The 57671-nt window shown below is 45.4% G+C and carries 37 protein-coding genes and 6 pseudogenes (2 of these 43 running past the window's edge); 7 read left to right on the top strand and 36 right to left on the bottom strand.

Features of this window, described 5'->3' with window-relative positions; genetic code table 11:
- The 13 genes and pseudogenes from NYE50_RS11100 to NYE50_RS11160 form a co-directional block, all read right to left on the bottom strand.
- Positions 1-9582, bottom strand: partial view of a non-ribosomal peptide synthase/polyketide synthase gene (locus NYE50_RS11100; RefSeq protein ID WP_224988131.1) — the 5' portion only. It extends 6543 nt beyond the left edge of the window; 9582 of the gene's 16125 nt are visible here — the first part of the coding sequence; the start codon lies at positions 9580-9582; the stop codon falls past the left edge of the window.
- A 44-nt stretch (positions 9583-9626) separates the two neighbouring features.
- Complete coding sequence (bamA, locus tag NYE50_RS11105; protein ID WP_159354225.1) at positions 9627-21575, bottom strand: bacillomycin D hybrid PKS/NRPS BamA; 11949 nt, start codon at positions 21573-21575, stop codon at positions 9627-9629.
- 19 nt (positions 21576-21594) lie between these two features.
- Complete coding sequence (gene bamD, locus NYE50_RS11110; RefSeq protein ID WP_159354226.1) at positions 21595-22797, bottom strand: bacillomycin D biosynthesis malonyl-CoA transacylase BamD; 1203 nt, start codon at positions 22795-22797, stop codon at positions 21595-21597.
- Between the two features lie 559 nt (positions 22798-23356).
- Positions 23357-24142, bottom strand: coding sequence for a 3-hydroxybutyrate dehydrogenase (locus tag NYE50_RS11115; RefSeq protein WP_159354227.1), 786 nt, complete (start codon positions 24140-24142; stop codon positions 23357-23359).
- 4 nt (positions 24143-24146) lie between these two features.
- On the bottom strand, positions 24147-24809 hold the full coding sequence (locus NYE50_RS11120; protein ID WP_007410136.1) for a CoA transferase subunit B: 663 nt from the start codon (positions 24807-24809) through the stop codon (positions 24147-24149).
- 17 nt (positions 24810-24826) lie between these two features.
- The gene (locus NYE50_RS11125) at positions 24827-25528 is read right to left on the bottom strand and encodes a CoA transferase subunit A (protein ID WP_159354228.1); all 702 of its coding nucleotides are present in this window, start codon (positions 25526-25528) and stop codon (positions 24827-24829) included.
- A 24-nt stretch (positions 25529-25552) separates the two neighbouring features.
- Positions 25553-26996: pseudogene (locus NYE50_RS11130) on the bottom strand (GntP family permease).
- A gap of 302 nt (positions 26997-27298) precedes the next feature.
- Positions 27299-28495 carry a cytochrome P450 gene (locus tag NYE50_RS11135; protein WP_159354229.1) on the bottom strand — a complete coding sequence of 399 codons (1197 nt, stop codon included), beginning with the start codon at positions 28493-28495 and terminating at the stop codon, positions 27299-27301.
- A gap of 1 nt (position 28496) precedes the next feature.
- Complete coding sequence (gene bioB, locus NYE50_RS11140) at positions 28497-29516, bottom strand: biotin synthase BioB (protein WP_014418055.1); 1020 nt, start codon at positions 29514-29516, stop codon at positions 28497-28499.
- A gap of 2 nt (positions 29517-29518) precedes the next feature.
- Positions 29519-30220 (bottom strand): dethiobiotin synthase, encoded by a 702-nt coding sequence (bioD, locus tag NYE50_RS11145; protein WP_159354230.1) that lies wholly within the window; start codon positions 30218-30220, stop codon positions 29519-29521.
- Positions 30217-31371: an 8-amino-7-oxononanoate synthase gene (gene bioF, locus NYE50_RS11150; protein WP_159354231.1), complete on the bottom strand. Its 1155-nt coding sequence runs from the start codon at positions 31369-31371 to the stop codon at positions 30217-30219. The genes bioD and bioF overlap by 4 nt, the downstream gene beginning before the upstream one ends.
- On the bottom strand, positions 31361-32707 hold the full coding sequence (bioA, locus tag NYE50_RS11155; protein WP_159354232.1) for an adenosylmethionine--8-amino-7-oxononanoate transaminase: 1347 nt from the start codon (positions 32705-32707) through the stop codon (positions 31361-31363). Before bioA ends, bioF begins: the two co-directional genes overlap by 11 nt.
- Positions 32704-33474, bottom strand: a complete 771-nt coding sequence (locus tag NYE50_RS11160; RefSeq protein ID WP_159354233.1) for a 6-carboxyhexanoate--CoA ligase — start codon at positions 33472-33474, stop codon at positions 32704-32706. Before NYE50_RS11160 ends, bioA begins: the two co-directional genes overlap by 4 nt.
- 222 nt (positions 33475-33696) lie before the next feature.
- On the opposite strand from NYE50_RS11160, the pseudogene NYE50_RS11165 reads away from it, so the two are divergent.
- The 3 genes and pseudogenes from NYE50_RS11165 to NYE50_RS11175 all read left to right on the top strand — a co-directional run.
- A pseudogene (locus NYE50_RS11165) lies at positions 33697-34127 on the top strand (GtrA family protein); the annotation flags it as partial.
- Positions 34128-34133: 6 nt separating this feature from the next.
- On the top strand, positions 34134-35027 hold the full coding sequence (galU, locus tag NYE50_RS11170; RefSeq protein WP_159354235.1) for a UTP--glucose-1-phosphate uridylyltransferase GalU: 894 nt from the start codon (positions 34134-34136) through the stop codon (positions 35025-35027).
- Positions 35028-35101: 74 nt separating this feature from the next.
- The gene (locus NYE50_RS11175) at positions 35102-35692 is read left to right on the top strand and encodes a DedA family protein (protein ID WP_159354236.1); all 591 of its coding nucleotides are present in this window, start codon (positions 35102-35104) and stop codon (positions 35690-35692) included.
- A gap of 53 nt (positions 35693-35745) precedes the next feature.
- Here the strand turns inward: NYE50_RS11175 and NYE50_RS11180 are convergent, their stop codons facing one another.
- The 20 genes and pseudogenes from NYE50_RS11180 to NYE50_RS11275 all read right to left on the bottom strand — a co-directional run bounded on the left by NYE50_RS11180 (position 35746) and on the right by NYE50_RS11275 (position 52934).
- Positions 35746-37275 carry an acyl-CoA carboxylase subunit beta gene (locus tag NYE50_RS11180; protein ID WP_151296485.1) on the bottom strand — a complete coding sequence of 510 codons (1530 nt, stop codon included), beginning with the start codon at positions 37273-37275 and terminating at the stop codon, positions 35746-35748.
- A 17-nt stretch (positions 37276-37292) separates the two neighbouring features.
- Positions 37293-38072, bottom strand: a complete 780-nt coding sequence (locus tag NYE50_RS11185) for an enoyl-CoA hydratase (RefSeq protein WP_159354237.1) — start codon at positions 38070-38072, stop codon at positions 37293-37295.
- Between the two features lie 13 nt (positions 38073-38085).
- Positions 38086-38985 (bottom strand): hydroxymethylglutaryl-CoA lyase, encoded by a 900-nt coding sequence (locus NYE50_RS11190; protein WP_159354238.1) that lies wholly within the window; start codon positions 38983-38985, stop codon positions 38086-38088.
- 15 nt (positions 38986-39000) lie between these two features.
- Complete coding sequence (locus tag NYE50_RS11195; RefSeq protein ID WP_007410121.1) at positions 39001-39213, bottom strand: acetyl-CoA carboxylase biotin carboxyl carrier protein subunit; 213 nt, start codon at positions 39211-39213, stop codon at positions 39001-39003.
- The gene (locus NYE50_RS11200) at positions 39210-40559 is read right to left on the bottom strand and encodes an acetyl-CoA carboxylase biotin carboxylase subunit (protein WP_021493381.1); all 1350 of its coding nucleotides are present in this window, start codon (positions 40557-40559) and stop codon (positions 39210-39212) included. Before NYE50_RS11200 ends, NYE50_RS11195 begins: the two co-directional genes overlap by 4 nt.
- 21 nt (positions 40560-40580) lie before the next feature.
- Positions 40581-42221 (bottom strand): AMP-binding protein, encoded by a 1641-nt coding sequence (locus NYE50_RS11205; protein WP_159354239.1) that lies wholly within the window; start codon positions 42219-42221, stop codon positions 40581-40583.
- Positions 42222-42265: 44 nt separating this feature from the next.
- Positions 42266-43408, bottom strand: coding sequence for an acyl-CoA dehydrogenase family protein (locus NYE50_RS11210; RefSeq protein WP_159354240.1), 1143 nt, complete (start codon positions 43406-43408; stop codon positions 42266-42268).
- A gap of 139 nt (positions 43409-43547) precedes the next feature.
- Positions 43548-45086, bottom strand: coding sequence for a glycoside hydrolase family 10 protein (locus NYE50_RS11215; RefSeq protein WP_159354241.1), 1539 nt, complete (start codon positions 45084-45086; stop codon positions 43548-43550).
- Positions 45087-45206: 120 nt separating this feature from the next.
- Positions 45207-45586, bottom strand: a pseudogene (locus NYE50_RS11220) (DUF1360 domain-containing protein).
- Between the two features lie 350 nt (positions 45587-45936).
- Positions 45937-46371: a DUF421 domain-containing protein gene (locus tag NYE50_RS11225; protein ID WP_072557218.1), complete on the bottom strand. Its 435-nt coding sequence runs from the start codon at positions 46369-46371 to the stop codon at positions 45937-45939.
- Positions 46372-46431: 60 nt separating this feature from the next.
- Positions 46432-46485, bottom strand: a pseudogene (locus tag NYE50_RS11230) (hypothetical protein); the annotation flags it as partial.
- Positions 46486-46730: 245 nt separating this feature from the next.
- The gene (locus tag NYE50_RS11235; protein ID WP_017695658.1) at positions 46731-48224 is read right to left on the bottom strand and encodes a phospholipase D-like domain-containing protein; all 1494 of its coding nucleotides are present in this window, start codon (positions 48222-48224) and stop codon (positions 46731-46733) included.
- A 353-nt stretch (positions 48225-48577) separates the two neighbouring features.
- Positions 48578-49085, bottom strand: a pseudogene (locus NYE50_RS11240) (DUF421 domain-containing protein).
- Positions 49086-49200: 115 nt separating this feature from the next.
- Positions 49201-50061 carry a DUF421 domain-containing protein gene (locus NYE50_RS11245; RefSeq protein ID WP_159354242.1) on the bottom strand — a complete coding sequence of 287 codons (861 nt, stop codon included), beginning with the start codon at positions 50059-50061 and terminating at the stop codon, positions 49201-49203.
- 29 nt (positions 50062-50090) lie between these two features.
- Entirely contained in the window at positions 50091-50297 is a 207-nt protein-coding gene (locus tag NYE50_RS11250; RefSeq protein ID WP_009336483.1) for a DUF1657 domain-containing protein, read from the bottom strand.
- 11 nt (positions 50298-50308) lie between these two features.
- The gene (spoVAE, locus tag NYE50_RS11255) at positions 50309-50659 is read right to left on the bottom strand and encodes a stage V sporulation protein AE (RefSeq protein WP_041345364.1); all 351 of its coding nucleotides are present in this window, start codon (positions 50657-50659) and stop codon (positions 50309-50311) included.
- Positions 50656-51675 (bottom strand): stage V sporulation protein AD, encoded by a 1020-nt coding sequence (spoVAD, locus tag NYE50_RS11260; RefSeq protein ID WP_159354243.1) that lies wholly within the window; start codon positions 51673-51675, stop codon positions 50656-50658. The genes spoVAE and spoVAD overlap by 4 nt, the downstream gene beginning before the upstream one ends.
- A complete protein-coding gene (spoVAC, locus tag NYE50_RS11265) occupies positions 51675-52154 on the bottom strand; it encodes a stage V sporulation protein AC (RefSeq protein WP_159354479.1) in 480 nt (159 codons plus the stop codon). The genes spoVAD and spoVAC overlap by 1 nt, the downstream gene beginning before the upstream one ends.
- Positions 52155-52171: 17 nt before the next feature.
- Positions 52172-52645, bottom strand: coding sequence for a YhcN/YlaJ family sporulation lipoprotein (locus NYE50_RS11270; RefSeq protein WP_009336487.1), 474 nt, complete (start codon positions 52643-52645; stop codon positions 52172-52174).
- Positions 52646-52727: 82 nt separating this feature from the next.
- The gene (locus NYE50_RS11275) at positions 52728-52934 is read right to left on the bottom strand and encodes a DUF1657 domain-containing protein (RefSeq protein WP_013352384.1); all 207 of its coding nucleotides are present in this window, start codon (positions 52932-52934) and stop codon (positions 52728-52730) included.
- Positions 52935-53196: 262 nt separating this feature from the next.
- Here NYE50_RS11275 and NYE50_RS11280 point away from each other — a divergent pair, with 262 nt between their 5' ends.
- On the top strand, positions 53197-53985 hold the full coding sequence (locus tag NYE50_RS11280) for a spore germination protein (RefSeq protein WP_256076137.1): 789 nt from the start codon (positions 53197-53199) through the stop codon (positions 53983-53985).
- 14 nt (positions 53986-53999) lie between these two features.
- The gene (locus NYE50_RS11285; RefSeq protein WP_060965122.1) at positions 54000-54452 is read left to right on the top strand and encodes a Ger(x)C family spore germination protein; all 453 of its coding nucleotides are present in this window, start codon (positions 54000-54002) and stop codon (positions 54450-54452) included.
- Positions 54453-54498: 46 nt separating this feature from the next.
- Here NYE50_RS11285 and NYE50_RS11290 read toward each other — a convergent pair whose 3' ends face one another.
- Entirely contained in the window at positions 54499-54750 is a 252-nt protein-coding gene (locus tag NYE50_RS11290) for a spore germination protein (protein WP_224989054.1), read from the bottom strand.
- Positions 54683-54922: an N-acetylmuramoyl-L-alanine amidase gene (locus NYE50_RS11295; RefSeq protein ID WP_236563904.1), complete on the bottom strand. Its 240-nt coding sequence runs from the start codon at positions 54920-54922 to the stop codon at positions 54683-54685. The genes NYE50_RS11290 and NYE50_RS11295 overlap by 68 nt, the downstream gene beginning before the upstream one ends.
- 425 nt (positions 54923-55347) lie before the next feature.
- Between NYE50_RS11295 and NYE50_RS11300 the strand changes: the two genes are divergently transcribed.
- Positions 55348-55800: a hypothetical protein gene (locus NYE50_RS11300; RefSeq protein ID WP_159354478.1), complete on the top strand. Its 453-nt coding sequence runs from the start codon at positions 55348-55350 to the stop codon at positions 55798-55800.
- A 249-nt stretch (positions 55801-56049) separates the two neighbouring features.
- Here NYE50_RS11300 and NYE50_RS11305 read toward each other — a convergent pair whose 3' ends face one another.
- Positions 56050-56625 (bottom strand): recombinase family protein, encoded by a 576-nt coding sequence (locus tag NYE50_RS11305; RefSeq protein WP_001169292.1) that lies wholly within the window; start codon positions 56623-56625, stop codon positions 56050-56052.
- 147 nt (positions 56626-56772) lie between these two features.
- On the opposite strand from NYE50_RS11305, the pseudogene NYE50_RS11310 reads away from it, so the two are divergent.
- Positions 56773-57671: pseudogene (locus tag NYE50_RS11310) on the top strand (Tn3 family transposase) (it continues 2060 nt past the right edge of the window).

Below are 57671 nucleotides of genomic sequence, written 5' to 3' on the forward strand. Positions count from 1 at the left end.
ATTCACGATATTTAAATCCGCAGCATCATGGCCCTCTTCGACTTGCTGCCCTATCGGATAATTTTCAAAGATCATGATATGATCAATTAAGTTTTGCTTTTGTTCCGTTTGGGCCTGAATTTCGTATAAAGGATAGGTATCGTACGATTGGGAAGCCAGCGCGTTTTGTTGAACCATTTGCATCGTATCAGCAAAAGTGCTGTCCTCATCACAGCGGATGCGAACCGGAATGGTATTGATGAACAGGCCGATCATCTGTTCCACATCAGGAATTTCCGCCGGCCTTCCCGACACGACACTGCCGAAGACAACGTCTGCGGACCCGCTGTATTTCTGTAACAAAATCCCCCATAACGTTTGGATCAACGTATTTAACGTAACCTGATGCTGATTTGCGATCTGCTGTAATTGTTTTGTCTGTTCGTGATCAAATCGGCAGATCACATTGGCATAAGCGTATTCTTTTTGTTCATGCTGCGCTATTTTATGAAGAAGCGTGGTTTCACCTTTATATCCTTCAAGATACCCGCTCCAGTACCGCTTTGCCGCTCCCTGATCTTGGCGGTCAAGCCACTCGAAATAGTCGCTGTAAGGAGCTGCCGATGGCGGTTCTGGTTCCCTGCCTTCCTGTAAGGCGCTATAATGATCAAACACTTCCTTCGTGATAAGAGACAGGCACCAGCCATCCATCACAATATGATGGAAGCTCCAAATCAAATGATATTTGCGGTCTTTCATACGGAAAATCGCTATGCGCATCAGCCGATCCCGAGCCAAGTCAAATCCTTTTGCCTTATCTTCTCTTTGATAGGCTGCGATTGCATCCTCTCTCAGGTGCTCCTCTCTATCACGCAAATCTGCAAAATGAATTTGCGGTGTTTGCGTTTTATAGACAATTTGTAAAGGAGTATCGTTCCAGCCGCTGTAAAAACGGGTTCTGAGCACGGCGTATGTTTCAAATAATCGTTCAAGGCTTGCTTTAAACCAATCAATCTTTAACTCTCCCTGCAAATCGAACGATGCTTGTTCAAAATAAGAACTTGAGGCCTCGTCCAGCAGGCTGTGGAAGAGCATTCCTTTCTGCATCGGAGTGAGCGGATACACGTTTTCAACCTCACCTGCATGCGGCAGTTGAATGAGGAGCTGATCCAATTCGTCAATGGATATGCCTTTTAACAAAATATCGCTTGGCGTCAGTTCCGATTGTTCTTTATGAACGCAATGCGTAATGATTGTCCGCAGGCGGCTTTGAATCGTTTCCGATAACCGCATGATCGTTTCTTTTGCGTACTGTTTGCTGCTGTAGCTGATCGTAAGCTTCAGCCGGCCCTCGGTGATCATTCCGTTTATATTCAATACATACGGTCTTTCTTGATTTCCGCTTGAGTCTGAACCGCAAGAATAAGAAGATAACCGAACCCCATGCTGCTGTAAATCTTGGTCAAACTGTCCCAGATAGTTAAAGCTGATCTCGGGATTGAGTTTCGATGGCATTCCGCCGCTTAAGTACCTTGCTATTCCATATCCGATCCCTTTATGCGGAATTTGGCGCAATCCTTCTTTGGTCGTCTTGATATAATCAGAGATTTCTTTGCCCGGCTGCGCGTGCAGCACAACCGGATACAGACTTGTAAACCACCCGACCGTGCGGGAGATATCTATATCTTGTATAATCTGTTCTCGGCCGTGTCCCTCTAAATGAATCGGAATTTGTTCCAGTCCTGACCAATGCGATATGGAAAGACCCAGAGAAGTTAAAAGCAAATCGTTTATTTCCGTGTGATAAGCGCGATTCGCTTGTTTTAATAAGAGCTCCGTTTCCTTTTTCGTCCATTCCACAGTTGCTGTTTCGCTGTCTTTTGCAGTTGTATGGGTTTCATGAAAATCTTTAGGCAGCGGTTTGACTTCGGTTTGTTCGATTTTTGTCCAATATTCCTGTTCTTGTTTTATGGTTTCACTTTGCGCATATTCTGACAGTCTCTCAGCCCATAATTGGAAAGAGTCTGTTTTTTGCGGCAGTTGAATCACTCGCTCGTTCTCGGCTTGCTTGTAGCCGCTAACGATATCTTCCAGTAAAATACGCCATGAAATCCCGTCTATAATCAAATGATGGATGGCAATGAGCAAATGATCTCCATCTGCGCATTGAAACAATCCGGCTTTCATTAACGGCCCATCACTTAAATGCATACTGCTTTGTATCTCATCAGCTTTGGCTTCAATTGTACGCCCCGGATCGGGATCTTCTTTCAGATTCAGGACTTCTAAGCGGTACAGCCCGCTTTGGGCGATTTCTTCATTCTGTGCCTCACAGCCATTTTCCGTAGTCCGGAACGTCATGCGGAGCGCATCGTGATGTTCAGCAAGCTTTTGCAGGGTTTGACGAAGCTGCGTTTCCTGAAAACCTTCCGGCGCATGCAGCATGACGGCTTGATTGTAATAATGCTGATCTGTTGTTATTTGTTCGAATAACCAATGCTGAATAGGAGTCAGGCTGACTTTTCCTTTGACCTCACCTTGATCGGCTATATGCAGATTCTGCTTGATATGCGGACTCAATTCTGCAATTGTTGCATATTGAAACAAGTCTTTGATTTCCATTTTGTATCCTTGCTGATTTAATCTGGAGGATACTTGAATGGATTTAATGGAATCTCCGCCAAGGTCAAAGAAATTATCAAGAATACTGACGTTTTCAGCGCCTAATACCGATTCCCAGGCAGAAACTAATATTTCTTCCGCTTTTGTTCGGGGAGCTTTATACTCTGCTCTGTCCTGCAACTCGAAATCCGGAGCCGGCAGCCCTTTTTTGTTTATTTTTCCGTTAGAAGTTAAAGGCATTTCATCAAGCTCAATAAAATAAGCCGGAACCATATAACCCGCCAGGCTGTGTGACAATTGTTTCCGGAGCCGGGCTGCCGTTGTTTGCCCGCCGCTCACGTAATATGCACACAATTGTTTAAACCCGTGGACATCCTCTCTGGCTGTAACGACAGCTTCCTTGATCGCTTCTTCTTGGAGCAGTGCCGCCTCGATCTCGCCTAATTCGATACGATAGCCTCTGATTTTCACTTGTTCATCTATTCTGCCCGCATATTCAATGTTTCCGTCCGCCAGCCACTTCGCCAAATCTCCGGTCTTATACATCTTCGCTCCGGGTTCAAACGGGTCATCGACAAATTTCTCTGCTGTTAATTCGGGACGGTTCAAATATCCTCTTGCCACACCGGCGCCGCTGATATAGATCTCTCCCGGCACTCCGATCGGCGCGGGTTTCATATTCTCATCAAGAACGTAAATGCTCGTGTTTGCCGCAGCGGTTCCGATCGGTACTGATTCCCGCCTGTCCTTTGCGGGATCATAACGGTAAATCATGCAGCCGACAACGGTTTCCGTCGGTCCGTACTCATTGCATATTTCAATCCGGCCTTCGAACTGTTCATGAATGCTGCGGGCTAACCGGGTGCTTAAGTTTTCCCCGCCGACAATCATTCTTCTGACAGCCGTTTGATCGGCAATGTTCATTTCTTTCAAAACCTGCAAATGGGCCGGGGTCAATTTAATGATATCCACCCTCGGGTCCCGCACAATCGATTCAAGCAGAGCTGTTTTATCCTCTCCGTCATAGACGATGATTGCATTGCCTGTGACAAGCGGCGTGAAAATAGAAGTCACCGTCAGATCAAAAGAAATTGACGAATACAATGGGAAGTTGGCTTTCTCGCCTTTTACATAAACTTCTTTCGCCCACCAAATATAATTGGTCAAGCCTCCGTGCTCGATTAGTACGCCTTTTGGCCGGCCTGTGGAACCTGACGTATAAATGACATATGCCAAATGGCTCACATCACTTATCGGAGCAAGGTCAGAGCCATCTTGGTGATAAGAACTTTCATCATCAAGTAAAACCGTGACGCCTTCATAGGCAAGCTGTTTCCTGACGTCCCGCTGCATTAAAACGATTCCGGCTTGGGAGTCATCCAGCATATACCGGATGCGGTCTTGCGGATATTCCGGATCTATAGGGACATAGGCTCCGCCTGATTTTAAAACGGCAAGGATTCCGACCACCGATTCGATGCTGTTTCTTGCGATGATGGCTACAGGCTGATCCGCCTGCACTCCTTTCGCTCTTAACGTTCGCGCCAGTCGGTTGGCCCGCTTATTGAGCTCTCCGTACGTGAGCTGCCTGTCCTTATCAATGACGGCTGCTTGATCGGGCGTACGCTGCGATTGCTCTTCAAATAATTGATGAACCGGTGTCTGCGGAAACGGCGCGGCCGTGTCGTTAAGCGTCTGCAGAAGGGTTCTTCTTTCGCCTTCCGTTAACAATTCCGCTTGGTCCACCCGGATATCCGCATCTGCCACGACTTGATGCAGGATTTGCATGAAATGTTCCCGAACCCGCTCTATGCTTGCCCGATCATACACATTTGCATTGTATTCAAAAGAGATGTTCATCTCGTCGCCCGGTATAACGGTCAAATTAAAATCGTAGTTGGTCTGTTCTTCCATTTGGACGTTGGAAATCGTGATGGATGTTCCGTTCTGGCGGCCTATACTTTCCATATACTGATCAACCGGATAATTTTCGAATATCATTAAATGTGTAATTAAATCTTGCTTTTGCGTTGTACGCGCTTGAATATCGTACAGTGGGTGCGTCTCAAATTGTTGAGACGCTACAGCCCTTTCCTGCGCCTCTTTCATAAGCCCGGCAAACGTTGTCCCGGCTTCACACCGGAACCGGACGGGGATGGTGTTAATGAATAAGCCGATCATGTTTTCCACGTTTGGAATTCCAGCAGGTCTTCCGGATACAACACTTCCAAACACAACGTCCCGGCTTCGGTTATATTTCTGCAGCAAAACCGCCCATGCCGTCTGCAGCAGCGTGTTCAGCGTGACATGATGCTTGCCTGCCGTCCGCTTCATTTTCGAAGTGAGATCGGAGCTTATGTCACACGTCACTTTTTCAGGAACGTATCGTCCGTCCTCCGCTGCATGGTGATCCTTAGGAAGGCCGGTTTGCTCCTCATATCCCTCCAAGTACTGATCCCAATAAGCCGTGGCCTCTTTCGCATCTTGCCGGCCGAGCCATTCAATATATTGACTGTACGGAGTAATTGACGATTGTTCAGGCTGCTTTTGCTGAAGCAAAGCAAAGTAATTCTCGAAAATTTCTTTTGTAATCAGCGGCAGACACCAGCCGTCCATCAAAATATGGTGGAAACTCCAGATAAAACGGTATGTCTTTTCATCCGTACGAAGGATGAATAACCGCATTAACGCGCCTTTTTCTAAGTCGAACCCCCGCATCTTATCTTCTCTGGCATACTGCTGAATCATCGCTTCTTTTTGAGATTCCTTCATCTCTCGTAAGTCATTGAATTGAAAGCCGATTTTTTTCGTTTTGAATATGATTTGGAGCGGCTGATCCTTCCAGCCTCTGTAAAAATTCGTGCGGAAAATATCATATTTTTGCGATAAGCCGTCCAATCTTTTTGAAAATGAATCAATTTCCAGATCTCCATGCAGATCAAACATCGTTTGCTGAAAATAAGCATCAGAATTCGGATCAAATAAGCTGTGAAACAGCATGCCCTTCTGCATCGGCGTTAATGGATAAATATTTTCCGCTTCGCCTAATTCACGCGTCTGCTCCAAAAGCTGTTCCAGTTCGTCGATTGAGATGTCTTTTAACAGGATGTCACTTGGTGTGAGAGAAGTCTGCTGCCGGCTTACGCAATGCGCAATGACTTCTTGCAGACTTTCTTTCAACCCCCGGGCAAATTGCGCTATAGTAGATCTTTCGTATTGTTTGCTGCTGTAGCTCAGAGTCAGTGATAATGTCCCTTCGGCAATCATGCCGTTCAAATCAAGCACGGCCGTTCTCTCTTGGTTTTCGTTCATTGATAACCCTGTGGAAAAAGGCGACATGCGTAAAGCCTGATGTTTCAGGTCTTGGTCAAATTGTCCCAAATAGTTAAACGATATCTCCGGTTTCAGCTGCAGGCTGTCGGCTTCCGGATGCCCGGCTATATATTTGATGATGCTGTAATTCATTCCTTTGTCAGGGATACGGCGCAGCCCTTCTTTTACGATCTTGATCCGCTGCGACAGGTTTTTTCCGGCTTCCATCCTCAGGACGACAGGGTACTGGCTTGTGAACCATCCTATCGTGCGGGAAATGTCAGCATCCGGAATAATCGGTTCTCTCCCGTGGCCTTCCAAATTCACGACAATCTCTTCCGTGCCTGTCCACTTGTGAACAGCCAGCCCTAACGAAGTCAGCAGCAGATCGTTGATATCCGTGTTGTAGGCGCGGTTCGCTTGTTTTAATAATTGCTCCGTTTCCTCTTTTGTCCATTGAATCGTCACTTCTTCGCTGTCTCTTAATAACGATCCTTCGCTGATAGTGTCCTTAGGCAATGGCTGAGGCTTTATACTTGAAAGCTCAGTCCAATACGCAATCTCCTCTTCCATATCGGTTTCCGCCGCATATTTGGACAATTGACCGGCCCAGAATGGAAACGAGTCTGTTTTTTGCGGGAACTGGATCGTTTGTCCGCGTTCTGCCTGCTCATAACCGCTTGCAAAATCTTCGAGCAAAATACGCCAGGATACACCGTCAATCAGCAAATGATGAATTGCAATCAGCAAATGATCTCCATCCGGACATTGGAACAAACCGAGCTTCATCAATGGCCCTTTGTCTAATACCATGCTGCTTTGAATCTCATTCGCTTTATCGGCAATCGCTTGAGCCGGATCGGTTTCCCCTTTATAATTCATCACTTCCAGATGGTATAGTTCACTTTCATCTGTTCCTGTAATTCGCGGAGCGTATCCATCCGGTGTTTTTTCAAAAATCATCCTCAAGGCATCGTGATGCGACGCGATCCGTTCCATCGTCCGGCGAAGCGGGCCCTCTTTAAAGCCTTCCGCCGAATATAACATGACGGCCTGATTGTAATGGTGTGCATGCGGCATTTTTTGCTCAAAAAACCAATGCTGTATCGGGGTCAGCTTGGTTCCGCCATTCACTTCTCCTTGATCAGCCACCCTGCTGACCGGTGCTACAAACTGACTAAGTTCAGCAATCGAGGGGTGTTTAAACAAATGCTTCATATCAACCTTGTATCCGGCTTGATACAATCTGGATGACACCTGAATTGATTTAATCGAATCTCCGCCAAAATCAAAGAAATTATCCAAAATTCCTATACGTTCTGCCCCTAATACTTCTTGCCAGATAGACGCCAGCAGTTCTTCTATTGTGTTCCGCGGAGCTATGTATTCGTTTTCCGCCCGCGTATTTTCGTCAGCAGCAGGCAAAGCTTTCAGATCAATCTTCCCATTGGAAGTGAGCGGAATGCGTTCCAATGGGATAAAGCGGGAGGGAATCATATAATTCGGCAGTTCCCGTGATAATTCTTCTCTGAACTGCGCGGCGGTCAAAGAAGGCTCGCCGACATAATAGGCATACAATTGTTTGGCCCCGTCTGCGTCTTCCCGCGCGACGACTGCGGCTTCACGAACGTTTTCCAGATTGAACATGGCTGCCTCTACCTCGCCGATCTCAATCCGGTAGCCGCGAATTTTCACTTGATGATCAATCCGCCCTAAATATTCGATTCTTCCATCCGGCAGCCATCTGGCGAGATCCCCCGTTTTATACATCTTTTGACCAGGGACATGCAGATGCTCCACAAATTTTTCCTCCGTCAATTCAGGCCGATTGAGGTAGCCGCGGGCCACTCCCGCTCCTCCGACATACAGCTCTCCCGGTACGCCGATCGGCTGGATTTGATGGTGCGCTCCTAAAATATAAGCTTGATGGTTGGCCACCGGGCTGCCGATTGTGATCTGTTCATCAGCGGACTGAACAGGATGAAATGTAGATACCACGCTGTTTTCTGTCGGTCCGTATTCATTATTGATCCGAATGCGAGGCTGCAGAGAATGCAGCTTCGCAACTGTATCTGTTTCCAGCTGCTCACCGCCTACAACAACATGCTGAACATGGATGAAGTCCTCTCTGTTCATCTGTTCGATCATCGTTTTCAGAAGACGGGGAGAAGTTGAGAAATGAGTAATTCTCTCTTGTTTTATGGCATTTTGAATGGCGAATGTTTCTTTATTCTCTTCATTAGGCAATAGGTGCAAAGTTGCCCCTGAGATGAGCGGGCCGAAGAAATTTAAAATGAACGCATCAAAAACATACGGGTACAAGACAAGTACGCGATCCGCCGGAGAATGCCTGAAAAACGCCTTCTTCCACTGAAGCGAGTTCACAATGCCGCCGTGTTCAACCATGACCCCTTTCGGCTTTCCTGTTGTACCCGACGTATAAATGACATAGGCTAAATGGCTGTGTCCCGCTACTGGTGATAACAATGAGCAATCGGCATGGTATGATGTTTCATCATTCAAATCAATCACCGGGCCGTCAAAGGCGAGGCTGTTTTTTAAATGATGCTGAACAAGGAGAACGTCTGCATCCGCATCATGAAGAAAATATTGAAGCCGCTCTTTTGGATATTCAGGATCCAGGGGCACATAAGCGCCCCCTGCCTTCCAAACGGCTATAATGGATACGATCATCTCTAATGAACGATCAGCGAGAATGGCGACTAACGTATCGGGTTGAACCCCGCAATTACGCAATGTTCTTGCCAAACGGCTCGCCTTCTCATTCAGTTCCCTGTACGTCAAATGGTCGTTTTTAAACTTGACGGCCGCATGCTCAGGCGTTCTTTCTGCCTGCTCTTCAAATAATTGATAGACTGTTCTGCTTCCGGAGAAATCTGTGCCGGTGTCGTTAAAATCAAACAATAGCTTCTGTTTTTCCGCTTCCGGTAAGATCTCTGCCGTATGGATCGCGGCTTGAGGCTGAAACAGGATCACAGACAGCAGCTGATCCAAATGGGATACAATTTGATTGATATAGCGCTCATCGTACAGATTGCCGTTATAAAAAAGCTTCAAATGAATCCCGTTGTTCTCCAAATCAAAGTGAAACAGCGTATCGGTTGCAGTATCTTCTTTACATTGCAAGGAATGAATTTCGTTAAGCGAAACGACGGTATGAATCAAAGGCATATGCTCGTCATTGTATTGCACGCTTAGATGCCGGGCCATTTTTCTAAACGGCAGGTTTTGATTTTTCAGAGAATCATTAACGGCTTCTTTCAGCTGCCCGAATACGGTTTTAAATGTGCTCTCGTTTGAAAGCGTATTTTTTAAGAGGACAATGTTGTTAACGGCTGACTGGCCGGCTTTTTGCTTCGATACCGTTGGAATGCCAAGAATCAGGCTCGTTCGATCCGTATATTTATACAACAAGCATTCAATACCCGCCAATAAAATCAGATAGGCCGCCATATCGGAATGATTCGCCATTGTCATGATTCTTTGAGATACTTCCGGAGATAAGGAACGGCAGATGCATTTTTCCTGGTAGCCGGTACGGGCCAACGACGCTTTATCCGCTGCTTTAAAGTAAGGGAATGCGCTTAGGCCGTCTTCTTCATCAAACAGGTTTTTCCAGTACGTTTCTTGAGTTTTAAATACCGACATTGGAGCACCTCATTTTATATATTTTAAAGAAATAATGCTTTTCCCTAAAAGTTCAATTGAATAGAATCAAGCGCGTTCTCTTCTTCCTCATTGCTGCCGCTCAATCCGATATGTTCGATTAGAATGCTTGGCTGTTCCAAAATCGCCGATAGGATGTGTAAGTAGTCGTTTGATAAAACCTCGATTCTGCTTTTCTTAAACAGTTTTTTTGAATATTCAAACAGTCCGTGATAGTTGTCGCGGTCCGCCTGAATCGACAAGGTCAAATCGAATTTGGCAACCGGATGATGAAATGGATACGGCTTGAGTTGAAGGGAATCGAAAGTCAATTCAGCATGATCAAGATTTTGCAGCACAAACATCGTATCGAATAAAGGATTACGGCTTGAATCTTTTGGAAGATGCAGATGCTGAATTAATTCTTCCAATGGATAGTCTTGATTTTTATAGGCGTTCAGCATGTTTTCTTTTACTTCGTTTAAGTAGGCATCAAATGTTTTACGGCCCGCCGGGTGATTGCGAATGACTAACGTATTGACGAACATTCCCACGACCGGCTCTACATCCAGATGAGTCCGCCCGGCAGATGGTGTTCCTACGATAATATCTTCTTGTCCGCTGTATTTGGATAAAAGAATCGTATAGGCTGCCAATAAAATCATATACAGTGTTGCTCCTGTGTCTTCTTCCATTTGGCTTAAACGCTGTTTCAAGTGTTCGGGTATAAGAAATTCAAATGATTCGCCTTCGTAATCGCGTATGGCAGGTCTCTCATAATCCGCAGGCATATCCAGTACAGGAATATCACCGTGAAACTGATCCAGCCAATACGCTTCCTGGTTCTTGATGTTCCGTTTTTGAATGTCCGATTGCTGCCAAACTGCAAAGTCTTTATATTGAATAGAGAGCGGGCCCGGTTCGTTCCCCTCGTAGATTCGGCTTAAATCTTTCATCAGAATATTGACGGACACGCCGTCAGAAATGATATGATGCATATCAACCACAAGCACGTGCCGCGCAGGTGCAATTTCAATCAGTCCGGCCCGCATCAGCGGCGGTTTGGCTAAGTCAAACGCTTTGATGAAATCAAGCACACGGTCTTCCGCTTCTTCTTCGCTTGCTTGAATTCGTTCTATCGTAAAGTCGACGTTCTGATGAATACGCTGTGCCGGCTCGCCTTCATATAAATCAAAGCTGGTCCGTAACGCTTCATGACGCGCGATTAATTTTCGGAAAGCGGCGTTTAACCGTTCGGGATCGATCGTCCCTTCCACATTCATGGCACCCGTCATATTGTAAGTCAGCTCGCCGCCTTCTGTGTGACTTAACAAATACATCCGCCTCTGAGCTGAAGAAACCGGATAATATGGCATTTCCTTTGCAGCCGGAATCGGTACATATCGATTTTTGTCCATGTGTAACGCCTTGTCAGCCAATTGTTCAATGGTAGGAAACTTGAATATGTCTTTGAGAGACAGATTCACATCCAGCTCTTTGTGAATTCTGGCGGCTAAGGCAGCCGCTCGGATGGAGTTGCCTCCGAGATCAAAGAAATTATGTTTGATCCCCGCATGGCTTATTCCGAGCACTTCCTTCCATAAATCTGTCAGTTTGGACTCCGTCTCATTACCCGGCGGTACATATTCAGCTGTCTGCTGCAGACTCGCTTCTGGTGCAGGCAGGGCCTTACGGTTTATTTTCCCGTTAGATGTTAACGGCATATGCTCCAGATGGACAAAATAGGACGGAACCATGTAGTCCGGAAGCTGCGATGACAATTGTTCCCTAAGCTGCGCAGCCGCTATAGGCTTGTCGCTTACGTAATACGCGCATAATTGTTTTAAGCCGTCTTCTTCTTCTTTCTCTGTAACCGCGGCTTTTTGCACCGCTTCCGCGTTATGCATCGCTGCTTCAATTTCACCAAGCTCGATTCGGTGGCCCCTGATTTTGACTTGTTCATCAACGCGCCCAATATATACAAGATTTCCGTCCTTCAATCGCTTAGCCAAATCCCCTGATTTGTACATCTTCGCTCCCGGGACATACGGGTTTTCAACAAATTTCTCTGCCGTTAAATCCGGGCGGTTCCAATACCCTCTGGCAACACCCGGTCCGCTGATATATATTTCGCCGATTACCCCGAACGGAACCAGGTTTCTGCTTGCATCGGCCACATAAATATCCGTGTTGGCAGCCGGAGTGCCGATCGGGACAAATTCCCGCTTGTCCCGTTCTGCGTCGAAGTGATAAATCATACATCCGACGACAGCTTCCGTCGGTCCGTATTCATTGAAAATGTCCAGCCGGCCTTTAAACTGCTCGCTGACACTTTTGGCCAGACGGGTGCTTAAATTTTCTCCGCCGACAATCATTTTCCGTATTGCGGTGCCGCCAGCGATATTCATCTCTTTGATGACGTGCAGGTGTGCCGGGGTCAATTTGATCATGTCTATTCTTGAGTCCCGCATAATCTCAGAAAGCACAGCGCTTTTGTCTTCGCCGTCAAAGACAATGATGGTATTTCCCGTAACCAGCGGTGTAAATATCGAGGTCACAGTCAGATCGAAAGAGATGGAAGAGTATAATGGGAAGTTGGTTTTCTCACCTCTTACATAAACCTCTTTCGCCCACCAAATATAATCAGCCAGTCCCTGATGCTCAATGAGTACACCTTTTGGATTTCCCGTGGAACCTGACGTATAGATCATGTAGGCCAAATCATGCGCATCGCTGTCCGGTTCAAGATTCGAGTGATCCCCATGGTATGAGTTTTCCTCATCCAAAAGCACAATGTCACCATCATACGGTAATTGATCCAGCAGGCTGCGCTGTGTCAACACAACCTCCGCCCTTGAATCTCTCAGCATATATTGAATCCGATCTTCCGGATATTCAGGATCAATGGGCACGTATGCGCCGCCGGCTTTCAGAACAGCCAAAATTCCGACAATCAGCTCGATCCGATGCGGGCAGATGATGGCAACGAATTGATCCGCTTGTACGCCTTTTGTCCGTAACGTCCGCGCCAATCGGTTCGCCCGTTCATTGAGCTGTCTGTACGTATACCGCTCATTGCCAAAAATAACGGCTTCATGATCGGGACTCTGTTCCGCCTGCATTTCAAACCACCGATATACCGTTTCCTTATGCGGATACGGCGTCTTTGTGCCATGACACTCCGTCAGCAGTTGATGCCGTTCGGTTTCAGACAGCATAGGAACGGAAGACAATGTCATCTCCGGCTGCTCAACAAGACTGTTTAAAATGGCGGTATAGTGTCTGGTGATCTGTTCAATGGTGTCTTTTGTGAATCGTCCCGGTTTATAATCAAAATGCATCTCTATCTGTTGACCGGCATCTTCGATCGTAAGCATCAAATCATATAAAGAGACCCCTGGATTTCGTTCTTTCACTTTAAATGTACATTCATTGTGCCGGATTTCATGAAATTCAATGTTTTGAAACACAAACATCGTGTTAAACAGAGACTTTCCGGTTGTTTCCCGCTGCACATTTAATTTTTCCACAAGCCGGTCGAATGGATAGTCTTGGTTTTCGAAAGCGTCAAGCGTCTGCCGCTTTACTTCTTCCAGATAATCCGTAAACGTTCTATTGGCGTGCGGCTTCGTCCGGATTCCGATGGTTTGTATGAAAATACCGATGATTTTTTCGATATCCGGATGATTTCTTCCTGAAGCAGGCGTGCCAACGACAATGTCTTCTTGTCCCGTATATTTATGAAGCAGCACATTATAGGCGGCCAGAAGCACCGTATAGAGAGTCGTTTCCGCCTTTTGTGCTAAATCTTGAAGCGAACGGATGACATCCGGCTGTAAGGAGCATGTCACACGCTGTCCCTTAGAAGACCGTTCTGCCGCTTTGGAACCGTCTGTCGGCAGGTCAAGGATGGGAATTTCGTCTTGAAATTGTTCCAGCCAATATGTCTCCTGCCGCTTCATGGCATCGTCATTCAGCCGTTGGTTTTGCCATTCTGCGAAATCTTTATATTCAAATTCAATGTCCGGTAATGGTTTCTGATGATATAAAGCCAGCAATTCATTTGTCAGGATGTTGACGGAATAACCGTCCGAAATGATATGATGCATATCGATGAGCAGTTCGGCCTGCTCGTTTTCAATCTTGATCAGCTCCGCACGAACTAACGGAGCTTGGTCCAGGCGGAACGGTTTTACAAACCGGTCTGAATAGGCATCAAATTCATCCCGGCTCATTGTCCGGACATGAACGTTAAAATCAACTTCGTTTTTAAGTTTCTGAACGATATCGCCATCTATAATGTCGAAATACGTGCGAAACGCTTCGTGCCGCTGCATCACTTGTTGAAGAGATGAGATCAGGGCTTGCTCATCGTACTTCCCTGTTATTGATATGTGGCCGAACATATTTTGCGCCAGCTGATCCGGTTCCAGTTGGTGCAGGAAATATACTCTTTGCTGCGCCGGCGATGTCGGGTAATACGCTTTTTTCTCGGCAGCCTTCATCGGGAGGTGCACGACTTTCGTTTCGTTCTGAATGAAACGTGCTAATTCCTTAACAGTCTGGTGATTGAAAAATTGTCCGATGGAAACCTTTTGATGAAATGTCTTCTGAACTTTGGAAAGCATAAGCGTCGCCTGGAGTGAGTTTCCTCCCAGAGCCAGGAAGCGATCTGATCTGCCGACCCGTTCAAGGCCGAAAAGTTCCTCCCAAATCCGCGCCAGCTGCCGCTCCGTTTCATTTACCGGCGCCTCATAGACTTCAGTAAAATTTGCCGTATTGCTTGCTATTGAAGAGACCCGCTTCTGGTGTTCGGCGTAAAGTGCTTGTAAATCTTGCTGTTCTTCATCGGAAAACATCATCATGGCGTCAAGAGGGATTGAATCTCCCTCAACCATTTTTTGCAGCAATTTTGCAAAACCCGCTCCCCACTTTTTCATGATTTCCGCACTGATGACGTTCGTATTAAAATCGAAATCAAGAACATATTCTTGATGCGCGTCAGTTATGTTCAGAAATAAATCGTACAGGGTGCATTTTACCGGGTATGCAACGGGCTCCGCCTCCGCCTTTCCGAAATGCAGCTTTCGAAAAGGCCTGTCTAAATTAAAGATAATACGCATATCCGGCACTTGATCGTGCGGAAGCTCTCTGGCCACCAATGTCATCGGGACGGCTTGGTGCCGCATTGCAAGATTCACGCTTTCTTTCATATTGCCAAGATAACCGGATAAAGTGCTTTCTGAAGAAGACGTGTTCTTCACCGGAATCATATTGACGCAATTTCCAATCAGAGCATGCTGTTTCATATGCGATTGACCTGCTGCGGGGATCCCGATCACAAGGCCTGACTGTTTGGTAAGCCGGTGCAGAAAAAGATGAAATGCGCCCAGCATCGTCACAAATACGCTATTTTTCATCTGAATGCTTAATGACCTTAAAGCCTCGCTCAATGGCCGTCCAAGCCTGACGGTACACCGGTCTCCCTCATACCCGTTCGGATAACGGACAGAAGCTGTGCTTGGCAGAATTGGCTGCTGTATCGGTTCAGAGAAATGACGCCGCCAATAACGGACCCCTTCTTCATAATGGCCGCTGTCAATCTGTTTCTGCTGCCAGTCTAAGTATTGGCGAAACGAAACATCTGCCTCTTTCGGCGAAATCGGTTTTCCTTGTACTATTGCCGCGTAGTTGCTCTCCAGTTCTTGAACAAAAACGGCGATTGACCATCCATCGGCAATGATATGATGGAACGTGAGCACAATCAGATGTTCATTGTGAGCCGATGTAAGCACATGGATTCTAAACAAAGGCTTTTGTTCATGGAAATGAAACGGCTGCTTGGCATCTTCTGTCAGCCATTTTTGGATTTCCGGCCCCCGATGTTCATGCGGGAGGCCGGTAAAATCAATGACAGGTATATCTATATTCATCCGTTCCTGCACTTGCTGTACCTCGTCATCGGGATGAATCACCGTACGTAAAGCTTCATGACGGTCAACGATATGCCGGACGGCTTGTTTTAATGATGTATACTGCAGTTCGCCCTTCACTTTCAGCATAATGGACTGGTTTAAAGCGGCGGAAGCTTCATTCCCGTAATGGGATGCCATAACCAACTGCTTTTGTTCAGGTGAAAGCTCGCGCGTCCCGGACTTTTTACGGCCTCCGCCATCAGGGGAATCCGGACCTTCCGGGATAAATCCGCCTCGGCGAAGATCCTCCACCGTGTCTTTCACCGCTTGAATAATATTTTCGATATCATCCGCGGTATGCGCGGCAGACAAGAAGCAGTTGCGTCCTTCCCACACATAGACCCCTTTATAGTTGAGGTGGTAAAAGAACAAGTCATTATCAAGCGATGAGACAAACCGGAATAAAGAACCGAATCGAACCATGCGGATAGGCACTTGCGCTTGTTCGAAGCAGCGATTCAGCTCATCGACCAGGTAGGCTGTTTTTTGATTAAGCTGCTCATACAGATGTTCTCCCTCGGTTTGCAAATGGCGAAGGACGGCTAATGACATCCTCATGGTAAGCGGGTGAGTATTGAAGGTGCCGGCCACAAACGTGCGCTTCGCCTCGTCTTGCGGGTAGGAATCGTCCCCATACTGCCAGGTACCCCCGTCGATCGCATTCATGAACTCAGCTTTTCCGGCAACTACCCCTAACGGCTGTCCGCCGCCGATGATTTTTCCGTAGGTCACTAAATCAGCCTGAATGCCGAACCATTCCTGTGCGCCGCCGAGACCGATCCGAAATCCGGTAATAATTTCATCCATAATCAGAGCTGTTCCGGATTGCTGCGTGATCGCCCGCAATTCTTTCAAAAATGCCCGCGGCTGCAAATCCGGTCTGCGGCTTTGTACCGGTTCCACCAGTACGGCTGCCAATTCATCACCAAGACTACGGATCACATCCAGCGAATCGGGATTGTTGTAATGTAAAATAATCAAATCATCCATAAAGCTCTGCAGTATACCCGGAGCCAGCGGATTCGCAGACGCAGCCCCGCCTTTTGTGCCGGCAACCCCTAATACGCCGTCAAACGTGCCGTGATAAGATCCTGAGAACGCCACGACTTTCTTTCTTCCTGTCGCCGCCCGCGCCAAACGCAGGGCAACCATGACGGCCTCTGTTCCGGAATTATAGAAAGCGACCCTTTCCACTCCGGTACATGTGCGGATCCGGTCGGCAACTTCACCGACGACATCTGACATCGGGCCGAGCGGAGGCAATGATGAACGGGTTGAATCATCGATAACCTGTGTAATAAAGGAAGGATGATGCCCGAAAAGGTTAACCCCGAATCCCATGGTGATATCGATATATTCATTTCCGTCAATATCCCACATTTTAGAACCGTCAGAACGTTCGGCGATAATCGGGTATACGATTTCCTTCCAATACGAACGGAAGCTGGACAAATTGCGGTTGTTTGCATGAGCAAATCGGGTATTGTCCGTATATTGTTTGGAACCTTTCGTTTTATCTGCGTATTTCTTGATGAAATCTTCTAAGTATTGTTTTTGCTGTGCGGTATAGTGTCCCTGATCATTCAGGTTCTGAGGCTGGAAAGGAACATAGGGTTTCGCTTCTTGAGCCGCTTTCTGTTCTGCAGTGACGGTCGGAGGCCCCTGCTTGACAGAAGGAATTGATTTCTCTTGCGCTTTAGCGTATTCTTTCTCACCGGAATGATGTCCGCTGTTTCTCAACAAATTAAAGCTATTTAATTGAGCTTGCAAGGTATCCTGAATTAATTGATTCTGAGATGCGATTATTTTTTCGAGCGTATGCTCTTGATGACCATCTCTGCGATCCGATTCAGGCTGCGCTTCTGAAATGACCTGTGTTTCCTGCGCCGGAACATTCTCTTGAGGCGGAGCGGATGCAAAGGACGATGGAACGGTATCAGCCAAGTAATCTATGACACTTTGAAGGTTGGTCAACGTATCAAAAAAACGATCCATCGGGATGTCTACCCCAAATTCGTCCGCAATGGCTTTTTTGACCTGTGACAGCATGATAGAATCCATTCCGAGCCCGATAAAATGAGCATTCAGATCGAGTTCTTCCGCTCTGATCCCTGAAGCGTTGCTGATTACAGTTTTCAGGAAGGATTCAATGTGCGCTTTCGATTGATTGATATTCAATGCTGCTCCTCCTTTCTTTTCGCCCTCGTTTAAGCGCAATTGGTCAGCTTCAGCCCAGCATCGGCTCCGTTCAAACGGATACAGGGGCAATGGCGTCTTTTGTACAGTTTCACCGGAATAAAGCGCGCGCCAATCGATAACGGCTCCTTGCACAAATAATTCGGCTGCGCGATGCAGCCATGTGATCCGTTCATCTTGCGTACGTAAACGCTGCTTAATCAGTGCGGCTGCTTGTTGATTCAGCTCTTCTTTATGAGCAGGCAGCATTTCCTTCATATTCTTGTAACCGATGTATACTCCGGGAAGGTTTCTGTCTCCCTGAATCAGGCGGGTCAGCTTATCCGATAGTTCTTGTTTACCGGATACAATCATGGCAATGCCATGATCTAAATGAGCCCTGCCCGTAGTGGCTGTATAGCAAATGGACTTTAATGAAGCTTGGCTGTCATCCGATACATATTGCCGGTACTGCTGTGCGAGTTCATAGAGTGATTTTTCAGTATGAGCGGATAAAACAAATAGGTGCGGCCCATGTTCATCCTCGGGCGCATACTCACTTTGAGAAATATATTCTTCCAATACCACATGAGCGTTCGTTCCGCTAAAACCAAATGAGCTGACTCCGCCTCGCAGCGGCTCACCACCGGATGTGAACGCTGCAGCTTCCTGGTTTACGTAAAATGGTGAAGAGTGAAAATGAATAAGCGGATTAGGTTCATTAAAGTGCGCTAACGGCGGATTTTTCTTGTGATTCAGCATGAGGACAGATTTGATCAGCCCGACGATGCCTGCCGCTTCAAACAAATGACCGATGTTCGATTTAACAGAACCAATCGCACAAAATTGTTTTTTTGCCGTATACTTTTCAAACGCTTTACAAAGCCCGTTAAATTCAACCGGATCGCCGAGCTTCGTTCCGGTGCCATGCGCTTCGATGAAAGACAGTGTTTCAGGAGCAATACCCGCGTCTTTCCAAGCCGTCTCAATGACCTCAGTCTGAGCTGCCGGATTCGGCGCTGTAATCCCGGCGGTTGTTCCGTCTTGATTCATCGCGCTTCCCTTGATTACGCCGTAAATATGGTCTCCGTCGCGAACAGCATCCTGCAAAGGTTTTAGCAGGACTGCGGCCGCGCCTTCACCTGTGCCCGTGCCGTCTGAATCTTTGCTGAACGTTTTCGTGTACCCGTCCGAAGATTCCATATCAAGCCCGATACAGATCGGCAAGAGCGATGTTCGGATACCTCCGGCAAGAGCCATTTCACAATCGCCGGACATTAAAGATTTACATGCCATATGAACGGCGGCAAGCGATGAGGAGCATGCCGTATCCACTGTGACCGCCGGCCCTTTTAAATTTAAGAAATAAGCGATTCGGCTGGCTAGCACGGAAGGGAGATTGCCCACGATATATTGATGAAGTTCCTCCGGATAATTCGCAGAAAGGAGACGTTCATAATCGTAGCCCACCTTCGAGTACCCCGCATATACCCCGACACGGCTCCCGTTCATGCTGCCGCCGGCATAGCCCGCATCTTCAATCGCATGCCATGCAGACTGCAAAAACAGTCTTTGGTTAGGATCCATAAACTGAGCCGCTTTAGGAGCTAAACCGAAGAACGAATAGTCAAAGCGGTCGATTTCATCTAAATAGCCGCCCTTCACAAACTGACTCTCATTGAACTCGCTTTGAATGGACTTTAAATAATCCGCCGCATCTTTCAGCCGGGATTCGGGATATTCTCGAATGCTGTGCTCACCTTTTTCAAGCAGATTCCAAAAATCACTTTTCGTTGACGCTCCCGGGACATTGAGCGACATCCCGATAATGGCGATATCTTTCGGTGTCACATGGCTTGGTTTCGCTGCCGCCTCCTGCTTGATTTCAGCACGGCTTTCAGACAGATATACCGCTAAATCAGTGATAGAAGGATACGTAAAGAGATCTGAAACGGAAAGCTCGCGTCCGAATTTCTGTTCTATGCGCTCGGCAATCTGCGATAACTGTAATGAATTTGCTCCCATATCAAAATAACTGTCAGCGAGGTGAACCTTTTTTCCATCGAGCACTTCGGAAAAGATAGACAGCAATTCCGTTTCTATCTCATGAATGGGTGTCTGTCCGGATGTTTCCGTGCTGCTCTCCAAACATTCATTGATGGCGGCGGACTCTGTTGAAAAATTCCCTGCCTCATACTGTCTGGCAAGTTCGTAGCGTTTAACCTTTCCGCTGGTTGTTTTAGGGAGTTTTCGGATCGGAAGGACTTCTTTTATGCTCCAGCCGCCCCGCTTGTACAAATGTTTTTTTATCTCTTTGACAAGCGGTGCAAATTTTTCAGGTGATTTTTTGTAAACAACAAAGAGCACGATTTCTCCGCTTTGTGTCTTTTGATCATATACACCGCAGGCGGCAACCCTTCCTAAGTCAACCTCTTCCATTTCAATCGCGACCCGTTCAATATCGTGCGGGTAGATATTTTTTCCGTTCACGAAAATAATGTCCTTTTCTCTTCCGGTTACGACTAAGTTACCACTTTCACTAATGAATCCGAGGTCTCCCGTTTTTACCCAGCCGTCAGAAGTCAGCGCTTTTTCCGTACTCTCGGGGTTGTTGTAATACCCTTGCGTCACATTGTCTCCTTTGATCTGGATATGGCCGATGATTCCGTCTTCTACTCTTTCATTTGTTTCATCGGAGATCCGAAGCTGACAATAGTCAATAGGTTGTCCCACCTCGACGAATGAAGCGCAATGTTGGTCCTCTTTGCTGACTTTTACAGCTCTTTCACCAAGATTTAAATAGTCACGATGCAAATAAACGGGAACGAATTCTTTACCTATTTTAGAGAACGCTGCGCCAACCGAAGCTTCCGCTAAACCGTAAACATTCAAAATGGCGGATCTTTTCAGATTGAATGCTGCGCATCTTTTCAAAAATTCGTCACACAGCTCCGGCAATATCGGTTCTGCACCGTTTGCGATGACCTTGATGTGGGATAAATCCCAGTCTGGTTCGTTTTTCAGAAATTTAAGGAAGTAGTTGTACCCGAAATTAGGAGATGATAGAATACTGGCTTTATGTTCATGAGCTTTTTTCATCCAAAGAATAGGTCTGCGAATAAATAACTCTGTAGGCATTAGATTTTGATTGATTCCGGTTATGAAGGGAACAAGGTGGCAGGCGATGAGCCCCATATCATGCGTTAAAGGCATCCATGATAAGAAAGAGTCTTTCGAATGAACGTGTAGGGCATTCCCAATGGCGCACGTGTTATGTATTAAGTTGTGATGCGTTAACATGACTCCTTTTGGATCTCCTGTCGATCCGGAAGAAAATTGGATAAAGGCGAGTTCATCCGCATCAGGTTCATAAAACGAAGCGGGGTAATCGTAGGTTTGATCTTGAATGACGTCAGATTTTTCGTTTAATTGATGATGGAAATCCTGTAAATCGTGTTCTGCAGCGTATTTCTTTATTTTGTCCAATACTTTTTCAGAGGCAATCAGAAACGGATGATTTAATATATTCCAAATGCGCCAGACCTTCAGCTTATGGTCATCATCTTCTCCGATACTGACCGGCACCGGGATCATTCCTCCTAATATACAGGCCCAAAAAGCAACGACAAATGATTTGTTTTCTTGGATTTGAAATACAATTTCCTGCTTCGGCTTAATGCCGAGATGCTGTAAATAGCCAAGATACCCTTGCGCCTCTTCAAACAATTGGCGATAAGAGACAACCGTCTCGTTTTTATCGGATTCGATAAAACGGATCCCGCGATCAGAGATATTGCTTCTTTCCCGAATGACATCTACTAAGGTTTGGAATTGACTGGTATACATAGGTCCCCTCCTGGGCGCTTTATTTTAAAATCCGCAATTCTTCCCAAGCCGGAAGCTGTTTAGCTTCACAAATTAATTTGCATAAATGGATCGAATGTTCGAGTTCTTGTTCTGAAAGCACGTCTTCATGCCTTTTCATTCTCTCTTTCAGCTCTTGGATTTGCGTAAATAATGGCGTCGTCATATTGGAATAAGCCGCTGAATCCTTGTTGTAATTTCGCGCAATGACGGATTGAATCATCAATTTATTCAGTTGTTTTTTGCGTAAATGGACAATATGTTTCTTTCTTTCCGCTGAATTGGAAAGCGGGGGAACATCGGATGTCTGTCCTAAGGGATAAGGTACAATGTGATTCGTTGTTTTTCTCAGCAGCCCGGCTAAGACATTGTTCGGACCCATTTCGATGACTTCCGTCACTCCGTGTAAAAGCAAGTAATGCATCGATTCTGTCCATCTTACCGGCATCGTCATGTGCTGCTTGAGGTGTTCGCTGATCGAATTTCCGCTGCTGTAAGGGCGCGCGGTGACATTTGAAATGATCGGCCATGCGGCATCCCGGAAGGAATACCGGTGTAATACAGTCTGGAATTGTTCGGAGGCTGATCGTATCATCGAACTGTGAAAAGGCGCACTGACATTCAAATAAGTGTATGCCGCACCCTTTTCCTCCGCCATCTTGATGACACGTTCCACAGCTTGCCGGTGTCCGGAAATCACATGCTGCTGTTCTGAATTCATGCAGGCTACTCCTGCCGGAAAGTCTTCCGTCGACACTTTCGAACATATTTCCTGCAACGTTTGAAGAGAGAGGTGAGTCACGGCGGCCATCGCCCCCTGCTGCTTGGGATCCGCATTTTGCATAAGAATTCCCCGCTCCCTTACAAGTGTAACGGCATCCTGAAAAGAAAGGGCGCCGGCACAGACAAGCGCTGAATATTCGCCTAAGCTATGGCCTGCCAGGAAGCGGGGCTTCACCTCTATTTCCTGCATATACACTTGAAAAGCAATAACACTGACCGTTAAAATAGCGGGCTGCGCGTTCATTGTCTTTGTCAATTCATTCATATCTCCGTTAAAACACAGTTTTTTTACATCCAAGGAGATCGCATCGCTCGCCTCTTCAAACAATCTCTTTGCGAGCACAAAATCATTCCAAAATTGTTTGCCCATTCCTACAAATTGAGACCCTTGTCCAGGAAATAAAAAGGCAAGATTGTTCATGAGATTCCTCCGATCATATTGAACAGGGAATACAATATCCTACAAAATATCCCTTTATCTAACATCCTAGCATGATTATAACAAATGTGTATAGAATACTTTCGGAGGAGTTATTGTTCGTTTTCACAAACGAATTAGATATATTTATTCATAAAATAAAACATGGGGATTTCACCGAAAATCAGTCTTAAAGAGAGATGATGAAAGCCGGGGTGGAGCCTGTTACCGGCTCTTCTTCACTTCGGACGCGCTCTTCATGTTTCATATGTTTTAGAGCTATTGGCATTATTGTGTCAGAAATTACATATTTTCTGTTTATTGTAAAAATTCATTTGTATATCTGTGAAGGATTGTAAACTGATTGCGCTTGATTATAAATGTGGTGCAAGAGATGAATCTGGATGGGGAAAATCCGCAAGGACGAAATACGCCGCAGAACATGCGAATGACCCTGCCCGGATACCGATTGACGCAGTAAATCGGCCTATTGAGTGAACAAGGTTTTCAGGCATAAAAAAACAGCCGTTCAGAGCGGCTGTTTTTTAAAAAAGTATAAGAACTATTGAGCGGTATACCCGCCATCCATGACTACGGCTTGACCTGTGACCCCTTTTGCTTTGTCGCTGGCCAAAAATACGGCGTAATCAGCGATTTCCTTCACTGACAGCAGCCGTTTTTGGGGAACGAGCGGAAAGATGACGTCCTCAAGCACCCGCTCGTACGGTACATTCCTTGTTGCGGAAATGTCCTTTAACTGATTGCGGACAAGCTGAGTGTCCACATATCCCGGACAAAGCGCATTGACGGTAATGCCGTCAGCCGCGCCTTCAAGTGCGCCGACTTTCGTTAAACCGATGACGCCGTGCTTGGCGCTGTTATATGCCGATTTTCCATGAAAACCGATCAGTCCGTTGACAGACGCCATATTAATGATTCGACCGAATTGCTGTTTTTTCATAATGGGAAATGCATGCTTCATTGCGATAAATGGCGCAGTCAGCATGAGACGAATGAGCCGTTCAAACTGTTCGGTGGGAAATTCCTCGATGGGCGCGACATGCTGAATGCCCGCATTATTCACAAGGATATCGAGACGTCCGAATTGTTTCTCGACCGTCTGCAGCATGTCGGCCACTTGCTTTTCATTTGTTACATCGCATGTGATGCTGACTGCTTCACAGCCTTCATCTGTCAGTCTTGCCGCCGCTTCTTTCCCCGCTTGTTCGTTTACATCAGAGAGGATGACGGCTGCTCCTTCACGGGCGAATTCTTTTGCGATTTCGAGCCCGATTCCTCCGGCTGCTCCTGTTACAACGGCTGTTTTTTCAATAAGCAATGACGGCACCTCCTCATTTTGGTCTGACCCCGTTTTTTAACGACTGGCTGACAGTAAAATGACCTTCTGTTTTCTCAAAGACCTCCTCCATTGTTACACCTTCCTGCAGTTCGGTGAGCGTCATACGGCCATCATGAAAATCGAATACAGCCAAATCTGTGATCAGCCGATCGACCACCTGCCTGCCGGTTAAAGGCAGCGTACATTCTGTTCTCACTTTAGATTCCCCATATTTATTAACATGCTCCATAATGACAATAATCCGTTTTGCTCCGTGGACCAAGTCCATGGCGCCGCCCATTCCTTTGATCATTTTTCCGGGGATCATCCAGTTCGCCAAATCTCCCCGTTCGGAGACTTCCATCCCGCCGAGGATCGCTACATCAATGTGGCCGCCGCGAATCATGGCAAAGGATTCGGCACTGTCAAAATACGAGGCTCCCTTTACTTCGGTAATGGTTTCTTTTCCTGCATTGATCAGATCGGGGTCCTCCGTTCCTTCCGCCGGATAAGGCCCGATCCCGAGCAAGCCGTTTTCAGACTGAAGCAGGACGTTATAATCATTCGGTATCTCATTGGCTACAAGCGTCGGCATCCCTATCCCCAAGTTCACATTCATTCCGTCCTTAATTTCCTTTACAGCCCGTTTGATCATTCGTTTTCTGCTATCTCTCATTCTGTCAGCCTCCTTTATCATGCTTGCCGGACGGTGCGGCGTTCAATCCGTTTTTCATGAATCCCGCCGTGCAGCACGTGCTGCACAAAAAAACCCGGCGTATGAATTTGATCCGGATCAAGCTCTCCGGCATCGACGATTTCTTCAGCCTCTGCAATCGTCACTTTGCCTGCCATTGCAGCGAGCGGATTGAAATTTCTTGCCGTCTTTCTGAACATCAGGTTGCCCAGAGGATCGGCTTTCCAGGCCTTTACGATGGCGGCGTTCCCTGTAATCCCTTTCTCCAGAAGGTAGGTGCGCCCGTCAAATGTCTTATGTTCTTTTCCCTCGGCTACTGATGTTCCGACGCCCGCAGGTGTGTAAAACGCCGGAATGCCCGCCCCTCCCGCGCGAATTCTTTCTGCGAGCGTTCCTTGGGGCACCAATTCGACTTCCAGCTCTCCGCTTAAAAACTGCCGTTCAAAGGTTTTGTTTTCTCCCACATAGGATGCGACCATTTTTTTGATCTGCCGGTTTGCAAGCAAGAGGCCTAACCCCCAATCATCAACACCGCAGTTATTACTGACAACGGTCAAGTTTTTTACGCCGCTGTCCCTTATCGCGAGAATTAATTGTTCCGGAATGCCGCACAGGCCGAAGCCTCCTGCGATGAGGGTGTCTCCGTCCTTGATCAGTGCAGCAGCATCTTGATAAGAGTCCATCACTTTTCCTTTTCCCATATTCGTTTCCCCTTTCTGTTTTGGCTACACAAGGCCCGTCAGACTGTAAATGGCGATGATGACAAACACAGCGGCTGTTTTAATGACGGTAATGGCAAAGATATCCCTGTAGGATTGGCGGTGGGTCAACCCGGTGACCGCGAGCAGCGTAATGACGGCGCCATTATGCGGAAGAGTGTCCATCCCGCCGGAGGCCATCGAGATCACCCGGCATGACCTCCGGCGGGATGTGGAATGTATTGATTGCTTCTGTATACGCTGCTGACATCGTGCTTAAAGCGATGCCCATTCCTCCTGATGCCGAGCCTGTAATCCCGGCAAGCGCAGTGGTCGTCACCGCTCCGTTGACAAGCGGATCTGTAAACGTCTGCGATATGCCGCTGCTGACCATTTTAAAGCCGGGAAGCGCCGCAATGATGCCGCCAAATCCGTATTCGGCTCCTGTATTCATCGACGCCAGCAAGGCGCCCCCGATGCCCTCATTCAGTCCTTCTTTCAAATTGAAGAGGACTTTTTTCCAATCGAACAAAATCGTTGTCATGATTCCGATGAACAGTGCGAGTTCTACTGACCAGATCGCAGTGACAGAGGAAAGGTCAATCTTCCCGAACGCTTCTAAACCGAGCGGCGCAAAATCAAATCCGTCAGGGTACCAATGCGGGAGCCACATCGTGAAGCATTTGTTCATGACTCCCACAAGGATAAGCGGAACAAAGGCGAGCACTTGCCGCGCGGGGCTGGATTCTGCCTCCCGAGGTAAAACAGGCGTATGTGTTTCATTAGCCAGACCTGAGGATTCCTCTGCAGCGGAAACTTCAGATTGAAATCCAGCATAGCCTTCTCCGGCATTGGCCGCTTTTTTGCGCCGGGATTCTAAATAAATCATTCCGGCCGTAAGCACAAATGCTGCACCAATCAGTCCGAGCCAGGGAGCGGCATAAATGTTTGTTTTAAAAAATGCTGTCGGAATGACATTTTGAATTTGCGGTGTGCCGGGAAGCGCATCCATTGTAAATGTAAAGGCGCCCAATGCAATCGTACCGGGTATCAGACGCTTGGGAATATCAGCTTTCATAAATAGGTTTTTAGCAAACGGATAAATGGCAAACACCGCTACGAAGAGACTGACGCCGCTGTACGTTAAAATCGCACCCATTAAGACGATGGCGAGAATGGCTCTTTTTGCTCCCACAAGCTTGACGATTGTTTTTGCAATCGACTCGGCGAGGCCGGATATTTCAACAACCTTGCCAAAAACGGCCCCTAAAAGAAATACGGGAAAATACAGCTTAATAAATCCTACCATCTTCTCCATAAATATATTCGAGAAGAAAGGAAGTACGAAGCTTGGATCTGTCAGGAGCACAGCAAACAGCGCGCAAATCGGGGCGAATAAAATGACTGAAAAGCCCCGGTAAGCCGCAAACATCAGCATGCCTAATGCCAATAAAATAATAACAATGTCCACAAATCCCCCTCTTTTCTGCTCATATTAGTAAGCGCTTACAAAAAATCGAGAAAATAAAGCAATAAACATGCCGGTTTTGCACAGTTTCTGAGGCTGAAAAAATGTGCATCATGGTGAATTCTCCGTTAGGGCAAAAGAAAAGGAGACCCTTGCTGCATTATATTGATTGGCTGAGCAGTGAGTTTTTTAGGGATAGTGAGATGGATCAGAGAGGATTTTTGCTTTATAAATATGTATTCTTTTTTCTTTCATTTATTTCCTGCAAGAGGAACCGATAAAATCCGGCCCTCCTGCATGGTCATTCAGCCAATGACAACCGGAAGCTCTTTGAGCGACCTAAAACCAATGAGCTTGCGGTATTCAAGGCGGTGTGCGGCCAGCCGAAGCTTAGGCATCCGCTCAAACAGTGTGAGAATTGCAATTTGTGCTTCGATACGCGCTAATGAGGAGCCTATACAAAAATGGGCGTTCTTTCCGAATGCAAGATGCGGATTCGGCTTTCTTTGGATATCCATTTTGTGAGGTTGATCGAATATGCTTGGATCGCGATTGGCTGCTCCTAAAAGGATATATACCTGCTCTCCTTTTTTTATGGTATTCCCATTTATTTCACAGTCTTCTGAAGCGGTGCGTGCCGTCAGCTGCGCGGGGCTGTCGTAGCGCAAACATTCCTCAACTGCAGTTTCAATAAGCGAGGGGTTTTCTCTCAGTGCGCTAAGCTGTTCAGGGTGTTTCAATAAAGTAAACACACCGTTGCACATGAGGTTTACCGTCGTCTCGTGTCCGGCTATGACAAGTAAGATACATGTCGCGAGCACTTCCTCTTTTGAAAGCTGTTCCTCCATAATAAACCTGCTGATCAAGTCTTGCTGAGGGTGAGCTTTCCGCTTGTGAATCAAATCTCTGAAGTATGACGTCAGCCTGCCTGCGGTGTCGCTGGCTCTGACTAACGTCTTTCTTGATCGGGTAAGATCAATGGCCTGAATGACGTCTGCCGTCCATTGTCTGAATTGATATCTCTCCTCTTTCGGCACTCCGAGTATCTCCGCGATGATAAGGCTTGCCAATGGAAAGGCAAACTCTGAAACAAGGTCAGCGTTTTTTTTGATTTGGACTTGATCCAACAAGTCATGAACCGTTTCTTTTATACAAGGGCGAAGTGATTCCGCCGTCTTTGCGGTAAATTCTTTACCGATAAGCATCCGCATCCGCTTATGGTCTGATTGATTTTTAAATAACAGCATATCGTGCTGGATATGCGATAGATTTTGATATTTCGTTGAAGCTTCCGGAAGAGGAATGCGGTTTTTAAATCGGGTGTCTTTCAGAATCGCTGCCGCCTCTTTGTACCCGGTGACATACCAGCCCGGATATTTTAATACGGTTCCTTTATAAATAGGATCAATGGATCGCAGTTTGTCATAAAACGGGTAAGGGTCATTCCAAAAATCCGAATCCGCATGGAGAGACGGATGTGCAATCGATAGGCCCGCCGTCATCTTATACCTCCGTATTGCAGGCGTATTGCAGGCCGGCTTTCATTTCTTCAACGGATTCGACTTCAAAACCTAAATCATGGAGCATTTGATGATCCTCTGTTTCTTGCTGCCCTGCTGTCGTTAAGTAATCTCCGACGAAAATCGAATTTGCGGCGTAAAGTCCCAGCGGCTGCAGCGAACGAAGGTTGACTTCCCGGCCTCCTGAGATACGGATTTCTTTTGACGGATTGATAAAACGGAACAAGGCGAGCACTTTCAGGCAATACACCGGATGTAATTCGCTTACCCCTTCTAACGGAGTTCCGTCAATCGCATGCAGAAAATTAACCGGGATGCTGTCGGCGTCAAGCGCTTTTAAGCTGTTCGCCATATCAATGACGTCCTGTTTCGTCTCTTTCATGCCGACGATGACACCAGAACAAGGTGACATCCCCGATTGTTTCGCCGTTTCCACTGTATTGACCCTGTCGTCATACGTGTGGGAGGTCGTAATGTTTGAGTGATTCCTTTGTGATGTATTGATGTTATGATTGTACCGGTCTACTCCTGCTTGTTTCAGCCGCTCTGCCTGTTCCGGCTTCAGCAGACCGAGGCATGCGCAGATTTTTAAACCGTACGTTTCTTTAATTTCTTTGACAGCATCAACAACTTGATCTACTTCTCTGTTTGACGGTCCCCGCCCGCTGGCGACGATACAGTATGTCCCTATATTCAGGTCGTGGGCGCGTTTTGCCCCCTTCAGCAATATATGCTTATCCACCATCCGATAAGACTCGATCGGCGCTTTTGATATTGAAGATTGTGAACAGTACCCGCAATTTTCCGGACACAGGCCTGATTTTGCATTCATAATCATATTCAGCTTTACTTTTTTTCCGTAAAATCGTTTTCTGATATGAAAAGCGGCATGCATCAGCAATAAAAGATCCTCATCAGGACAATTTAAAATGGCCAGCGCTTCTTGATTCGTTACTTCCGCCCCGTCCAGCACTCTCTCTGCAAGATCCATCCATTGATTCATGTTTATCTCCCCATTTGTGTCAGATTCATGAAAGAGGAAACATCTATATGTTTCTCAATCATGTGTTGAATGTTTTCCGGTGAAACGTGTTCCAGCTTCGGTGTGATTCCCAAAATCGGAACTTTGCATAATGTTTCAATCATGCTCGGGTTCGTCTTTTCGTCCAGCCCCGGCCTGCTCCTTACGCCGTTGATAATAATGCCGAGAACCTCTATCCCCATGTTTTTCGCATATTCAACGGTTAAATATGTGTGGTTGATGGTTCCGAGATCAGGCCTGGTGACAATCACTGCCGGCAATTCCAAGGCTTTTATCAGATCACTGACTAAGTAATTTTCACCAAGCGGGACGGAAATGCCGCCGGCCCCTTCGACGATGAAACACTCATGACGATTTTTGATCTTTCTCCAGTGGGCCGTGACCTCCTCCATGCTCACGGATTTTCCTTCAAGCATGGCGGCCGTGTACGGTGCAAGCGGCTCTTTCCATTCAAATGGCGTAATCTCTTCATGAGACAGTGCGGTTTGTGACATGTTTTTCAACAGCGAGGTGTCACTTTCCGGATGAGTCCGCGGCATCCCGCTTAAAAACGGCTTAAACACTCCGACATCCGCACGTTTCTGCCTGAATGCCGCGGCTAGTCCGCAAGAGACGATGGTTTTTCCAACGCCCGTATCTGTTCCTGTGACAAAAAAACTTCTCATTTGTTTATATTCAGCTCTTTTCTAATGGAATCAAATGCTTCTGTAAGCCCATCTATGTCCTGTAAGCTGCGGTCCGCCGTGACGGTCAGCCTGATTCTGCTTTCACCGTCAGGAACGGATGGCGGGCGGATGGCCGGGGCGCATATTCCTTTTTTTTTCAGCAGTGCAGAAACTGAAACTGCTGTTTTTGCATCACCGATGATGACGGCGATGATTGGTGTATCTCCTCCTCTTACGGTAAAACCCATATCGGCCAGACGGGTTTTGATCGTTTTGACAGACGACAGCAGTTCACGGCGCGTATCGTACATATCTGATATGATGTCAAATGCCGTATGGGAAGCCGCACAAATTGCCGGCGGAAGGGCCGTCTGAAAAATAAACGTCCGCGCATGATTCAGCAAAAAATCAATGAAAATGTTTGACCCCGCGGCAAAACCTCCTTCCGTTCCGACCGCTTTACTTAACGTGCCGATGACAACATCAGGACAAACCCCAAAATATTCACTGGTTCCCCCGCCGTTTTCCCCGAGTACTCCGGTTGCATGCGCGTCGTCTGCTATCACAAATGCCTGATACTGCTTTGCAAGCGCCATTATGCGGTCAAGAGGCGCAATGGTGCCGTCCATGCTGAAGACGCCGTCCGTGACGATAAAGCGGCGGTTCCTGGACTGGACGGAGGCAAGTTTTTCCTCAAGATCAGCCATATCAATATGGCGGTACACGATGGTTTCCGCTTTCGATAAACGGCAGCCGTCAACAATGCTCGCATGGTTCAATTGATCGCTTAAAATGACATCGCCTTTTTGCGGAAGTGAAGCAAGCACGCCCATATTCGCCAAGTAACCGCTGGAAAACAATAAAGCAGCTTCCGTCTGTTTAAAATTCGCGATTGTTTGTTCAAGTGTTTCATGCCAAAAAGTATTTCCTGTCGTTAACCGGGAACCACTGCTTCCCGCTCCGAAGCAGCTTAGCGCCGTTTGCGCGGCTGTGATCAGGCGCTTATCTTTAGACAGGCCTAAATAGTCATTGGATGCCCAGATCTTTTCCCCTTTGTTTTTGAGAGCGGTTTCCTGTTTCCGCAGCGTCCGATACAGCCCGTCTCTTTTCACCGCATCGAGCCTTTCGAAGAGCCATCCGTCAAAATCCACGGCCGGTCACCTCGGCTATCGCTTCTTTCATAATGGAGATCATGGCTTTTAACTGATCAGTCGTGCTGGCGAGCGGCGGAAGAAAGGCGATGACGTCTCCGAGCGGCCTCGTCAGCATACCGAGCTCTCTCATTTTCAAAGACACCTTATATCCAACACGCTTTTCAGGCGGATAAGGCTGTTTTGTCCCCTTATCCTGCACGAGCTCTATGCCGCACATGAAACCGAGCTGGCGGACATCGCCTACATGAGGAAGCTGCTTCAGATCATGAAGAAGCATCGCTGCCGTTTTTGATTTTTCGGCAACTTGTTCAACGATGCGCTCTGATTCAAATAAACGGAGATTTTCAATTGCCGCGGCACAGCCCAGCTGATTTCCTGTATAGGAGTGGCCGTGGAAAAATGTTTTCATGTTTTCATAGTCATCATAAAAAGCTTCATAAATCGCTTCTGCGGCAAACGTCACGGCGATCGGCAAATAGCCTCCCGTAATTCCTTTCCCTGCGGCCATCAAGTCCGGCTGGACATTTTCATGCTCACAGGCAAACATTTTTCCGGTGCGGCCGAACCCCGTCGCCACTTCGTCAACGATCATTAACACATCATATGCCGTACACAGCTTTCGTACGCCTGCCAGAAAGCCTTCAGGCATGACGATCATGCCTGATGCGCCTTGTACCATCGATTCAATCGTAAGTGCGGCAATCTCTTCGTGATGCTTTGCAAGCAGCTGTTCGAGCGCGTTCAGACATTCATCCCGGCACTGTACGGGGTCGCCGCTTTCAGATCTGTATATGTAAGGAATCGGCGCTTTGTAGCTTTCAAACATCAGCGGGCCGTATACATGGTGAAAGAGTTCAATAGAACCGACGCTGACCGCTCCGATCGTATCGCCGTGATAGCCGTTCTGCATCGAAATGAATGTCTGCTTTTTGGGCCTCCCTATGTTTTTCCAGTATTGAAAGGCCATTTTGAGAGCGATTTCCATTGCTTCCGCTCCGCTGTCAGAGTAAAAAACACGTGTCAGATTTTCAGGTGTAATGCCCGTCAGCATCTCGGCAAGTTCTGTCGCGGGAACATTCGTCATGCCGAGCAAGGTCGAATGAGCGATTTTTTTAAGCTGTTTTTGAATCGCCTCATCCATTTCTTTTTTGCGGTGGCCGTGTACATTGAGCCATACTGAGGAAAAGCCGTCATAATATTCTTTGCCGCTTGTGTCTTTCAGCATGATTCCGTTTCCGCTTTCAATCATTAACGGATCCTCATCGTAATCTTTCATTTGTGTGAAAGGCAGCCAAAGATGCTTTTTGCTTTTTTCAATCATTGATTGTTTCATATGTTCCCCTCCCGCTGAATGAATACAGGCTGTTTCTCTAAAAAATGGATACAGCTCTCTGTATCTGTGATTCCATCTGTAAAGAAAATCCGGCAGCCGCTCTCATCGCCGTCATTCTTCATCTTGGTAATCCGCTGATAGCCCAGCTCTTTTGAGGCAACGTAGCCCGTTATGTAATCAGGGTCATCTGACCAGCACACTTCAGCTATGATTCCCGGATGCGCGCAAACCTTTGCCGCGATGGCATGCGCTTCTTTGATACGTGAATTTTCCGGCATGTTGTGATCTAAAGCCCATTTTTGAAAATCGTGTGCCGGCCAATCCACTCGGGATACCCGCACACCTCTTTCCCTTCTGCCGTCAATGCGTTTTCCTGTCCGGATGTCAAACAGGACCGCTCCTCTTGCTTCTCCATATTCCGCGATGCTTTGATAGGCTTTCTCTATCATGCGCGGAGGAATTCCTGCTTTTTGCAAAAGCGTCCGGGCGATTGCTTGTCCTTTCTCTGCCGTATCTGTTTGATGTACAGTAATCGGCAAAGGGCGGATCGTTTTGATCGGTTCATTGACGCTTTCAAGCTGGATCTGCATAAAATCAGGTGTCCCTCTTGAATGCGAGAAGCCTTTATGTAATAAGCCATTCACCGCTTCCTGTATTCCGCTGTAAGTGATAAGCCGTTCTCCGCCGGAAATGTGTTTTCCGCCCTGTTCATGAGGGGCGTTTCGGGAAGCTCTCATTCTGACGCTGTAATAGGTTTCTTCCTCCAATCCTTTCCCCTCCTTTCTCTTACCTTGAAAGATAATGTTAACCAAAATAATTAAAGGTTAACACTTATACAGAATATTAGTGTCCCTCTCGAAATATGTCAACCTAAACTATCAATATGTTAACTTAACGTTTTCATGTTTTGTTCATATTTTAGTCATTGTTTTTTCAACGCTGTCCGCTAAAGTAATCGATATCAACAAATATGACAGCCATCTGCATCTTATTATGAGGGGAGGTCACCGTTATGCTGAAAGGAAAAATAAAGACGTTAGGCCGTTTCTGCACGGTCGGGGCCGGAAATACGCTGATCGATTTTGGTGTTTTCTTTCTGCTTACCGCCTGCCATGTCCTTTATCTGCCGGCACAGATCTGCTCCTATTCGGCTGGAATCATCAACAGCTATGTGTGGAACCGGAATTGGACGTTTCGTGTAAAGCGCAAGGCTGACGGGAAAGAGATCGTGCGCTTTCTCATCATTAATCTTGCTGCGTCGGGGATCACCTTTTTGCTGCTGTACGCGTTTCAAAAAAGCGGCTGTTCGCTTTTGGTGAGTAATCTCGCCGCCACTATCGGCGGAATGATGATGAATTTTATCGGAAACCGACTCTGGGTATTCGGAGACACGCTGAAAAACATACAGGATCAGGAGTGAAGATGAATGAGAAAAAAAGTGAGAAAAGCGGTCATTCCCGCAGCGGGTTTAGGAACGAGATTTCTGCCGGCCACAAAGGCGCAGCCGAAAGAAATGCTGCCGATCGTGGACAAACCGGCCATCCAATATATCGTAGAAGAGGCCGCCGAGTCAGGGATTGAAGATATTCTGATTATTACAGGAAGAAACAAGCGCTCGATTGAAGATCATTTTGACCGGTCGGCAGATTTGGAATTCAATCTGCGGGAAAAAGGCAAGACGGAGATGCTGAAGGAAATGCAGCAGATTGCCGAATTGGCCAATATTCATTACATCCGCCAAAAAGAGCCGCTCGGCTTAGGCCATGCGGTGCTGTGTGCGGAGCATTTTATCGGTGAAGAGCCTTTTGCCGTTCTCCTAGGTGATGATATTATGGTATCTGACACTCCCGCGCTCTCGCAGCTCATAGACGTCTATAACCAACACGGCACAGAAACGATCGGCGTACAGCCCGTCGATCCCGCCGATGTCAGCAAATATGGTATTATACAGACAGGGCGGCACAACGGTCATGTGTACCAGGTTGAGGATCTGATTGAAAAGCCGGCTGTTGAAAAGGCGCCCTCTCATATCGCCGTGATGGGCCGTTACATATTAACCCCTGCCATTTTTAAAGCGCTGAAGACGATCGGAAGAGGCGCAGGCAACGAAATCCAATTGACAGACGCGCTGCGCGAAGTGTGCCGCACCCAAAGTATCTACGCGCGGGAGCTCGAAGGAAGACGGTTTGATATAGGCGACAAGCTCGGCTGTTTTAAGGCCGGCACGGAGATCGGGCTGCTGCGGAAGGAAATGAGACCGAAACTCTTAGCTTATTTAGAAGAGGTGTTAAAAAGAGAATCTGAAGAAAATGTGCGTTAAAAAATAATTTGTAACCATTTTGCTTGTCAATCAGTCATATAATTGGGTAAAAAGATAAAGAGGTTGTGAACAGTGTGGGCAATTTTATTAGTGAAATATTATCCTGGCTGACAAGTATGGGCTATTTCGGGATTTCGCTCGGATTAATGATCGAAATCATTCCGAGTGAAATCGTTTTGGCCTATGGAGGCTATATGGTGTCAGAAGGCACGATCAGTTTTATCGGCGCCGTTATCGCCGGCGTGATCGGGGGAACGATCGCGCAGTGCTTTATTTACTGGATCGCCCGTTATGGGGGGCGGCCGTTTTTGGACAAGTACGGCAAGTACTTACTTCTGAAAAAGCATCATGTTGATGTTGCGGAAAACTGGTTTCGCCGTTACGGCGCCGGCGTTGTGTTCTCGGCGCGGTTTATCCCGGTCGTCAGACATGCGATCTCCATCCCGGCCGGCCTTGCGAAAATGCCTCTTTCCAAGTTTGTCATATTGACGACACTCGCCATTATTCCGTGGTCTGTCATTTTCGTTTATCTCGGGTATCAGCTCGGGGGACAGTGGAAAGACGTAGACAGCTATGCCGGAATGTATACAACTCCGATCATTATATTGGCTCTCGTATTTATTGTTGTTTATTTTGTTGTGAAGAAAATGAGATCAAGACTGTGAAAAAAGACTGCATAAGAACGGCTGTGAGCCGGATCTATGCAGTCTTTTTTTATTTATACCGGGTATACGGGGTGTTTCCGGTGTGTGAATGTCAGTTGTTTGGACATGTAAGCAGTGAGGCGTTTATTGAGTTCTTCCCGCAAGGAATCAGCAGGAACAATGCCGTCAATCACCATTTCAGAGGCAAGCCGGTAAAGGTTAATGTCTTCCTTATATTCATCACGCTTTTCTTGAATAAAAGCCGGCCTTTCTTCAGGGGCTAGCTCACTGATTTTGTTTGCGTAGACCGCATTCACCGCTGCTTCAGGACCCATTACGGCAATTTGCGCAGTCGGAAGCGCTAAACAGCAGTCCGGTTCAAAAGCAGGCCCCGCCATCGCGTATAATCCGGCACCGTAGGCTTTTCTGACGATAACGGAAAGCTTCGGAACAGTCGCTTCCGCCATTGCGGAGATCATTTTTGCGCCATGCCTGATGATGCCCGCCTGCTCAACCTTCGTTCCGATCATGAATCCGGGAATGTCTGCTAAAAACAGAAGCGGAATATGGAATGCGTCGCACAAAGCGATAAATTTTGCGGCTTTATCCGCCGAATCGAGAAATAAAACCCCGCCTTTGACACGCGGCTGATTGGCGATAATGCCGACCGGCTGTCCGTGAATCCGCGCAAGCCCTGTTATTAATTCCTGCGCAAATAACGGTTTAATCTCAAAAAATGAGTCTTCATCAATAACACGTTCAATTAAATCCATCATGTTGAACGGTGCGTTTTGATGTGCCGGGATGACATCTGAGAGCGGTTTTTCAAAAGCTTTCGGGTTCTTAGATTTGTTGACGGGCGCTTTTTCAGTATAATTTGACGGGAAATAGCTGAGGTATGTCTGCGCCATCATGATTGCTTCCTGTTCCGTCCGGGCGAGGAGATCACCGCAGCCTGATACGGAACAATGCATACGGGCGCCGCCCATTTCTTCAAGCGATACTTTCTCGCCAATCACCATTTCTGCCATACGCGGGGAACCTAAGTACATGGATGCATTGCCTTCGACCATAATGACAATGTCGCAAAAGGCCGGAATGTAAGCGCCGCCCGCAGCGGAAGGGCCGAACAATAAACAGATTTGCGGAATGCGGCCCGACAGCTTTACTTGATTATAAAAGATGCGGCCGGCTCCCCTTCTCCCCGGGAACATGTCGACCTGATCCGTAATTCTCGCACCTGCGGAATCGACTAAGTACAAGAGCGGACACTGAAGCTTTTCCGCCGTCTCCTGAATGCGGATGATTTTTTCCACCGTTTTCGCGCCCCACGAGCCCGCCTTTACGGTTGAGTCGTTTGCCATCACACAAACGGTTCTGCCGCCGATGGTTCCGATCCCGGTAACGACCCCGTCAGCCGGCAGTCCGTCTGACATGCACTCGGCGAAAAAAGCGTCTTCAACGGATATGCCGTCATCGAATAAAAGCTTCAGCCTGTCTCTTACAAAAAGTTTTCCCTTCTTTTCGTTGCTTGTGTGATATTTCGCGGCTCCTCCCTTTTCAATCGTTTTGCTGCGTGTCTGCCGTTCTTTTTCGTAATCCATCCGAGTCCCTCCATGTTTTATTTTCCTTTGTATTCAGGGGGTCTTTTTTCTTTAAAAGCGCGCAGGCCCTCTTCTCTGTCAAGTGTGGGAATGACTTGTTCATATGCTTTTCGTTCGATTTCAAGCCCTGTATTGAGATCTGTCTCCAGACCCTTGTTTATCGCGGATTTTGCTTGTCTGACGGCGATCGGCCCATTAGCGGCGATGCGGCCGGCCAGTGCTTTTGCTTTTTCCATAAGTTCATCGGCTTCACAAACATGCTCGATCAGCTTCATGTCTTTCCCCTCTTCTGCAGAAAGCCTTCGGCCGGTATAGATCAATTCTTTTGCCGCGCCGGGACCGATAAGCCGGGGCAGTCTCTGCGTTCCGCCCGCTCCGGGAATGATCGCAAGCCCTGTTTCAGGAAGGCCGAGGCCCGCCCGGCTGACGGCGATTCTGATATCGCAGGCGAGAGCGAGTTCAAGGCCTCCTCCGACAGCGGTTCCGTTCAGCGCTGCAATGACTGGCTGCGGGAGAGCTTCAATGGATGCGGCCGTTTCACCGATACGCCTGACGCTTTGTCTGACTTGTTCATGATTCATCCCCGCTCTTTCTTTTAAATCAGCACCGGCGCAAAATGTGTTCCCGGTGCCGGTGAGAATGACACAACGAATGAATGGCGAGTTTTTGATGTCTTCAATCACACGCTGTAAATGATCAATCATGTCTGAAGACAGCGAGTTGGCCGCATGCGGGCGGTTCAGCGTGATCAGACCGATCGTTTCTTGACAGACGGAATACAAGACGCAATCTCCCATGGCTTCTCCTTTCTCATTTCGTTCTGAATGCCTGCAGGTTTCTGCTTGGCAGGTCTTTGCCTATTTTATCCGCGATCCAGCCGGCGGCATAAAGAAGTTTATTCATGTCCGTCCCGGTATCAATCCCCATTTGTTCGAGCATATAAATGACGTCTTCTGTGGCAGCGTTGCCTGCTGATCCAGGGGCGTACGGGCAGCCGCCAAGCCCGCCTGAGGAAGTATCAAAGGATGTGATGCCCATATCAAGAGCGGGAATGATATTCGCTAGAGCCGTTCCTCTTGTATCATGGAAATGGAGTGCGATTTTTGAGGCGGGAATTCTCGGCAAAAGGGCTTCAAGCACGGCTATGACCTGCAAGGGGGTTGCCGCGCCGATCGTGTCGCCGAGCGATATTTCATCAACACCCATTTCGAGCAGGGTGTCTGACAGGCGGATGACTTGTTCGACCGGCACGTTCTGTTCGTACGGACAGCCGAACACAGTGGACAGATAAGCTCTCGTCGCCATTTTTTCAGCTTTTGCTTCAGTAATAACCCGCTTGAGCTCTTGAACGGTCCGGTCAATCGGTTTGTTTACGTTTTTTTGGTTATGGGTTTCGCTTGCAGATAAAAATACACATGCCTGATCGATTCCGCCTTCTGCCGCATGCTCCAGTCCGATGAGGTTCGGAACGAGAGCCGCGTAGACCGTATGTTCAGATCTGGCAATGCCTTTTGCGACGTCCAGGCTGTCACGAAGAGCCGGAATCCATTTCGGATGCACGAATGATGTCACTTCGATATAGGGAAGGCCTGTTTTTGACAGCATATTGATCCACTCAATCTTATCTTCTGTATCCACCCACGCTGACTCATTCTGCAAGCCGTCACGCGGTCCTACTTCATTGATGCGGACATGTTTCGGACAGTTCATGCTGCACCTCCCGTTTTATTGAAGTTCAATCAGGACCTCTCCTTCATCAGTGAAATCACCTTCTGATTTTTTCACTTCTTTCACGGTACCCGCTGCATCAGCGATAATCGGAATTTCCATTTTCATAGATTCCAAGATGGCCACTTCCTGTCCTTCTTCAATGACATCACCCGGCTTCACATGAATTTTCCACAGGTTTCCCGCCATCTGAATTTTTATGACGCTCATTTTGACGCCCCCTCGTTCATTGTTTGTAAAAAACCGGTTGTTGCCTCGCCCTTTTCAAACACTTCTGAATGGGCAATTTTTGTCAGCAACGGAATGTTGGTTTTAATCCCTTCTACATGATATTCGCCAAGGGCGGTTTTCAGTTGTTCAATGGCTTGTTTTCTCGTATTCGCCGTGACGATCATTTTGGCAATCATCGGATCGTAAAACGGAGAAATGACGCTTCCCTTTTCGACGGCGCATTCGTGTCGCACTGACGGGTGTCTTAAAACGGAAAAAGACGAGATGGTACCGGGTGACGGGTAAAAGGTGACCGGATCTTCCGCATAGATCCGCACTTCTATCGCATGACCGCGGTGGTTGATATCTTTCTGCGAGAAAGTCAGCGCCTGCCCAGCGGCAATTTTCAGCTGTTCTTCCACAAGATCCAGTCCTGTAATTTCTTCTGTCACCGGATGCTCCACCTGCAGTCTTGTGTTCATCTCTAAAAAATAGATTTGTTTCTTTTGGTCGACGAGAAATTCTATTGTGCCTGCATTTTGGTAGCCGATCGATTTTGCGGCTTTAACGGCGGTTTCACCGAGTCTTTGTCTTAATTCATCGTCAACAAACGGCGACGGCGCTTCTTCTATCACTTTTTGGTGGCGCCTTTGTACTGAACAGTCACGTTCAAACAGATGAACGGTGTTGCCGAAAGAATCTGCGAGTATCTGAATTTCAATATGACGGGCATTTTCAATGACCTTTTCCATGTACATTGCGCCGTCTCCAAAAAAGGAGGCGGCCCGCTTTTGATTACCTTCGAACGCTTTGGCCAGCTCTTCTTCTGAATGTACGATCTGCATGCCGATTCCGCCGCCGCCTGCGGACGCTTTCAGCATGACCGGAAAACCGATGGCACGGGCTTCTGCTAAGGCGGAGTGAACATCGGGCAATGGCTCTGAAACACCGGGAACGATCGGGACCTTTGCTTTTTGCATCGTTTTTCGGGCTTCTATCTTGCTGCCCATCTTGGCGATGATATCACCGGGCGGACCGATAAATGTGATTTGTTCCTTCCGGCAGCGTTCGGCGAACAGGCTGTTTTCTGACAGCAGCCCGTAGCCCGGATGAATGGCGTCCGCTCCGGCGGATTTAGCGGCTTCTATGATTCTGTCGATATGTAAATAGCTTTCATTTACTCTCGATTTACCGATCGGATAGGCCTCATCAGCCGCTTTTACATGCAGCGCGTCCCGGTCGGCTTCTGAATACACAGCTGCCGAGGGGATGCCGAGACGTTTGCAGGTGCGGATAATTCTTAAGGCGATTTCTCCTCTGTTGGCAATCAGGACTTTTTTAAACAAATGTGAAGCACTCCTTTTTCATTAAGTTAACTTGAGCTCTTCAATCGTTTTTTCCCGCAGCTTGAATTTCTGAATTTTTCCGGAGGCTGTCATTGGATATTCATCTGTAAACAAAACATACCTGGGGACTTTATAGCGGGCGATATGTTCTTTGCAAAAGGCTCTGATGTCTTCTGCGGAAGCGGTTTGTCCGTCTTTGAGCCTGATCCACGCCGCGGCCTCTTCTCCGTATTTCGGATCAGGCACGCCGACGACCTGAACGTCTGCTACCGCGGGATGCCGATATAACATTTCCTCAATCTCGCGCGGATAGATATTTTCGCCGCCCCTGATCAGCATGTCTTTCAGACGGCCCGTGATTTTGCAGTATCCGTCCTCGTCCATGACCGCTAAATCACCGGTATGCAGCCAGCCGTCTTTGTCTATCGCTTCTTCGGTCGCTTCTTGATTTTTATAATAGCCTTTCATGACATGATATCCGCGGGTGCAGAGCTCTCCTTGTTCGCCCCGGGCGGCTTCTTGGGATGTTCCGGGCCGAACGATTCTGACTTCGATATGGGGAAGCGCGCGCCCCGCTGTTTCCACTCTTCTTTCAAATGAATCATCCGTTCTTGTCTGCGTAATAACAGGTGATGCTTCGGTCTGTCCGTAGGCAATGGTAATGTCGGTCATCCCCATTTTGCCGATCACTTCTCTCATGACTTCCGCCGGGCATGGCGAGCCTGCCATAATCCCGGTTCGGACGTGGGAAAGATCATATTCAGAAAAACGGCTGTCATTTAGGAGGGCGATAAACATCGTCGGTACACCGTGCAGAGCCGTGCAGGCTTCTTGCTCCACCGTTTTCAGAACGGCCGGCGGAGAAAACTGTTCGATCGGAATCATCGCCGCACCCGCGGAAACACATGCCAGCACGCCGAGCACGCACCCGAAGCAGTGGAAAAACGGCACGGGAATACATAAACGGTCACTTGAAGTAAGCTTCATGCATTCTGCGATATTGGCCGCGTTATTTACGATATTAAAATGTGAGAGCATGACGCCTTTCGGAAATCCGGTCGTACCTGACGTATATTGCATATGAATGCAATCATCCTTTTTCAGGCTGTCCATCCTTCCGTCAAGCTCTGCATCCGTTACAGACTCGGCATCCTTCAGCAAAGAATCCCAACGGTGCATCCCGGGCGGGCTTTTATCACCGATATATAACACCGTCCGTAAAAATGGATAACGTTTCGAACGCAGCCTGCCGCGCTCACAAGTTTTCAGCTCCGGAATCAGCTTATTCACCATCTCAACATAAGATGTCTGCCGGTAGGAATCCATGATTATCAGGGACGAGACATCTGAATGTGCCAGCAGGTAATCGAGCTCTGCGATTTGAAAATTTGTATTAATGGTGACCAGAACGGCGCCGATTTTCGCCGTTGCAAATTGCGCCGCGAGCCATTCCGGAATGTTCGATGCCCATATGGCCACATGATCTCCTTTTTCAACTCCCAGCTTCATCAGCCCTTTTGCGGTTTGCCGGCATAACCGGTCAAACTCGGCATACGTATAACGAAGGCCGCGCTCAGGGTAAACAACCGCTTCATGATCCGGAAAAAGCTTCGCGGTCCGCTCAAGCAGCTTTCCGGCTGTTAAATGGATAAGTTCAGCCATATGACCTGCCCCCTTCCATCCCTGTCTTGGTAAACGTTTTCATTTCACTTCAAAAGCTGTCTTGCGATGACCATTCTTTGAATTTCTGACGTTCCTTCGCCAATCTCCATCAGCTTTGCGTCTCGAAGCATACGTTCGACACCAAATTCCTTCATATAACCGGAACCGCCATGAATTTGGATGGCCTGAAGGCACGTTCTGACGGCCATTTCTGAAGCATAAAGCTTGGCGAATGCCGCTTCTTTCGTAAATGGCAGGTTTTGATCCTTCAGCCATGCCGCTTTAAGCACCATCTGTCTGGCAAGGTCAATTTCCATCGCCATATCGGCCAGCTTAAATTGAATGGCTTGAAATGACGATATCGGACTGCCGAACTGCTTGCGTTCCTTCGCATATGACAGCGACGCCTCCAGCGCGCCTTGAGCGATACCGACAGCCAGTGCCGCAATCGATATCCGCCCGCCGTCTAATGTATATAAAAATTGTTTAAAACCTTTTTCAGGATCACCGAGCAGGTTATCGGCAGGCACCCTGACATCCTCAAGCACAAGCTCGGCCGTATCCGACCCTCTCACACCCATCTTGTCGTACGGATTTGTGATCGTAAATCCCGGTGTGTCTGTGGGGACGATGAGAGCTGAAATGATCGGTTTTCCGGCGGAGTTTTTTCCCGTAACGGCGGTGACAATGACCGTGCGGGCGTAATTTGCGTTTGTGATCCAGCATTTCTCTCCGTTTATCACATAGTCATCGCCCTTTTTCTCGGCTTTTGTCTGGGTGCCGCCGGCATCTGAACCGGCATTCGGCTCTGTCAGCCCGAATGATCCGAGCGCTTTTCCCGAAGCAAGCGGAATAAGATGTTCTTGCTTTTGCTGTTCAGTACCGAAATAGTATAATGGGCTTGCGCCGAGTGACACGGCTGCCGCGTAGCTCAGCCCCGTGCTGCCGCAGGCTTTTCCGATTTCTTCGACCGCTGCTGCATATGAAATGGTATCACCGCCCGCCCCGCCGTATTCTTCCGGAAACGGAATTCCGAGCAGCCCGAGTTCGCCTATTTTTTTAAATGTGTCTATCGGGAAGACGGCTGATTGATCAACCTCATGGGCTTTCGGGGCAATTTCATTTTTGGCGAAATCTCTGACCATTTCGCGCACCATCTGCTGTTCTTTTGTCAGTTGAAAATTCATTAACCTTCCTCCTTCTGCTGCTTTCTACATTTTATTAATGGGGGTCTTTATTCATTCCATCCAAATGAAGTCTGAACATTCGGACTCATCCGCCGCAAAAAAACTGACAGCGCCGCAACTGTCAGTTTATTAATAATGGCTATTTAATCGTCCGTTTTGCGGAGGGACGGCTCTCATGGTGTAGCCTGTCAACGGAAGTAACGATATAGGTACAGGCTTCTTCCGCCCGAATTTCAGTATCTGAAAATGTCTGCGTCCGTGAGGATGTTTTTCTGACTGTATCCACTAAATAAGGCTGCTTTCCCTTTTCTGCGCGGTAAATGGCGTAATAAGCCGTTTTTTTACCGTTGGATTTCGCATCTTCAATATAGAGTGTATGGCCTGAATCGTTCTTCTCCGCCCGTTTGACAGCCGGTTTTTTTAAAGCGGAATGTCCGAGCCAAGACATCTCGGGAATTAATGCGGGCCGGCTGTACATGTCTTTGATCAAACGGTTTTTCACATCGAGCGGATTACGGTTTAAATCCTTTAAACTGAAATGCATGCTGCCTTTTATCCATGCTGATCCCCTGTTAAGAGCAATCTGTCTTCCGTATTCCCCCGGGTCGGCCCAGGCCGGATCAGCATTGTTGTTGATTTTATAAGCTGCCTGCCCGATATATAAATGCACCGGCCGATTGTTCACTTCTTTTCCCCACCAATCCGCTAAGACGTCATATGCCGCCGCTTTAAATCCGATGCTCCAGTAAATTTGCGGTGCGATGTAATCAATGTATCCTTTTTGGATCCATTCTCTCGTATCAGCATATAAATCATCGTAGTTCCGCACCCCGGCGGCCGTTTCGGAGCCTGTCGGGTCATCTGCGGCATTTCTCCATACGCCGAACGGGCTGATTCCGAATTTGACATAAGGTTTTTCTCGTTTGATGGTTTGGTTGATTTCTTTTACAAGCCGGTTGACGTTATCCCTGCGCCAGTCATCAACTGATGCAAAGTGAGCTTTTCCGTACCGTTCGTATTCCGCCTGATCGGGGAATTCCTGTCCGGCAATTTTATAAGGATAAAAATAATCATCCATATGAACCGCATCAATGTCATAACGGCTGACCACCTCTTTGATTCCATCCGTTATAAATTGTCTTACTTCCGGAATGCCCGGATTATAGTACAGCTGTTTTCCGTATGCAGCGACCCAGTCCGGATGGGAACGCGCGGGATGATCATCTGAAAGCGCATTCAAATTTGTATGATTCATCGTGATCCGGTAAGGATTGAACCAAGCGTGAAATTCAAGATTCCGTTTATGTGTCTCTTCAACTAAAAAAGCAAGCGGATCGTAGCCGGGATTTTTGCCTTGTGTTCCTGTCAGATACTCTGACCAAGGCCCGTAATCTGATGGATAAAAAGCATCAGCCGCAGGCTTAATTTGGACGATAACGGCGTTCATTCCCATCTCCTGAACGTCATCCAGCAGCTTGCTGTATTCTCTTTTTTGCTCTTCCGGTGACAGCCCTTTTTTAGAGGGCCAGTCGATATTGGTGACAGACGCGATCCAGACGGCTCTCATTTCTCTCTCCGGCTGAGTGCCGCTTGCTTGTGCGGATGCTGAGAATGTAAAGATGCCGGCTGTCAGTACAACGGCCAAAAACCATATCATGCTAAAACGGCAGCTTTTCATGTTTTTCCCCCTCTCTGCTTTACGGTATTCCGAAGCATTCCGGGCGGTGAATCAGAAAGCCTGCTTTGCTCCTCTCAGCCTAAAAGGGAAAGAAAAAAGTCCTAAAGCGAATAAAACGCTTCAGGACTTTTTATGTTTCATGGCGGCGAGCACGTCAATGATCTTCGTTCCGACGCCGACACAAGTTTCAAGAATGGCCTGCGCTCCGGCGATGGACAAAATGAAAATAACCGGATGTGCATAGCGGGGCCAGACCAAGTAGCAGATGCCGATCAATATCGCGCACCAGACGCCCGCACACCAATAACATTGCAGCATATAACCGAATGCGGAGGAAGGGACTTTTTTTGGACGGCGCGCCCGTTTTGATCGACGGTTTTTTCTTGCTTTATAAAGGGTTTTCTTATGAATTCCGTAATCTTATCAAATACGATCAAATGGGTCAGCCGGTAGCTGGCAAGAATAATCATTACATACGTAAGCCAAGATAGGTTCGTCATGTCAAAGCCTCCAAAAAACTGAGTTTGATTCCCCTATCTTGCCCTTTGTCTTCTTCAGCCATTCTGCCGGATGTTACAGATTCCGCGCCAAGCGTCTTCCGCTGTTTGCAATGATGTCCAGTATGACCTCAGCATTTTGCTGTGCAAAGGCGGGTTCAAACATATCTTTATGGGGTAGCGTCAGGAAAATGCGGATTTACAACGTTAAGGAAACCAAAATATAAAAAGTCTAATTTCTCGGTGTTATAAGTGAAAAATTAGGCTTTAGTTACTTCATTAAAGCGCCTGATTGTTGAAGACTAAAGTTTATATTCACCAAGAAAATTGATGTGCTCTTATCCTAACAAATTTTATTTAGGACTTACATGTATGCCTTCACTCTCTCGCCAATCTGCGTAAAGTATACGCTTTACATTATCATATCCATTGGTAGTTAATTGGTTATCTAACCACTGTTGATCAAATCCGAGTTCATGTAAATTATCCCATAAAATTTCCCCATCTATAATTAACGATGTTGGGAGGTCTACTGGACTTTCTGGAAGATTGAGATCTGGTTTTTGATACTTGGATTTTAATAATAAACTTATTTGCCCATTAGCTTCCAATATACCGTATTTGACTTCGCGAACTGAAAAGACATTATTTTGACGGAGTATACTCAATACTTGATTTACATCCAATTTGTTCTTTGTAAGTAACTTTCTGTCCATAACACCATCTCGAATGATGATGTTAGGATTGCCTAATAAGAGAGAACGTGTCGATTTATTTTTTAGAGTCATAAACTCTATTCCCAACATAAGAAACGTCCACAATCCGATGGCATATAAAAAATGAAAAATCCCTACCTTATCTTCATAAATGTTATTTCCTAAAAAATCTCCAAGTACTAACACAAAAACTAAGTGAAACGGGGTTTAACTGATAGATGGATTCTGCCTGTTATGATAATGATAAAAAATAAAGTTGCAAAACCTACTATGACTTTGATTGTCAGTAAACCCAAAAAAACTTCACCCAAAATTTATTCCTCCATTTTATATTTCACTCGATTTCAAAAATCCTCATGTTTTAAAATATTTATATTACAACATGTAAGCTAATTAAAATCAGAAAGATAAATAATACCGGTTTTTTCAACTTATAATAATGGAGAAAGCACGCGAGCACCCTGTTCAACAATGCGCTCGGTCAGGGATCGTTGCACCAAGTCTTCAATTCTTAATGGTACAGAATCAGTAAGATCCCTCTCGAACTGCTCTGTGAGTTCCCTTGCCACATCAGCACTGTACACGACTTGACACACCTCATAATTCAGGCGAAAACTTCTCATATCATAGTTTGCTGAGCCTACGGCAGCAATCTCCTCATCGATGGTCAACACCTTCGCATGTATCATTCCTTTGTCGTACTGGTAGATTTGAACTCCAGCTTCTATAAGTTCTCCGTAATAAGTACGGCTTGCAAGACCCACGATTTTTTGATTATTGTGGCGAGGAACCAGCAATCTTACACGGACACCACGAGTTACTGCTGTCTTTAATGCCATGATAATATCCGTTTCTGGTACAAAATAGGGTGTTGTTAAATCAATAGTCTTGGTCGCCTGTGTTATACATATAAAGTAAGCTTGCCGAATGACTGGGGTAGGAATTCCAGGGTTTCCTTCCAACGTATGGATATACGCTTTATGCAATGTCCTAGTTTTTCCGGATATGTCCATTTCTTTATCATCAAGGGTGCTCAACTCTGATCCCAATTCGGCTGACCATTTGGAATGATCTGCTCTGCCGATTGAATTGATTTTCGTTACCTCTGATTTTGTTTTCAAATTTGTTTTTGATTTTATCCTTTCCGGCACAGCGATTTCCCAATGAACATCAAAAACAGTCTGCAAGTCGCCTGTTGCTTCCCCTATAATTTGCAAATGAGTGTCCCTCCAAAATCCTACGTCTGGCTTTAATCCTGTATATTCATACCCAACGTTCATACCGCCAGTAAAGGATTCCTTTCTGTCAATCGTCACAATCTTACAATGATCCCGATAATTCCAATTGGACAAAATCCAGGGAAATCGCAGAGGAAATATTGTCCTGCATTCTATCCCTGCTTCAACCATCTGCCGGATTTTTTCACGCGGGAATTTATAACTCCCCAAGCTATCTCTCATAAAACGAACCTGCACTCCATTTAATGCTTTTTCGATTAGCAGTTCTGTGATTCGATTACCAATTTGGTCGTTCCGATAGATGAAATATTCCAGATCAATGGTTTCTTGGGCTTTTTGCAGGGATACAAGGAGTTGATCATATTTTGCTATCCCATTGTTAAACACTTGGACTTGGCCCATTCGAAGCCCATTCACAGTGAAATGCCGTAAAGCATTGGCAATTACCGATGCTGAAGCACCGAATGTCTCAGGTAATTTGTTAGATTCATTTTTAGAACAGGTCAATCTTTTTCGATGAATAAACTTAGGGTTTGATATGCTAAGATATAGCCAGAAACCAATGACAGGTAAAAAAAGGACGATTATTATCCAATTCAAAGCCTTGGCAGGCCGACGAACTTCCCAAATTGCTATGAATAAGATAAAGAACGTATTTAACAGGTATAGATAAAAAATCCACTCCAACTGGAATCCCTCCTTCTGTTACTCTTAACATGTCCAAACTATGTAACCAGTATACGTATGGAATATGAAGGGATTGTCTGTTATATATTATGGACTACCTTTATAAGAACTTGTATAAGATATTAAGAACGAAAAAAAGAGAATTAAGGTTGGGAAAGTTCTGACATCAAGAAAGGCGTAATGATCTGGGCACTGTCCTAACTAGAGACTTAGTGATTTTGAAAATTACCATCTGGCAAATTCCTAAATATAGGTATAATTTTTTATAAATTTGGAAAATGAAAGTGGTAAATGCAATAAGAAGTAAATAAGAGAAAACATTAATTTATATTGGGAGGGAAATCGTCTTAAAATTAGTCGTTAACATCTTTTTTGTTAATGGTTAATGAATGATCGGTATCTCTAACAGCAGCATAAAAAAAATCTTTGATTTGAAGATATCCCTTTGCCTTTAGTTCTTCCTTTAACCACTTTTCATTTTTGTTGATAAATTTTAATTTACGCTTTTGCACTTTCCCTTCAATGACAACGGCTATGGGTAATCCGCGGTATTCCACTTTCATATGTAAATCTTTTGGAGTAATAGGAACTAATTCTTTTCTTGGAAAAATGCTAATTTCACCTGTTGCTTCCAAAATCGCATATTCATTATCGTGAATATCCGGATATCCTGTTGTTCTTAAATTAGACAACAGCTCAGGTAAAGGATATCTACTTTCCTTTAACTTTCGATTAAGATAAAAAAAGAATCGCTCCAAAATCATGAGGGGTAAGTTGGGCTAGAGCTGATTTCCCTAAAATATTTACTGCTACAATAAACACAATATAGATAAAAATAACTTTAACTAAAAAAATAGACACTTCTAACACCTCGTAAAAAAATTCACCTTAGTCCGAAATTGGACTAAGGTTTTTAAACTTATTTCAATTAAAAATGGTATCTTTTTTTCGTCATGTATGAATCTAAGCTAAATCCTTATCCTTTTAAAATAGGGGTCACTTTATCAATGGCTTCTTGTAATTTTTCACTGTTTAACCTATACATTTGTTTGGCGTCTTTTGATTCCGTTCCAAGAGCAAATAGTTCTAAGTCTGCTTGACATTTTTTCAAGGTTGAAAGAATTAAGGGTCTTTCTTGTGGGGGTGCGACTTGTAATTTATCGTCAAACAGATCAATCGTTAACTCTCCGTAAGAATTAACCTGTCCCAGAAATACATTTTCAATCGTTACCCCTAGTTTTTCTAATTCAGTTTGTAGCCAAGCCCGACTTCGTCCAATCGTGGCTAGTGGTTCATCCATTATTGTACCATCCATAATAATGGTCTGAGGCTCCTTGATTGAAGCAACCTTCAAGTTTATATCCTTTGCTGTTAAAGGTTGATTTTCTTTCTTTAGCATCACAGATAAATCACCTGTTGCCTCTAAAACAGCAAATTCTACATCAGAGACTTGAAAGACATCCTTCCTGCGAAGGAGATCTAACAGTTCATCTGTCGTATATCTTTCCTTTTTTAAATTATCTTCCATAATCTTCCCATCTTTGATAAATACAGTTGCTTTTCCTTCTACAAAATTTCGAAAACGTTTACTTTTTAATGAAATTAAACCAGCGAAAAAGGGAATAGCCGCAAAAATGACAATTCCAATAATTCCGTGAAAAATGTTCCGTTCAAGTCCTATAGCCACTTCTGCACCAATATTCCCAATAGAAATACCGGTGACATATTCAAAGAAAGTTAGTTCGGAAATTTGCTTTTTCCCTAACCCTTTTGTAATGAAAAATAAAACAGCAATAAATAATACTGAGCGTACAGCTATATCTAACCATTCAGGCACTGCTTACACCTCCTGTAAATATAGTTTTTCTAGAAACCTTTGTACTGAAGTTCCTCTCCTTCTAGTTCTCCTACTCTTTTTTTTAAATCTTTTGTTACTTCGTGTACTACCATCATAGCCTCATGCAAAGTTCGCTTCGATTCATCATCAAGAGTCCGTAATGCTAAACTTGAGAGACTTGCTTCTACCCCTTTTAGACTGGCAAAACACTGTTTAACATCTGATCCTACTGTCATCCTAATTCTCCTTATCCTTTTGGCTTAAAAATTAAAGCTCCTATCATGCCGAAAACAATGGAAGCTGTAATACCAGAACTAGTTACTTCAAACATTCCTGTCAGTACACCAACTAACCCATGTTTTTCTGCTTCCTGCATCGCACCATGAACAAGAGAATTCCCAAAATTTGTAATCGGAACGGTAGCCCCTGCCCCAGCAAAATCAATCAAAGGCTCGTATAGTCCAAATCCATCTAAAAGCGCCCCAATCACTACAAGAGCACTTAAGGTATGACCTGGTGTCAATTTAAATACATCAAACATAATTTGCCCAATGATACAAATTAAACCGCCTACGACAAAAGCCCAAAAATAGATCATGTTAATTGTTCACCTCCGTATTCAATTGACACTGCATGGGCGATACAAGGAATTGTTTCATTTTGCTGAAAGGACAACGGTGAAAGCAAAGCACCTGTAGCCACAACTAACATGCGTTTAAATTCACCATTTTTCATGCGGTTTAATAAATGCCCATAAACTACCGTTGCTGAACAGCCTGCACCGCTTGCCCCTGCAAGAACGGGTTGTCCTTCCCGATAAATCATAAGGCCACAATCTTGGTATTGTTCTTCACTAATAGGAGTTCCATGCTTTTTAAATAGATCCATGGACACTTCCTGTCCGATTTGGCCAAGGTCACCGGTTACAATTAAATCGTAATAAGATGGCTCAACATTTCGTTCCTTTAAATGGGCTTCAATGGTATCAACCGCAGCTGGCGCCATAGCTCCTCCCATGTTAAATGGATCTGTCAATCCCATATCGATTACACGACCAATTGTGGCAGATGTGACATGAGGTCCTTCCCCAGAATCACTTAATAGGGCTGCACCTGCACCAGTAACCGTCCATTGTGCCGTAGGTGGCTTTTGTCCACCATACTCAGTTGGATACCGAAATTGTTTTTCAACAGCTGTATCATGACTGGAAGCTCCTGTTAACAAATATTTCGCTCCTTTTGTATTTACAATATAAGCACCTAGAGCCAGTCCTTCCATCGAGGTAGAGCAAGCACCGAATAAGCCAAAATAAGGCGCTCCAATCGTTCTGCTAGCGAAACTAGTCGGGGTAATCTGGTTGATTAGGTCTCCTGCGAGGATGAACTGAACCTGTTCCTTTTGGATTCCCCCTTTTTCCATGGCTTTTTGGCAAGCCTCTTCAAAAAGGATTTTATGTGCTTTCTCATAGGAATCCTGCCCAAGCCATAAATCAGCATGAAGAGTATCGAAATCATCTGGGATAGCACCATTGGCTTCAAATGGTCCACCAACGGTTCCAGTGGAGATAATGACAGGCTTTTGTTCGAAGATCCATGTACGATGACCTGCAAGCATTATAAACCACCCCATCTGATTAAAATTGTTTTAATTAAGGCAATGACAAAAGCAGAAAATACACCGAATAAAATAACCGATCCCGCCAATTTAAATATATTGCCGCCTACGCCCAGCACAAATCCTTCGGTTCGATGCTCAATGGCAGGCGATATAACCGCATTGCCAAAACCTGTTACAGGTACAGCTGTTCCAGCCCCACCAAATTGGGCCATTCGATCATATACGCCAAAACCAGTAAGAAGCATTGTAATAAAAATTAACGTACCCACCGTCGGATTTCCGGCCGTTTGCTCAGTAAAATCGAAATAATAAATGTAAAAGTCTGAAATAAGCTGACCAATCAAACAAATAAGTCCACCGGTTAAAAAGGCCTTAATACAATTTTTAACAACCGGTCTTTTGATCTCTCGTTGTTTTTGCAATTTTTGATATTCCTGTTGCACAGGAGTAAGTTGTTTCTTTTGATTGTTAGACATAACTCGATCCTTCCTCTTTAGGTTTGTTCCTTCATAAGACTTTTCAGTTTGTTCAAATCATTTTTTAAGTTCTTCTTATTCATATCGTTTTTTTTCAGTCTTTGCTCGACCTTTTCAAGTTCCCAGAATATTTTTTTATCAGTCGAAACAAAAACTTTATAGTCGGGATATTTTTTTTCTAAGTCGGATTTTACTGACTTCTCGATACTCTTTAATCGAAATCGATCAAAATTCTCAACTTTAATCGCTGCCATAAGCTCTTTATCAGTATTCACAGCTTTTACGTCTGTAATATCTTCCTTGGCAATTATCTTTTCTTTCGCATGATTGGCAACGGATTGATCAATTGGCTTACTTGTATGTACTTGTGAAATACCAAAAGTACTATTACCTTGAATAAATTCATTTTGATTACCATTACATCCTGATGCGAAACCAATGACCATTATAATAAAAAGTAGGTTTTTCAATGTGGTTATTTTATCTTTCAAAAAAATCACCTCCATGTTTTTCCATTATTTGAACAGCTGAAAAAAGGTTGGTTAAGAGGCCAACCTTTTTTCGCCTTACTAATTACTGTTGTTTGTATTGAGGTTCTTCTTGTTCGATTTGTTGAACACGTGGTTCAATGCTGTCTACAACGGATTGGGTTTGCTTAGCTGCATCTTGGTAAAGTTGCTTAGCTTGTTGATTATCTGTACTAAGAGCAAATGTTTCAAAACTTGCTTGAGCACTTTTCAATCCTGCTAGAGCTGTTTTAACGTCATTTATTACTGTCATGATAATTTCCTCCTTCTTGAATTTTTTTTACTCTTTTATTTTGCTTTATGGAGAATTTTTTATTCAATGATTTTTGGGAAATTTAAATCTAAATTATTTTTGACGTATAGCTCCATTTTTTCGATAATAACCCCTTTTCCATATCCCCATCATTTCTTCTATTTCTCGTTGACAGCAATAGCTCTTATAACTTTTCATTAAAGGAGACTTTAAATAATGGTAAGCATTTGATTAAAGGGATTCCTTGGGCAGGTTGTTTCCTTTGATGGGGTATACAGGCAGAGCAGACTTTACCGTGAACTGTATGCTCAATGGGCGTGTAGCGTTGATTGTGGATGGTACACCGGCTGCGTTGATTGCGCCTGCCAATTTATTTTTGCTTGTGAAAGCACCCGAAGATATCCACTTTACTGCTTTGGCAGCTACATTTGGTCAAACGCTTCGTTTACTTGGCTTGTCCGTATCGCTACTGCTTCCTGCATTTTTTGTTGCCATTCTTTCCTATCATCAAGATCAGCTGCCCTATTATCTACTTGCCACTTTGGGGATTAACCGGTTGGGAATTCCTTTTGATGTGGCAGTTGAAATGTTTATTGCACTTCTCTTCTTAGAAATCCTGCGGGAAGCTGGTATCCGATTGCCTTCTGCGGTCGGCTCCACGGTAACGGTTGTAGGAGGACTTATCCTGGGGGATGCGGCCATTCGTGCTGGATTCTTATCCCCAGGTATCGTTGTCATCGGAGCAATTACACAAATCTTTGGTTCAACTTTATCGAGCCTATCATTGGCTGGAACGATTAGTACCTTACGCTTTTTTCTTTTCATTCTGTCTGCCACGCTTGGCATTTATGGCTTCTTTCTTGGATTATTTATTGTGCTCAGCCATTTAGCCTCATTGCGTTCATGCGGCTTGCCTTACTTGGCCCCAATATCACCTCCATTTAAAGACTTGGCCAACGCTTTGTTTCGATTACCTTGGCCATGGCGAAACACTCGACCGGACATGTTGAAGACACGAGATTCTACAAGGCAAGGGGACAGGCATAAATGAGGAGATATAAAAGTATGGTTGCACTTTTCCTTCTTCTCACCCTTACCGGTTGCTGGAGCAGATATGAAGTGCAAAACATGAACTATGCTACGGCTGTTGGAATAGACTATGTCGATGGCCAATACACCATGTATTTGCAATTGCTTGATTTCTCGACAGTGGCCAAGCTGGAGGGACAGCAAAAAGCGGAGCAGCCCCCGGTTTGGGTGGGCAAAGGCGAAGGTTCCTCGTTTACGGAGGCGGCAAATGATTTGTACAGTACATCACAACAACGCTTAAACTTGGGACAAATCTCTGCCATTTTGTTCAGCGAGAGATTGATGAAGGAAAACAAAGTCGGAGAAGTGCTGGAATTGATCAACCGTTATCGTGAAATAAGGTACTTGGCCTGGCTGTTTAGCACAAGAGAGCCTCCTGAAGAAATCTTGCTGGCAACCCCATTTTTTAGATTTTCGCCAAATGCATAAAAATAGTTGTTTACTTTTATGCGTTCAAACAGTTGATTTATCAACCTTATGGTAAAAGCAAACGATTTGTCGGTTCCATTAATTCTTCTAGCTGAGTGGCGCTAAACGCTCCGTCAATGTGAAGATCATCTAATTTATTCTTTACATCTTGAACAATCTTAGGATCAACAATGTCACGCATGTAAAGAATTGCAACGGTTGTTTTCGTGCGAACGCCTACTTTTTTCGTTTCATAAACCATGCTGGTTGATTTGATTCGTTTCCGAATTAACGCCACATTGACTCCCACTTCTTCCACAAATCCATCCTTTGGCCCCCGTACCGAAAGCATTCGCATCATCTGTACGTTCTTTCAAGCTGCGCGTAATATCTGCTGTTCTACTCATTTTAATTTGCAGGCCTTCATAATGGTTTTCCAAGAGATTTCGGATGCTATGGGAAATATTTAAGGTAATTTCTTTTTCCTGCATCCCATTGCCAATAGCTCCTTGGGTCCATTCTCCCGTGACCAGGATCTAAATATAATTTAAACATTTTACACCACCTCGTACAAATAAAATATGATTGAAGAGTAACGGAGGTATAGGAATTCGTCTGAGATACATATAAAAATAGGTGATGATAGGCATTACATTTCATTGAATCAGATGATTTATTTTAAAGCTAAGAAATTTTCCAAATACGAGACCATATGTATGAGCAGCAATTAATGTTCCATATTTTTCGTGGGTCAGGCAAACTATTGTTCATCTAGACAGTAGGCTGATTGATTATTGATGCTTCTTTCTTAACAAAACACCTAAGTGATTCTCTGTGCATATACTGTATCATTACTACAGGATTATGATTAAATACAACTCAATCCATACATAAAATAATCAAGGAGAGGTTAATTTTGAAAATTCCAAAGACAGCCAAAGTTAGTATCCCCTTTCCATCCGTATGGGGGATTGATGCTTCTATTGCGGGGAGATCCATTATTAGAGGTATACTTACCATTGATTCCATTGTAGACAACAAAGTAGTAGGTACAGTTAATTTTCGTGGTATACGTATTCCGATTAATGGGTATTGGGACGAAAGCGCTAAACAAATAAGTTTCGATTCACCATATGCCTCCTTTTTTGGCAACTTGACAATAATTGATGAGACCGCTATAAGCATTCGGCATTTCATTTTAAGTGGACGGTTTATAATGAAACCTCCCTCTTTGCTGGCTGGTGAATACGGAAATTGGATTGCTACAACCTTTACAACCCGTTTGGGACCTCCCATATATACTAATGTTTTACCACCTGCTGGTGCCTTTTCAGTCTCAAGTATGCTCTTGGGACAGCAATTGTTTTAATTAGACCATGACTTTATAAAAACAACCTTCCTTTGTGACTAAGGTTGTTTTTTAAAAGTGTTCTCGAAAAATACAGCCTTGCTTTAAATCTGAGTTTAGCGTATATCTCCGTTAAAATGTACTCGGAACCCTTTGATGATCGTGCCTAGTTAGATAAACAAATATTGATACTTCCTTATAGAAATAGCCTGCTTGGCTAGGTACGTTGTTTCACAATCCCCGGAAATTTTTAATATAAGTAATGAATGCTTATTTTTTTCCTTCCGATAGCTTTCTATATAAAGAAGCTCTAGATACATTTGTAATTTCACAAATTTGATTTACAGTCATATTTCCTTCTTTATATAGCTTTACTGCATAATTCATTCCTGCGTGATTTTTATGATATTTCTTTAACCGTCCTTTAAACTTCCCTTCTTTCTTTGCGAGCTCAATTCCTTCACGCTGACGCATACGAATAAGGTCTCGCTCTAATTGGTTAACACCAGCCATTACCGTAATTAAGAATTGGCTATATGGATTATCTTCTGATAAATCTAGCCATGTATCCTTAAGTGATTTTAAGCTTGCCTTTTTATTTCGTATTAAATCAATCAATTCAAATAAATCTTGCGTACTTCGAGTGATCCGAGTTAAATCTGTAACATAAATAATGTCACCTTCCTGTAAATCCTCTAACATTTTTTGAAGTTGTTCACGATCTTTTGTGGCTCCTGAAATTTTTTCTTCATAAATAATATCCATTCCAATTTCGTTCAATTGCCGAAATTGCCTTGAAGGATTTTGGCTAGTCGAACTGACGCGTACATAACCGATTTTCTGCAAAATTTCACCTCGTTTTTGAGACAAGTCTTATGAGACACTCTTAACTATGATTTTATCAGTCTACTATACTTGTATCAATAGAGTACACTCTATTGATATATAATTGAACTAATTAACTGAATAATTATGGAAATGGGATGATACTGAATGAAAATTGCGAGAGGTAGAGAATTGCTTACACTGGAACAGAGGCAGGATTTTATGCAAATCCCTGAAGATGAATGGATATTGGGGACCTACTTCACTTTTTCCAAACGGGATTTAGAAATAGTTAATAAGCGAAGGAGAGAAGAAAACCGTTTAGGGTTTGCTGTTCAATTAGCTGTTCTTCGGTATCCCGGTTGGCCATACACTCATATCAAAAGCATCCCGGAATCAGTCATACATTATATATCGAAACAAATCGGCGCCACTCCATCTTCGATTAGTCTTTATCCTCAAAGAGAAAATACACTTTGGGATCATTTGAAAGAACTTCGAAGTGAATACGACTTTGTAACTTTTACTCTAAGAGAATATCGAATAGCATTTAAGCATCTTCATCAATTAGCTTTTGAAAATGGCGATGCCATACATCTACTACATGAATGTATAGATTTTCTAAGAAAAAACAAAATCATACTGCCTGCTATTACTACACTTGGTGTGGGAGGCAAGGGCAATGGCTGAAAAGAAACTGTTTAATACTGTTAGTCAATCTCTTACAAATGAACAAAAAGGAAAGCTTGAAGAGATCATTACTTCGCAGCATCCATCCGAATCCAATAAAACGATATTGGGTTGGTTAAAGGAACCGCCGGGTCATCCTTCACCCGAAACATTTCTAAAAGTAATAGAACGACTCGAATACATACGAGGAATGGAATTAGAAACGGTACAAATTAGTCATTTGCATCGCAATCGCCTGTTTCAACTATCTCGCTTAGGCTCAAGATATGAGCCATATGCATTCCGTGACTTTCAAGAAAATAAGCGATATTCGATATTAACCGTCTATTTATTACATCTTACTCAAGAGTTAACGGATAAAGCTTTTGAAATTCATG

Origin of the sequence: Bacillus sp. EU55 (assembly GCF_038005925.1) — a bacterium.
Lineage (GTDB): Bacteria > Bacillota > Bacilli > Bacillales > Bacillaceae > Bacillus > Bacillus velezensis.

Bases quoted from the DNA above. Each gene is read 5' to 3' on its own strand.
- NYE50_RS11125 (WP_159354228.1), bottom strand. From the start codon at position 25,528: ATGGGAAAAGGAAAAGTGATGGACTCTTATCAAGATGCTGCTGCACTG.
- spoVAC (WP_159354479.1), bottom strand. From the start codon at position 52,154: ATGTCTAACAATCAAAAGAAACAACTTACTCCTGTGCAACAGGAATAT.
- NYE50_RS11120 (WP_007410136.1), bottom strand. From the start codon at position 24,809: ATGAGAGATAGCAGAAAACGAATGATCAAACGGGCTGTAAAGGAAATT.
- NYE50_RS11180 (WP_151296485.1), bottom strand. From the start codon at position 37,275: ATGGATTACGAAAAAGAACGGCAGACACGCAGCAAAACGATTGAAAAG.
- spoVAE (WP_041345364.1), bottom strand. From the start codon at position 50,659: ATGATCTATTTTTGGGCTTTTGTCGTAGGCGGTTTAATTTGTATCATT.
- NYE50_RS11190 (WP_159354238.1), bottom strand. From the start codon at position 38,985: ATGAACTGTCCGAAACATGTCCGCATCAATGAAGTAGGACCGCGTGAC.
- NYE50_RS11135 (WP_159354229.1), bottom strand. From the start codon at position 28,495: ATGACGGCGGGCCTATCGATTGCACATCCGTCTCTCCATGCGGATTCG.
- NYE50_RS11205 (WP_159354239.1), bottom strand. From the start codon at position 42,221: ATGGCTGAACTTATCCATTTAACAGCCGGAAAGCTGCTTGAGCGGACC.
- NYE50_RS11295 (WP_236563904.1), bottom strand. From the start codon at position 54,922: ATGCAGGAAAAAGAAATTACCTTAAATATTTCCCATAGCATCCGAAAT.
- NYE50_RS11195 (WP_007410121.1), bottom strand. From the start codon at position 39,213: ATGAGCGTCATAAAAATTCAGATGGCGGGAAACCTGTGGAAAATTCAT.
- bioB (WP_014418055.1), bottom strand. From the start codon at position 29,516: ATGAATCAATGGATGGATCTTGCAGAGAGAGTGCTGGACGGGGCGGAA.
- bioA (WP_159354232.1), bottom strand. From the start codon at position 32,707: ATGAAACAATCAATGATTGAAAAAAGCAAAAAGCATCTTTGGCTGCCT.
- galU (WP_159354235.1), top strand. From the start codon at position 34,134: ATGAGAAAAAAAGTGAGAAAAGCGGTCATTCCCGCAGCGGGTTTAGGA.
- bamA (WP_159354225.1), bottom strand. From the start codon at position 21,575: ATGTATACCAGTCAATTCCAAACCTTAGTAGATGTCATTCGGGAAAGA.
- NYE50_RS11285 (WP_060965122.1), top strand. From the start codon at position 54,000: ATGGTTGCACTTTTCCTTCTTCTCACCCTTACCGGTTGCTGGAGCAGA.
- spoVAD (WP_159354243.1), bottom strand. From the start codon at position 51,675: ATGCTTGCAGGTCATCGTACATGGATCTTCGAACAAAAGCCTGTCATT.
- NYE50_RS11185 (WP_159354237.1), bottom strand. From the start codon at position 38,072: ATGGGAGATTGCGTCTTGTATTCCGTCTGTCAAGAAACGATCGGTCTG.
- bioD (WP_159354230.1), bottom strand. From the start codon at position 30,220: ATGAGAAGTTTTTTTGTCACAGGAACAGATACGGGCGTTGGAAAAACC.
- NYE50_RS11275 (WP_013352384.1), bottom strand. From the start codon at position 52,934: ATGACAGTAATAAATGACGTTAAAACAGCTCTAGCAGGATTGAAAAGT.
- bamD (WP_159354226.1), bottom strand. From the start codon at position 22,797: ATGAACAATCTTGCCTTTTTATTTCCTGGACAAGGGTCTCAATTTGTA.
- NYE50_RS11250 (WP_009336483.1), bottom strand. From the start codon at position 50,297: ATGACAGTAGGATCAGATGTTAAACAGTGTTTTGCCAGTCTAAAAGGG.
- NYE50_RS11210 (WP_159354240.1), bottom strand. From the start codon at position 43,408: ATGAATTTTCAACTGACAAAAGAACAGCAGATGGTGCGCGAAATGGTC.
- NYE50_RS11215 (WP_159354241.1), bottom strand. From the start codon at position 45,086: ATGAAAAGCTGCCGTTTTAGCATGATATGGTTTTTGGCCGTTGTACTG.
- NYE50_RS11225 (WP_072557218.1), bottom strand. From the start codon at position 46,371: ATGACTCTAAAAAATAAATCGACACGTTCTCTCTTATTAGGCAATCCT.